Below are 55,362 nucleotides of genomic sequence, written 5' to 3' on the forward strand. Positions count from 1 at the left end.
ACCGCGAAATCCACCGCGTCGAGCGCTTTTACACCCGGGAATTCCATGGTGATTCCGCGCATTTCGAGAATGTGTTTGGTCATGGGCTGTGTCCTTTTCTGCATGCCCGAGGGGCCCTCCGTGGTTACGCAGGCTGCCTCCTCCGGGCCCTGACTCGGCCATGCGGGCATTCCCGGTCGTCAGGCGAAGTCGCGCTCGGAGTAATAGCCGGAGTCGATGAGCACCTTCCGGTAGTTGTCCTTATCGACCGAGACCGGCTGCAGCAGATACGACGGCACCTTCTTGGCGCCGTTGTCGTAGGAGGTGGTGTCGTTGGTTTCCGGGGTGCCGCTGGTCAAGATCGCATTGACCATCTGCACGGCGCGTTTGGCGAGGTCACGGGTGTCTTTGAAGACGGTCATGGTCTGCTCGCCCGCGATGATCGACTTCACCGACGCCTTCTCGGCATCCTGACCGGTGACGACCGGCATCTTCTTATCGCCCCTGCCGTACCCGACCGCCTTGAGGGCCGAGACGATGCCGATACTGAGGCCGTCGTAGGGGGACAGCACGGCATCGATATTCGTGGTGGAGTAGTTGGCGCTGAGCAGGTTCTCCATCCGGGACTGGGCGGTGGCGCCGTCCCAGCGCAGCGTGGTCACCTGATCGATGGCGGTCTGCCCGGAGCGGACCACCAGCTTGCCGGAGTCGAGATAGGGCCGGATCACCGACATGGCGCCGTTGAAGAAGTAGTAGGTGTTGTTGTCGTCAGGGGAACCGGCGAACAGTTCGATCGAGAACGGGCCCTTGCCATCCCGCAGCCCGAGCCGGTCCACAATGTAATTCGCTTCCAGCACACCGACTTTGAAGTTGTCGAAGGTAGCGTAATAGTCGACATTCGCGGTGTCGCGGATGAGCCGGTCGTAGGCGATCACCGCGATCTTGTTCGTCTTTGCCTGCTGCAATACGCCGGTGAGCGATTTGTTGTCGATCGCCGCGATCACCAGTGCCTTGACGCCCCGGGTGATCATGTTCTCGATCTGCGAAACCTGCGTTTCGATGACGTCTTCGGCGTACTGCAGATCGGTGTCGTAGCCGAGGTCCTTGAACTGCTTGACGATATTGTTGCCGTCGGCGACCCAGCGTTCGGAGGATTTCGTCGGCATGGCGATGCCGATCATGCCGCCGGCCGCGGACGAATTCCCGCTGTCCTCAACGGAACACGCGGCGGCGGCCAACAGCGCGGCGACACCGGCAGCGCCGGCGAAGAGTCCGCGTCGGTTGATAGTGGGCATGGGCACAACTCCTTGACTAGACCTGGACGAACTCGATACCGGCGAGCTGACAGAAGACCTGCCAGTCGGCGGCGTGGTGGCCGATATTCATGACCTGGTGATGCGGCCCGCCCGCGGTGAGCCAGCCGTCCATGCAGGCCCGAACGCCGCTCGCGGGGCGGAACTGGCCGTAGGGCATCTCCAGCGCGGGTAGTTCCTGGCTGTCGAGCACAGTGCCCTCCGCCACCACCAGCCGGAACTTTTCGCCGCCGAGCGAAACCAGACAGGCCAGCGTCGCGGGCCCCGGCCGGTAGCGGAACAGGAAGGTGGGCGGCTCGTCGAGCTTGCCGATGCCGAGCTCGCGCCGGATCAGTCGAACCGGCTCATCGGTGCGCGCGATCCGCCAATTCCCCTCGCCCATATGGCTCATCAGGATCGAGTCGGAGGGGAAGTCCATCGCATACATCTCGGTGAAATGGCCGTCGCCGATCAGCTGATGGCCCGCGTAGACCATGGCGGCTGCCATCGCATCGCCTTCGGCGCCATAGCCGTACCCCTTGGCCATCAGACTCGATGCCGCGGCCAGTGGCAGCCGCTGGAACCGGCCGTCCTCGCCGATCGCGTCGAAATGCGTCGAGTACGCACCGTAGCCGCGATCGGTGAGAATGCGTTCGATGGCGATCTGCATCCGGGCGTGGTCTTCGCGTTCCGCACCGGTCAGTGCCGGATCGATCGCGAATTCCCGGTCCTCCCAAGCCATCAGCGCCGCCACGTCCTCATCGGTCACCGCCTGGCTGCCGCGGTAGAGGTCACCGGGTGCGACGAAGCTGATCTCCGGGCCGAGCGCCCGCAACAGCGCGTTCTCGTCGACGCGGATGTCGCCCATATCGTTCATGGCATAGCCGAATACGCCGACCTTCAACGACCGCCATGCGGTGACCGCGCGCGCGGCGCGTGCCCAGCGATCAACGCGCACAGCGAATTCCGGTGTGCGCCAATCGTCGGTCACTACGGTGAACGGGCGGTCGGCGCGGACCATCGCATTCGCGGTGTCCTGAGCACCATGGATGCCCTGGTTGTAGGTCATATCCGCCATATCCCAGGCGGGGGTGACAGCTGGCTCGGGCTGAATATTGGCCAGTAGCACCGGAAGCCGGTTCTCGTTGAACAACCGCGCCACCCGCATCGCCGGGCCGTAGGTGAGCATCACGACCATGACGCCGTCGAGATCGGCATTGACGAATTCGCGCATGACCGCCTCGGCGTCACGCCGGTCCTTGACGGGGCGTCCGACGGTCCAGTCGGCGAGATCGGCGAGTTGTTCGGCGATCTCGTGGGCGTAGCGGTCCTGGCGCTCGGCGATGCCCGGGATCATGTCGTCGTAGAGGGCCTGCATGATGCCGAGTAGGCCGATGCGTGGTTTCGGGTTCATCGAGGACGTACTCCTTTGTCGGCGGCCGGAAATCAGTGCTGGCCGTATACGTTCTGGTAGCGGTCGTGCAGGCTGTCCACATCGGCCTGCGCGAGGGGGACCGGTTCACCGAGTTGGCGCGCGATATGCACGGTGCGAGCCACGTCCTCGCACATGACGGCCGCCTTGACCGCGGCGCGGGCGTCGCGCCCGACCGCGAAGACGCCGTGATTGCGCATCAGGACGGCGGGGGAGCGGTGGCCCGACAGCGTCGCGACCACACCCCGGCCGATATCGTCGTTGCCGATGAGCGCGAAGGGGCCGACCGGAATTTCGCCGCCGAACTCATCGGCCATCGCGGTCAGCGTGCACGGAATCGGTTCCGCGCGTGCGGCCCACGCGCTCGCGTAGGTCGAATGGGTATGCACCACACCGCCCACCTCGGGCATCGCCCGGTAGATGTAGGCGTGCGCGGCGGTATCGCTGGACGGTGACAGATCGCCCTCGACCAGCTTGCCGTCGAAATCGCAGACCACCATCGAATTCGGGGTGAGTTCGTCGTAGGACACCCCGCTCGGCTTGATGACCAGCAATTCCTCCCCGGGTACCCGGGCGGAGACATTGCCCGCGGTCCACACCACCAGCCCCCAGCGCAGTAGTTCTCGATGCAGATCGACCAGTTGCTCACGCAGGCCGGTAATGGCGGTTCGCTCACTCATGCGGTGGCGACTTCCCTTCGTGCGTCGTTACGGATGCGCCGCAGCCGGTGCAACACCTCGGTGCCGCCGCGGCCGAAATGGTCGTGCAGGGCCTGGTATTCGGCGTAGATGGCGTCGTAGGCGGCGGCGCGGTCGGGATCGGGGAGGTAGGCATTCCGGTGGACTCGGCCCATCGCCTTGGCGGCGGCACGGACATCGGGGTAGGCCCCGGCGGCGACAGCGGCATGGATGGCCGAGCCGAGCGCCGGGCCCTGATCCGAGCCGATGATCGACAGCGATAGCCGCGTCACATCGGCATAGATCTGCATCAGCAACGAGTTCTTCAGCAGGCCACCGGCGATCACGAGCTCGCGAACGGGAACGCCTGCGGCATTGAAGGTTTCGATGATGGTGCGGGTGCCGAAGGCGGTGGCCTCCAGCAATGCGCGATAGATGTCCTCGGGTTTCGTCGCAAGGGTGAGGCCGACCAGGATCCCGGACAGGTCGTGGTCGACGAGCACCGAGCGGTTTCCGCTGTGCCAGTCCAGCGCGACCAGGCCGTGCTCACCGACCCGCTGCCGCTGCGCCAACTCACTCAAATATGCGTGGGCGTCCATGCCGAGCGCGGCGGCCTCGGCGTGATAGCGCCCCGGCAGCGACGAGTCGACGAACCACGCGAAGATATCGCCGACCCCACTCTGCCCCGCCTCGTATCCCCAACTGCCACTGATGATTCCGCCATCCACCACCCCGCACATCCCAGGCACCTCGGCGAGGTGATCACTGTTCATGACATGACAGGTGGAGGTGCCCATCACCGCGAGCAACTGCCCATTCTCGACAGCCTGCGCGGCGGGCGCGGTGACATGCGCGTCGACATTGCCCACCGCGACCGCGATCCCGGGCCGCAGCCCCGTCCATCCCGCTGCCCGCTCGGTCAGGCCACCGGCACGGCCTCCGAGCGGGGACAGCGGGTGGACCAGCTTGCCGACGGCGAAGTCGGCGAAGTCCGGATTCAGCGCAGCGAGGTAGTCGCGGCTGGGCCAACCACCGTCCTGGTGAATTCCCTTGTAACCGGCCGTACAGACGTTGCGCGTCTCCGTGCCGCACAGCTGCCAAACGATCCAGTCCGCCGCTTCGATGAAACGCTCGGCCCGGGCATAGGTCTCCGGATCCTCTTCCAGCATCTGCAGCGCCTTGGCGAACTCCCATTCCGCCGAAATCTTGCCGCCATACCGATTGATCCACGGCTCGGCCCGTTCGTGGGCGAGGGTATTGATCCGATCCGCCTGCGCTTGCGCCGCATGGTGTTTCCACAACTTCGGATACGCATGCGGCCGACCAGCGAACTCCGGCACCCGACACAACGGCGTCCCGTCGGTAAGCGCGGGCAGCACCGTGCATGCGGTGAAATCCGTTGCGATCCCGATGACATCAGCCGGGTCGACCCCCGAGTCGGCCAGCGCCTCCGGCACCGCCGTTCGCAAAACATCGAGGTAGTCCTCGGGATCCTGCAACGCCCAATCCGGCGGAAGCTCAACGCCCGTCACAGGCAGGACGCGATCGATGACCCCATGCCGGTATTCGCTTACCGCACTACCGAACTCGACCCCATCCCGCACTCTGACAACAAGTGCCCGTCCGGACAACGTCCCGAAGTCGACACCGACCACATACTCGTCCGCCACTGTGACGCTCCTAACAATGTTAACGCAAACATTGTTAGCGCGAACATTTGCCCCGTGTCAAGGACTCACCGGTTTAGTGCGTTGTGATCGCTCACGTCGAGCCGAGTCCACGGCATCCGCTCTTTGGCGATGAAGCACTCGCCGATGTGGCGGACCGGTCAGGTTGGCGACATGACGATCGGGGGCGTGGTTCTCGCGAGCGAGGCATTCCTGCGTGCATGTCACGACCGGACACCGGGGGCGGCGGCGCGGTTCGTGCGCGAGAATCCTTTGCCCGATGGCCGAACGACGTACCAGCTGGTGGCGGGACGGATCGCGGATGCACGGCGAGTGCTCGATCTCGGATGCGGCGACGGTTCGTTGCTGGCAGTGCTCGCCGGCCCGGGTGCTGACTGCCACTCGCATGCCGACGAACCACCCGTTTGTTTTCGACAGCGTGCTAGCGGACGGTGCCGATCTTGCAGGCCGGGGCAGGTCCGTTGTTGTTTGGGTGCAGCGGAATTCGAACCCCGGTCGCTGGTGTGTAAGCCCCAGCAAGCCGGTCCGTCTCGAGATTTCGGCAGAAGTGCGGCTGTGCGCCCCATGAGTCCTCCGGCGGGTCACGGTGCGGCCCACCATGACCCGCCGGAGGTGGTGTTCAGGAGCGGACGAAGCGCAGCAGTGCCTCGTTGACCTCCGCGGCGTGGGTCCACAGGAGCCCGTGCGGGGCTCCCTCGACCTCGACGTAATCGGCCTCCGGGAAGGCCTCGTGGAAGGGGCGTCCGGTCGCGTCGATCGGCAGGATGTTGTCCTTGGTGCCGTGCAGGATCAGCGCGGGCTTGCCCGAGGCGCGGACCGCGGCGACGTCGTCGCGGAAGTCCTCGATCCAGGAGGAGACGACCGCGTAGGCGGCTACCGGCGCCGAGACGGTCGCGGTGTTCCAGCTGGCGGTGACGGCCTGCTGGCTGATCCTGCTGCCGAGCGTCTCGCCGAGGTTGTAGAAATCCTCGTAGAACTTGGTGAACCAGGCGAACCGGTCGGCGCGGGCGGCCTCGGCGATACCGTCGAAGACCTCCTGCGGTACACCGGTCGGGTTGTCGTCGCGACGCACCAGGAACGGTTCCAGTGAGGCGAGGAAGGCGAGCTTGGCGACACGCTCGTGGCCGTACCTGTTGACGTAGCGGGCGAGTTCGCCGGTGCCCATGGAGAAGCCGACGAGGATCACCTCGCGCAGGTCGAGGGTCTCGAGCAGCGTGTTGAGGTCGGCGGCGAAGGTGTCGTAGTCGTACCCGGTGCCGACCTTGCTCGACTGTCCGAAGCCGCGGCGATCGTAGGTGATGACGCGGTAGCCGGCGGCAATCAGCTCGCGGGACTGCCGCTCCCAGCTGTGGCCGTCGAGTGGGTAGCCGTGGATGAGCACGATCGGCTGGCCGGTCCCGTGGTCTTCGTAGTAGAGCTCGATCGGTGTGCTGTTCTCGGTTCCGACGGTGATGGTGGCCATTGCCATCCTCCTGAAATCAGCTGGAGAACGGTCGTTCTCCGGACTGTGCACTACGCTAGAGAACGCACGTTCTCAGCGCAAGGGGAATGACCATGATCGACGACACAGCAGCTCGGGAACGCGTGCTGGAAGCAGCCGACCGACTCTTCTATGCGCGCGGAGTCCAGTCCGTGGGCATGGACGCGGTCCGAAGCGACGCGGGGATATCCCTGAAACGGATCTACTCCCTGTTCCCCTCCAAGGACGACCTGATCGTCGGTGTCCTGCACCGCCGCAGGGCTCAATGGAACGTCGGCATCGCCGCCAGCGCCGAGAACGCGGTCACCGCACGCGAGAAGGTCCTGTCCGTCTTCGACTTCCTCGACACGTGGTTTCGCCAGCCGGACTTTCACGGCTGCGCCTTCATCAATATTTTCGGCGAACTGAGCGCCGGCTCGCCGAACGTCACTCGCGCCGTGCACGAACACAAAGACGGCTTCCAGCGATACCTCGCTCAACTGGTCCACGACGCGGGCGCCCCCGAGGCCGTCGCTGCGCAGATCGCGATCCTCGTCGAAGGGGCCCAGACCACCGCCGCCATCGCAGGGCAACCTGACGCCGCCGCCCACGCCCGCGCTGCCGCCGCAACCCTCCTCGACGCCGCCTGCGGTTCTTAGCTATCGAGTCTGTGCTGCTCTCCGGCCGCTTGCGGTCGCCGGTCGCGGCGTGGGCGACGGTGAGTAGCGGCGTGAGCCACGCCGCTACTCGCGGAAAACCGCTATGGCCGAACAGATTTCGGCCGAAGGCGTGGTGCGGACTACCGCGCGGCGGCCGCGGGAACGGCGGCGCGATCCTGCGCGCGCAGCTGCGGGTAGGTCGGGTACTCGATGCCCGAGATGTATTGCACCGTCCGCACTACCTGGCACGAATAGCCGAATTCGTTGTCGTACCAGAGGTACAGGATCGCGGTGTCGCCGTCGATGATGGTGGCATTGGCATCGACGATGGATGCCGCGCGGGATCCGATGAAATCGCTGGAAACCACATCGGTGGCCGCGGTGTAGTCGAGGTTGCGGCTCAATGGTCCGGACAGCGATACCTGGCGCAGGTACTCGAGCACTTCGCTCTTCGTGACCGCCCGCTCGAGCTGCAGGTTCAGGATCGCGACCGAGACGTCCGGGGTGGGAACGCGAATCGAGTTGCCGGTGATTTTGGCCTTGAAGTCCGGCATCGCCTTCGCGACCGCGGATGCGGCGCCGGTTTCGGTGAGCACGAGATTGAACGGCGCGGAGCGACCACGACGGTCGGCCTTGTGGAAGTTGTCCAGCAGATTCTGGTCGTTGGTGAACGAATGCACCGTCTCCACGTGACCGCGGACGATGCCGTACTCGTCATCCATCGCCTTGAGCGGCGGCACGATCGCGTTGGTCGTGCACGAAGCGCACGAGTAGATCTGCTCGGACAGATCGAGGTCGCGGTGGTTGACGCCGTGCACGATATTCGGAACGTCGCCCTTGCCCGGGGCGGTGAGCACGACCTTCGCGATGCCGGGCCGCAGGTGCTGCGACAGGCCCTGACGGTCACGCCATTTACCGGTGTTGTCGATCAGGATCGCCTCGTTGATCCCGAACTCGGTGTAGTCGATCGTCGTCGGATCATCGCTGTAGATGAACTTGATGACGTTGCCGTTGGCGATGATCGTGTCGTTCTCGGTGTCGACCTTGATCGTGCCATTGAACTGGCCGTGCACCGAATCCCGCCGCAGCAGCGACGCCCGCTTGGCCAGATCCTCCTCGCCGCCCTTACGCACCACCACGGCCCGCAGGTTCAGCCCGTTGCCGGACCCGACCTTCTCGATGAGCAGGCGAGTGACCAGACGACCGATCCGGCCGAAGCCGTACAGCACCACGTCCCGCGGTCCCTGCGGCTCGGCCTTGTTGCCGTCGGTGACATCGGCCAACACTGCGGCGGTGAACTCGGGAATCGACAGCCCGCGATCGTCGGTGCGATAGGCCATCACCAACCGGCCGAGGTCGATCTTGCACGGCCCCAGATCCAACGCGCTGAGCACTTCGAGGAACGGCAGCGTCTCCTCGATCGACAGTTCCTCACCCTCGATCTGCCGCGCGAACCGGTGTGTCCGCAGAATGCTGATCACCGATTTGTTCACCAGCGACCGGCTGTGCAGGAGGATGGTCACCCCCTTCTCGCGATACAGCCTGCCAATGATCGGAATCATCGCCTCCGCCGAAGCCTCGTGAGCGTTCCAGCGGTCAAGATGGTCGTTCGTCAACACAAGCCCCTCGGCGTTCCTCGATCTGTACGAGAATCGATGCTATCCAGGGCCGCGCCATCACAAGGCCCCGATACCCAGTTGTGAGGTCGGCGTCCGTGTACCTTCGCGCCAGCGGCGACGCAGGCGGGCGGCAAGGGCTGGGCCGGGCTCGACCCGCGGTGACGATGGCGCCGGTCTGAAGCATCGGCCCGGTTGCTAGCCCGGTGCCGGCACCGAGTTCGACGACCTGGGGTGCCGCGACGCAGCGCGCGGCGTGGAGTCGTTGCTATAGCGCGGCCGGTTGGCGGCGCGATCGTAGACCTCGGCGTGGGGATGGAAGCGCAGCGGTTCGAGCATCGAGCATCGTAATCGGTTCGCTGTCGGACGGGCCTTTCGTGCGATATGGCCCAGGCCTCCGAGTGGTGTTGGACGGCCGGATTCACGAAGTTGATCGTATGGCTCAGAGGTACGCTGAAGTTGCTAGAGGTTTGTTGGCGGATTTCTGGACACGATCCGCGCACTCGCACCGGTGGCGGGGCAGTGCCCGGCCGCGTACTTGCCGGCTCGAGCGTGGCTGGGAAATCGCGCGCCGACGATAGCGCCGGTTCTCGACTGCCGGCTTGGCTGAATCAACTAGTGGGCCACCCGCTCGCGGGCGAGGGTTGGAATGCAAGCAAGTACACCGTTTGCCAGTCGGGTGGTCACGGGACGGCACAATGGATGACACGGCAGTGAGCGGCGGGGACGCCACGCGGGGGTCAGCGGAGACGTTCGGACGCTATCGGCTTCTGTCGCTGCTGGGTCAGGGCGGCATGGGCCAGGTGTGGCGGGCGCATGATTCGCTGACCAACCGGGTGGTGGCGCTCAAGGTGTTGCCCGAGCGCTTCGCCGATGACGAGCAGTTGCGCGAGCGGTTCCGACGGGAATGCCGGGCGGTAGCGCAGTTGACCGAGCCGCATGTAATCCCCATCCACGACTTCGGCGACATCGACGGTCGGCTCTATCTGAATATGCGCTTGATCGAGGGCACCGACCTGCGCAAGGTGATCACGCAAGAAGGGGCCTTGCCGCCGCGGCGAGCAGTGGCGATCATCGCGCAGGTGGCCGGCGCGCTGCAGGCGGCCCACGACGCCGGGCTGGTCCACCGCGATGTCAAACCCACCAACATCCTGCTAGGGGCCAATGAGTTCGCCTCCCTGATCGACTTCGGGATCGCCCACGCCGCCGACGACCGTACGCTGACCACGATCGGCGAGACCATCGGCACCATCGCCTACATGGCGCCGGAGGAAATCGGCTCGGAGATCAAGGCCGATGCCCGAGTGGACGTATACGCGTTGACGTGCGTGCTGTATGAGTGCCTGACCGGCCGGCCGCCGTTTGCGAGCGCAGCGGGGGTGCAGGGTGTGATCGCCCATCACCTGCACACCCCGCCGCCGCGTCCCAGCACCACCACACCCGATGTACCGCCTGCGTTCGATGCGGTCATCGCCAAGGGAATGGCCAAAAACCCCGACAAGCGTTACCAGACCGTGCGCGAGCTGGCCGCGGCGGCCTGTGCCGTGGTAGACGATTCCGCGGTCAGCACCACCGGGGGCGTGGCTGCGCACCATGCGCCGCGAATCAGATTGTCGCCCAAGACCGCCGGGCTGCTCGCCGCCGCGGTCGCGGTTACGGTGGTGGCCGCCGTAGCTGTCGTCATTGGTGTCCAACGGGAATCCGGCGGCGGTGGCAACGCGCCCCCACCTATCGCCGGGGCCTATTCGCCACAGACTTCTCTGCCGTTCACCGACGTAACCCTCCCCACTGGTGTGGCGGTCGACACGAAAGGCAACGTCTACATCACCGACATGGGTAACGATCGGGTGATGAAATTGGCGGCGGGCGCGTCGGCGCCGACCCCGCTGCCGTTCACCGGCCTGAAGAATCCCCAGGATGTGGCGGTCGACAGTGCGGGCAACGTATACGTCAGCGACACGAGTAACGATCGGGTGATGAAATTGGCGGCGGGCGCGTCGGCGCCGACCCCGCTGCCGTTCACCGGCCTGAAGGATCCCCATGGTGTGGCGATCGACAGTGCGGGAGATGTATACGTCGCTGACCGGGGTAATGATCGGGTGTTGAAATTGGCGGTGGGCGCGGCGGCGCCGACGGCGCTGCCGTTGACAGGGCTCCAAGGTCCCGATGGTGTGGCGGTCGACACGGCGGGCAACGTATACGTCACCGAATTGGGTACCGAGCAGGTGACGAGGTTGGCGGTGGGCGCGTCGGCGCCGACCATGTTGCCGTTCACCGGGCTCAAAGATCCCCAGGCTTTGGCGGTCGACACAGCGGGAGACGTATACGTCGTCGACTGGGGCAACAAATGGGTGGTGATGTTGGGGGCGGGCGCGTCGACGCCGACCCCGCTGCCGTTCACCGGCCTGAAGAATCCCCAGGGTGTGGCGGTCGACACGGCGGGAGCCGTATACGTCACCGACCTGGGCCCCGATCCAGTGGTGAAACTCCCGGTCGGCTGAGTCGAGCAGTACCGCGGCGCATCAGCGGTGTGGCTGTCAGCGCATTGCCGCTAACGGCGAGACCGAGCGGGTCGGGTCGATGGGGCGTTCATGACGGTGTTCCACCATGATTCGAGGGGGCTGGGTTCGGGCCAGTGCACCACCGGTGTGCCATCGAGATCAGTTGTGTCCGTGCGTGTTCGACGCTCGGGAAGGTCTGCCGAAACCCGGCCGGGGGTTGGGAGTGTTGCTGTCACGAGGGATGTCTCCGATCATGCGGCGCGGTCGCGGCACGGTGTACTGCGGCCGGCTCGGTGCGTGATGTCGAGGCGCGTGGCGTCGATATGTGGGCCGCGTGGTTTGGTGCGGGGGCCGGGGTAGGTGAGGACCTGGGTGGCTTCGGGGCCGCGGGCGGTGTCGGTGGCGGTGAAGACGACCGGTTGCCCGGCGGTGAGGGTTTTGTAGCCGGGGGTAGCGATCACGCGGTAGTCGACGAACACCGCGTCACCGATGTCGGGGGTGAGGAACCCGAAGCCTTTCTCGGCGTTGAACCAGGCGACGTGGCCGTGTTGCCAGCGGAAGTCCGCGCCGGTGTGGATGTGGGGGTGGATGGGCTCAGTAGGTGAGGATGTCGTGGTCATCGGCGGGTGGGGTGATCCAGGCTTGGTCGATGCGGTCGGTGATATCGGCCATGTCGAAGGCGGCACGGATGCGTTCGGCCAGCGGGTGCAGCGCGCTGGTGTCCAAGCCGATATCGCGATCGGTGTCGTCGACAGGGATGTTCTGGTCGGCGCGGTCGAGGTCGCCGCCGGCTGCGAATGTGGTCATGACACTTGGCCTCCTCCGACGTAGTCGCGGGGTCGATCATCCGGCGAACGGGCCGGGCGGGCCCGGAACAATAGTGCTGACCGGGCCCACCCGTAGATGGAAGGATCTGTGACGTGCTCGCGGACGGGCGCGACGCGGTTTCTGCCTGCTTGCCACACCAGGTGGTTGTGCACGCCCGGCCAGGGCCACCCCGGTCGAACCGGGAGTCCTCGGGCTGCGGGTCTGTGCTGGTGGGCAGGCTTCGGGCCACGCGTTCCACCCGGTGAGAACGATTTTCTTGCTGTAGGACGGGCATCACCTCGCTCTCATCGCTGGTAATCATGCTGCCGGGACAACGGGCCCGCGATCGCCGGAGGGCTTCGCTGGGTGGCCCGCCTGGTCGTGGGCCAGCGGCCACGTAACCGGGCGAAGTATTCGCAGTCCACTGGCCGCAACCGGGGCCCCGGCTTGGGCACCGGGACCGGCGGGGTGCCCGGTGCTCGCGCGAGGGCGTCGCGCAGGACCTGCTCGACCTCGGCGAAAAGCTGCTCGAGGTCGGGATCGAGATCGAGCAACACGGCGTCGAGCGGTTCAGTGCCGGACAGGCTCGAGTTGGTGTAGGTCATGACGCTGCCTCCTATAAGGAAGCGCCGGGCCGGGTGCTCAGGCGTTGATGGCTTGGCGCTCGTGATCGTGGCGGGCGATCTCGATCTTGCGGGGTTTGGCCTTCTCCGCCACCGGGATCACCAAGCGCAGTACCCCGTCGCGGTAGTCGGCGCGGATCGCGTCGGTGTCGAGGTTCTCGCCCAGAAACAGTTGGCGGGCGAACACTCCGCGGGTGCGTTCGGCGGCGATCATCGACCGCTGCGAGTCCAGCTCTTGTCGCGAAGCCCGCACTGTCAGCACGTTGCGTTCGATATCCAGATCCAACGAGTCCGGGTCGATGCCGGGCAGATCGAGTTCCACGAAGAACTCGTCCCCCTCACGCCAGGCGTCCATCGGCATCGCAGCCGGCCGTGCCGGTGTGCCGAACACCTGCTGGGTCAAACGATCCAGATCACGGAAGGGATCGGTGCGCATCAGCATGGTCGCCACCTCCAACTCACTCCAATCTTCATTGTCAAGGCAGATAACCTATGTCATCTGGCATAGATTTGTTTTAGCACTCGATGCCGAAGAGCGCAAGAACCTAAAATAGAAAATCTGATAGGACATCGGAGGTAAGGAAGAGGTATGCCGCCACGCTCGCATCCCGGGTCGCATCTGCCCGATCCCGCGCAGGCCGTCTACGGGATATCGGTCACCGCGGAGCTGGCCGGTATCGGGATCCAGACCCTGCGCCTGTACGAACGCCACGGGCTGCTCATTCCCGCCCGCAGCGAGGGCGGCACCCGCCGCTACAGCAGCGACGACCTCGCCCGCCTGTACCGCATCACCGCCCTGGCCGCCTCCGGGATCAACCTGGCCGGCATAGCGCGCATCCTCGATCTCGAAGACGTAAACGCCGACCTCCGCGCCGACAACGACCGCCTGCGACACCACACCACGACACCGGACCGAGCCACGGCCCTCGACGCAGGCGACCGCGAGAACTGACAGCCATCCGAGATGGTGTCCCGCTTGCCTGGGGAGGCCGCGTGCTCCACGTAACGAGCGTGGAGCAAGGGGGCTCAGAAATGCCCTCGTCCAGCTGGAACTGCAAGTGTGGGCGCAGAGGGGTTCGAACCCCCGACCGCTGGTGTGTAAAACCAGCACAGCGGAGAACCCTTGTGCGAGCGCGTGACCACTGCGGATGCGTTCACAAATCTGTGCAGGCCAGCATATTTCGGTGAATTGGGTAGCCGACATGCAACGACACGAAACGCCACGCTGAAACATGCGCCTGCTCCACGTTTTGCTCCACGCAGCTGCTGGCCTGCTCCATGTCCGTCATGGTGAAATGTACCCAGGAACACCAGGCAGGAGGGCGAGCATGGGTTGGGCCGAGAAACTTCCGAGCGGTCGCTATCGAGGCAGCTATCGCGACGCCAACGGCCGAATCCGAAGCGCGGGCGTCTTCACGAACAAAGATGTTGCGAGGCGCAAGGCCACGGCGAAGGAGGACGAGCAGCGCGAGAACCCCGCGCGCCCGGTTCCGGCGATGACGTGGGGCGAGTGGCTTCCTAAATGGAAGGCTCTGCGCACCGTCGAAGAGGGAACCCAGAAGATCGATGATCAACGTATCGGTAAACATCTGACCCCGAAGTGGGGTGGCGAACTCCTGAAAGATATCGAGCAGCAAGACGTGCAGGAGTGGGTTGCCGAGCTACGCAAGGTCATGGCACCGACGAGCGTCGAGAAGTGCTACCACCTGCTGAGTGGGTCGATGAAGGCCGCGCGGAAAGCGAAGCTGATCACTGACAACCCGTGCCACGACATCGATCTGCCAAAGGCCGGACCATCCCCCGAGCGGTTCCTCGAGGACGAGGAATACGCCGCCTTGCGCGAACCGCTCGAAGAATTCGACCAGCTGATCATCGGCGTGCTGATCGGAACCGGAATGCGAATGGGTGAGGCGCAGGGCCTGCATAAGGAACACATCGATCTCAAGCGGAAGACGATCTCGATCGAGTGGGCTTGGGACAAGGCCGCCCAACGCATGAAGCCGCCGAAAGACCACGAGAAGCGGGTTATCCCGATCGGCGACACGCTGACGAAGACCCTCACGACCGTCATCAAGCGAGACGGGCTCGGTGAACCGGCGCCGGTACCGTACGTGGTCGGCCGCTCGGTCCGAAGCGGGCTACTTCTCGCGCACGTTGGCCGCCGGCCATTCGACGCTGACAACTTCGGCAAGCGGTTCCAGGCCGCCTCACGAGTGGCCTGGGTCGGCGATGGGGATGAGAAGAGGCGACTGGGAAAGGTCCGGCCGCACGATCTACGGCACACCTACGCGGGCCGTCTCGTCCGCGCCGGGGTGCCGATCCAGCAAGTTCAAAAGCTCCTTGGGCATGCATCACTGCGGACGACGCAGCGGTACGCGAGCCTGGCTGACAGCCAGTGGGAGAGCGTACGTGGTGTGCTCGGATAGCGCGACTAGGTGAAGTAGGGCTCGGTTCGACCGCGCGTGCCTTCCTTGATTCGCAGCTTGATCGAAGGATGGATATCGAGCGACGAAAGGTCTTCGGGTGCGACCCATTTAACTTCCTTCGACTCGGCGCTCGGTCGCAACTTGCCACGGATGGGCTTGGCGTAGAAGCAGATCGAGAACTCCTGGCGGACTTCGCCGTCGTCGTAGGAGACCACATGGTTAGGGTTAGAGAAGACACCGACGATTCCGGTTACTTCAACGTCGATTCCGGTTTCCTCCTGCACCTCACGGATGACCGCGGCCGCGACCGTTTCGCCGACCTCTTGGCCACCACCCGGGATCGAATATTTGTTGTTATCGGTGCGGTGGATCATCAGGATCTGGCCGTGCTCGTCCCGTACGAGGGCGCTGACGGCGACTTTGAGGCTGTTGGCCCTCGGTGCGTTCGGGTCGTTGAAATGATCTGTCCTGGTCATCTGTCGCATGCCTCCTCCGACCCAGATGTTGCTGACAATCTGATGCCGCTGGGTACATTCCATCAGGGGTAAGCGAAAGGCAAGAAGGTACGGTTGGAGCGTGATTACTGCTGTCGTCTTCGACGTTGGGGAAACACTGGTCGATGAGACTCGTGAGTACGGCACCTGGGCTGACTGGCTTGGTGTGCCGAGGCACACTTTCGCGGCCGTATTCGGCGCTGTGATCGCATCGGGGCTCGACTACCGCGAGACATTCCAGGTGTTCCAGCCCGGATTCGATCTGGACTCGGAGCGCCAAGCACGAGCGGATGCCGGACAGCCGGAGTGGTTCGGTGAAGACGATCTGTACCCGGATGTGAGGCCAGCGCTCACCAAGCTTCGCGGAATGGGGGTCTGGGTCGGGATCGTTGGCAATCAGACTGTGCGTGCAGGCACCCTGCTGCGTGGGCTTGATCTTCCCACTGATTTCATTGCCACGTCTGATGATTGGGGTGTCCAGAAGCCTGCGCCCGAGTTCTTTGAGAGGGTTATTGAGGCGGCGGGATGCCCAGCTGAAGAGATCATTTACGTGGGCGATCGAATCGACAACGACGTTGCTCCTGCGAAGAAGGTCGGTATGCGGACGGCGTACCTTCGACGTGGTCCCTGGGGCTGGATACACCGTGAAAAGCCGGAGGTCGCGAACCTGTCCGACTGGCAGATTCGCGACCTCAACGAACTTCCGGGAATAGTTGGCGCCGAAGCCAACGTTGGCAGCTAGCCAATGAGTGAGTTGACTGTCGTGTGCCAGTCATAGAGTCGTTCGTCCAGGCTACGGACCTGCGGCACTGAGTCCCATTGCCGCAGGGTCTGGCGGACTACTTTGATCCGATCCATGGCGGTGGCATACCAGTTCCGTCCAAGCAGATCGAGAGCCTGTTCCAGGTAGTGGCATGCCTGCTCGGGGTTCTTCTCCAACACGGCTGCCGCAGCAAGGTCGGCCAGGTAGATTGACCGCTGTTTGATGGAATCTGCTGGAAGGTCGGTCAAGACCTGTTCCAGCGTTTCGCGCGCCTCGCGTGCTCGCCCTGCGACCATCAAGGTATTTCCCTTGAACCCAGCGAGGCGGACAGGCGAGAACCAGTCCAGCCACACTGGTGACGGCTGTGTTTCGCTGTCGAACTCGCTGTAAATCTCTTCAGCGTGATGGATCAAGGTCAAAGCGCGGCGTGTGTCGCCGAACCTGGTCTCGACTTCAGCCTCGACCGCGTCAAGCCAAGCAACCATTTCTGCGTTGGCGCCACCTCGGCGAGCAAACGCTCGCGCCGCTCGGATCCGTTCGCGAGCTTCCTCTGCGCGCGAAGCGTCGCCGGAAAACGCTGGCGCGAACGCCATGTGAGCCAGCGTTGCGGCGCCGAGAAGAGAGTCCCCGGCTTCGTGCGCTGCTTGTAGTGCAAGAACAAAGCTCGGCTGCGAAAGGTCAGGATGTTGTAGATCGAAGAACTCCAAGCGCCCAGCGAGGAGACTCGACTCCGAAACTGCTTTTGCAAGAACCGCTTTCGCTGGGCCCGGCACCTGTGGAAGAAGCTCGATTCCGAGCTGCGCATGTTCTGCGACCGACCTGTGAAGGCGGATGGCCGGGACAGACCAGTACAGGTGACGATACGACACCGTAACGGTCATATAGTCCGTCGCAACGGATGTGGGCAGTTGCGGCGTTGACGCGCTGAACAGGCGCTGACCTACAGATAACCCCGCTCCAGATGCCGCATACTCAGCTGCTCCTGCGTGCGCAGCGGATTCCTCGGACCACGGAGGCGTGAACCCGAGCTCCGTGATTGGGCGCTTAAACAAGGCTTCCAGCGCCGCAGCATGGTCGGGATGCGGCCACGGAGGATCCGCAGACTCCCATCTGCGTACGGTCCGACTGGCGACCTCGATTCTCAGTCCGATCTGACGTGCGGTCTCAGTCACTGCATCGGCAAGCGCAGCTTGTGAGCGGTAGCCGAGTGCCTGCCGTGCCGCGCGAAGTGCAGCGTTTCCGGATGCTGACATGTGACCAGTCTAGTCCTCGATGTGGACCCTGTCGCATGCGGACGGCAAGAAATGTCCTATCTGTGTCCTCACAAGTGACCTTCTTTCGGCCATTAAACAGCGAGAACCTCTGTGAGAGGCAATTTTCGTAATTGACGGCCCAGGGAAGGACTTCACATGACAAAACGTCACACAAGCGGTGCGGTGCCTGAAAAGTTGATCACGCTGCGTGAGGCGGCTGGCCAGCTCAAGCTCAGCGTCCGAACGCTCGAACGCCTCATCGCAGCTGGCGACTTGCGGGCCTACAAAGTCGGCGCACGGTCGGTTCGCGTTGATCCGGACGATTTGGCCGAGCTTGTACAGCCGATCGCGGTTGCGGGTGGTGCTGCATGAACACGTCGGCTGCGGATCGTTCGCGGTGGGCGGTTGAGCGTGTGGTTCACGATCAGTTGCGGGACGAGCATGGCCAGGATGCGGTGGTGATGCGCCCTATTGGAGGGGGCTTGTCGTCTGAGCTTCCGGCGCCGGCGGATGCGTTGCGGGGCGCTGCGGTTGCTGATCGGGCTGCGCGTGAGGCACGTGGGCTGGCTGTTGGGTATATCCGTCGTGCTCGTGCTGAGGGGCGGTCGTGGCTGGAGGTCGCTGAGGCGATTGGTTTGGACGAACGCTCCTACGACGACATCGCGATGGAGGCGTTCGAAAGGTTTTCCCCAGCGCCGCGGCGGACGTTCGATTCGCGTGAGTTGGTCTGGCGTTGCGAGTCCTGCCGTGAGCTGGTCACCGACTACGGCCCCATCGAAGCAACGCCGATCAATACCGAAGAAGGACACAAGGATTCATGTGTTCGGCACGAGTCCGAGATCCGCGCCGCGCGTGAGGCGTGGGAAGCCGCTGAGGCCGCCGACGCGGAAGAGGAAGCGGTGCGGGCGGATTGGCGGTGTGAGCAATGATCCGCGCGGTTGTGGGGATCGTGCTGGCAGTGTCGCTGGTTTGGGCGTGGGTGACGGTTCCGGGGTTGCTGGTGACCGTCGCGATCGTGGGTGGGCTGGCGGTGTGGGGTCTGCGTCGTAAGGGGGTGACGTGGCGATGAATCCGATGCATGCGATGCATGGCCCGGAGTTTCATCCGGGGTGGATGTTCCGGTCGTTGGCGGTGTTGCCACCGCACATTTTGCGCGCGGTGCTGGTGATCGCGGTGTTGGTCGCGATAGCCGGGTGCACGGCGGCGATGATCGCGGGTCCGCGGTATGCGCCGTCGCCGAACATCTGTCGTGCTGATGAGGTTTCGCGCACCGATTGCGTGCACGTGGCGCCCGCGTCGTCGACGGGGGTGAAGCGATGAGTACGGCATCGGCTGATCCGTTCGAGGGTTTGGATCCGTTCGTTAGGCACGCGTTGGAGTCGTGGCGGTCGTTGACGGGCGAACAGCGTGATTACGCCATCGGTTTCGTGGCCGGGTGGGCGCCCGATGTTGTGATCTCGGCCTCGGAGCGGGCGATCGAAGTGACCCGGATAGATCAGCAATTGATGCGGTTGGAGGCGCAGCAATGACGACTGAGCGTAATGCGATGGCGTGGGAATGGTTGTCGCAGCAGAAGGGCGCGCCGATCGAGACGGTGGCCGAACTGTGTGGCGTGAGTCGTCCTCGCGCATATGAGCTGTGCCGTCGGTGGAAACGGGACGGGTTCGTGCAGACGGCGCGGATGCCGTCGGCGGGTCCGCATGGTTCGTGGTCGAACGCGTTGTGGGTGTGGCCCACACGGGAAACCGCTTGGGCGTTTCTGGGTTTCGATCCGGGTCCGTGGTTTCCGGCGTTGACGACGGTGGCACATGTGCGGGCGTTGGCCGAGTTGCGGCTGCGGTTGACCGGCGCGGAGTTGGATCCGGGGGTGTGGACCAGCGAACGGTTGCTGCGGCACCGGGATCCGGGTCTGCGGGAGACCGGGCGCCGGTATCTGCATGTGCATGACGCCGAGTTTCAGGACGCGTCGGGTACGCGGTGGGCGGTCGAGGTCGAGCTGACCCGGAAGAAGGGCGCGGGCCGGTTGCAGAGCGTGGTGCGTGCCGCATTGGAGGCGGCACGCATCCGCGAGTTGGCCGGGGTCGTGTACTTCATCCGCGGCACCGCCGTCCGTGACGGCCTGGACGCGGCGGTGCGGGGTCTGGCCGAGGCCGGTGCCCAGGATCTGCTCGGGTTGCTCGATATCCGGGATCTGGACGAATTCCTCACCGCCGGAACCGATTCGCAGGAGGTGAGCTGAGGTGACGTGCTATCCGTTCCAGGCTGATTGCAGCGGCCCCGCGGTTCCCTCTCCGACGCCGGTGCCGGTGCCGGAGGTGACGGTCACGCCGACGCCCATCCCGCCAGGTGTGGTGGAACGTCCGCCGGGTGTTCCGGAGGTGGTTCCGGATGTTCCGTCGGGCTGGACAACGCATTGGTCAGGCCACGGCCCGGACTCACAGATGCTGCTGGATGCGGTGCATGTGTTGTCCGCTGGTGGTGGTGTGGTGGCGGTATCGGCGGCTGGGTTGTTGTTGGCAGCGAATCAACGTAAGTGGACACCGAACCGGGTGGGGAATTTCGCGGTGGGGTCGTTGGTGATGCCCGCGACCTCGATGCTGACCGATTGGTCGTGGTCTGCGCCGGTGCGGATGTTCACCGAGGGCGCGGATGTGGCGTGGCAGGCGTGGGCACCTGGTGGTGTGGTCGGGATGGCCGTGCTGGGGGTACCGGTGGCGTGGACTGGTGCGGCGTGGTGGTGGGCACGCTACTGCCACCGCCTGGCCACGGTCGGTGATAAGTCGCCGGCGAAGACGCATCGGATCATCAACCGGTTCAACGACACTCAGGACGCGGCCACGAAGTCCGCGGTCCGGTATCCGGTGCCGTTGACCCGCCGCAACCAGGTGGTGTTGGGGCAATGCTCCCGTGTCGGGACGAGCACCCAGCGTGGTGTGGTGGGTTCGTTGCTGCACCGCGGCCAGCGGTGGTTGACGATCCCGATCCGGGCGGTCGATGAGCACCTAGTGGTGACCGGGAACTCCGGTTCGGGCAAGACCACGATGATTTTGCGGCTGGTCGCCAGCCTGTATGCCCATGACTGGGGCCGGTATCTGCGGACCAAACATGATCGGCCGTTGACGGTGTTCATCGACTGCGGTGGAGATCTGCACACTGGTCGCCGGTTCGTGCAGATGATGACCCGCCTCGGTGTGGATCCGCGCCGGATCGGGTTGTGGCCGATCACGACGAAGCTGGATTTGTGGTCGATGTCGGGGGAAGACATGACCGCGACGTTGCAGTCGATGTTGTGCCCGGCACCGGCGACTGATGCCAGCCAGGTGCATTTCGAGAACAACCGCCGCCGGGTGGTGTCGCTGGTCGTGGGTACCGCGATTTCTGATGCTGGGGTGCTTATCGGGCCGCCGCGGTCGCGGGCGGAGATGTTCGAACGGCTCTCGACGAACAAGTTGAAGAAGCTGTACGCGAACGATCCGGCGATCTGTGAGGAGATCGACGCGTTGAACGAGTCGAAACCTCCTGCGGTAGCCGATGTTTCGGGCAAGCTGCGGGATCTGTTCGAAACACTCGGGGAGTCGTTCGATGGTGGGCGCCCGATCGATGATTTCGACGCCTTGTATGTGTGCGCGCCGGGAACCACCCGCAAGGAGACCGCGCGTTCTCAGGTGTCGGCGCTGATCACGATGGTGTTGCAATTCGCTGCGACACAACATGATCGGCGGATCCGGTTGGTGATCGATGAAGCCTCGGCGGTGGCGGATGAGAAGGGCGATATAGGCGCGGTCAACGTGGTCGAACGTGCCCGCAAGCTGCGCTGCTCGCTGGTGTATGCCGCGCAGTCGTTTCTCGGTCTGGGTCGCACAGAGGACGAATGCCACCGCATCGTGGATTCGACCTCGGGCGGATGGATCGGGATGCGCGGTGAGGGCAACGGGGTGTTGTGCGAGAAGTTCGGCACCCGAACCACTTTCGAATCCACCCGCCATGTCACCGGCGCTCGTGTCGGTGACGAGGGAACCCTCAACAGCTCCGAAGAGATGCTGGTGCACCCGAACCGGCTCCGGAAATTCGAACCCGGACAAGCCGTCTATGTGCGCGGGTTGCGGGCGGTGTGGGGACAGGTCGCGTCGATCGATATCGACGAACTCCCGGAACTGGAATACCCGCACTGGGCGCGACTCGAACCGGTCGGGCCACGACTCGAGACCACGAACAGCGAGGAGAGCAAGCCCGTAACCAAGAAGCGGCCGATTGCGCGCCGCGCCGATATCGGCAAGCCGCCACCACGGCGACCGAACCGCAACAACAACGACGACAAGGAGAACGGCGAATGAGCCAGGAAGACAACGACATCGAGATCGATTGGGACGCCCAGTTGTGGCAGCCCCTGCAGGAACTGCTCACTTCCTGCGATATCGACCCCGATACCGCGCACCGACCGGATCCGCGGGTGCTGATGAAACGACGGATCAAAACCGCGCGGGCAGCGGTCGCTGCCGGCGGGATCGCTGGCCCGCTGATCGTCGTCACGGTGATATCGGGAGCACCCGCTGCGGCGGTAGTGCCGGTCAGCGCGTGGGGTTTCGGGTGGATCGGTTACGGAGCGTGGATTTCGGCGGGATATCCCAGCCCGCGCGTCGTCGCCGTCGCAACCAGTCGGGTGGTGCGTCGTGGTGGGGTGCTGGCGTGGCGGTGGATCAACCACCGCGCCTACCAGGTGGGCGACGCCACTCGGATGCCACAGAAACCGCAACTCGCGGCCGAGACGCCTCCGCCGTTCTGAGCGTCCTCAATCGTTTCGAAATAGAAAGGAGCACAACCGAACATGTCTGAAGTCGATGAAATCAGCCAGGACACACGACGATTCGTCGATCGCGTGACGGGGGCGTGGTGGCAGTTGCGTCATCAGTTCGCCAGCAACGAGGTTCGGGGAGCCCAGTTGCACAACCTGGTGATGACCCAAGCCCGGCAGTTGCGGGCGGTGACCGCGCACCGTGACCAACTGTTGATCGAGGTGGCGGAGGTGACCGGAGAGCGAGATCAGCTCGCGCACGAATTGGAGGGTGCGCGAGCCGAGATCGACGGACTCACTCACGACGAAACCCGCAGCGGGTGGCAACGCGAATACGACGAGATCGTCGAATTCGAGGAAGCCCAGTACGTTCCGGCATTCGAATACGACAGCGACGAGGAGATCAGGCGCCGCGAAATCGCGGAAGTCCAAGAAGAAGAACGGCCAGCGTTCCCGCTTGGCCGTGACAACCCATGGGAAGGCATCGAGGAATTCGACGACAGCGCTTGGGTAGACCAACCGATCTGCGATTGGGCTGAGGACGAGCAGTCCACGATCGAGTCGTCGCCGGTGGTGGAGGTTGAGGATCGGCCGGTGCCGCGGATGGAGGAATCGTCGTGACCGCGGCGGAAGCCTCGCGTGGGGTCAGTGAGTGGATGTTGGAGGCATTCACTCACATCAAGACCCTGCACCAGCGCATGGACGCCACAACCAGCGAAACCGAGCAGCAGCGACTCAGCGACGAATCCGCCCTGGTCGCCGAGGCGTGGGAGACAGGCCGATACGCACGGCAGTGGCGAGCGCTGTGGGAGCACGACACCGAAAACACCCAGGTGCCACAGGGTTTCGATGTCCGGGTGTTGGCGGAGCGGGATCGGTTGGCGAACGAACTCGACGTGCTCACCGCCGAGCGGGATCGGTTGCGTGCTGAGAACAACACCCTGATCGAGGACCGCGCCGAGCTCGCGGGCCAATTGCGCCACGCTCTCGATGAGCGAGATCGGTTGCGGCACCAGGTGCACGAGTTGGAGATCGAGGTCGACGACGCCCTCGATATCGCGGCACCGCATGTGCTCGACGCGGACAACGAACGCCTCGCGGTGCCGATGACGCCGATCAGCGTGCCATCGCGCGCACGACAGCAGGTGGTGATGCAGCAATGACCACTATCGATGAACACGTCGAGGTCGATGCGGTGGCCCAGCTCGCGCAGCGGGTCGCGACCGCCCGCGGGAAGTTGCCGTTGCAGCATGACGCGGCGTTGACCGAGGTGCTATCGGAAACCGAGTTGGCCGCCGAACGTGAACTAGCCGAATGGATCCGCGCGCAACGACGCGGACAGCGCCGACGCGCGGTGGAGTCCGAACTCGATGTCGAGAAGCGTGAGCGCCGCACCGTGGAAGCGATCGCAAGGGAGGAGGCCGCGGATGCGCGGTGGCATCGGCGGGCGTTGGCGGCACGGCGACGTGCCGCGAGTGCGGATGCGCGGTTGGCGCAGCTGTATCGGCGTGCGGAGTGGTCCTCGCGGGCGCTGATCGGGGTGGTCGTGTTAGGCATGGTGTGGGCGGGGGTGAACGTGCAGCACAACCTCGTCCCCGACGGGAACATGGCGAACCCGTTGTATTGGTTGAGCTATGGCGTCGAGGCCATGATCTCGATTCCGTTGATCACGGTCATGCTGGTGGCGACCACCGCGGCCCGGTGGGGCCGTGACATTGAGCGCGGCACGGTGGTGGTGTTCGAGGCGATGCTGCTGGGCACCACGGTGGCGTTGAACACCGGGCCCCACCTCGCCGCGCGGGAGTGGGGACGTGCCGCTGAGTACGCGGTCGCGCCTGTCATGGTCGGCGCGGTGATCTGGCTGCACGCCTGGATAGCCGCTCGCTACGCCACCCTGATCGACACCGCCACCATCACCACACCCCCACCCGCACACCCCCGCCCACAGGCCGGGCCGCAACCCGCACCTGCGGGCGAAAGCGAAGCGCTGGGATCGGTTGACCGTCAAGGCGAGACGAACGTCGCTCGATCAATCGCCAGTGCAGGAGGTCAACGGCGCCGCTCGGGTACCGGAACACGCCGGGTTGGGCAGCCAGTGCAGCGCTGGCCCCGGCAGCGGCCCACCGACCGGGCAGACGAGGCGGCAGCGGCGCGGCATCCCCGCCGACCTGCGGGGCAGGTGCGCCGTGATCCTGCCCTGGTCTCCACAGTGATCGAACTCGAGCAGCAGAACGTGTCGAGGAAACAGATCAGCGCCCACGTCGGAGTCAGCACGCGCACAGTCGGGCGCATCCTCGCCGAGCATGCCGCCGAATCCGCACGGGCCGCAGCACCTGCCCGCGCCGCAGCGGCCGGTCACCCGCAACGCCGACCTACCGCGACAACAGCGGTGCGGTCCAACAGCTTCCGGCTTGTGGCCGGGGGATCCGATACCGGAAACAACATCGAAGGAGACAACTGATGAGTGACAAGATCCAGGTCACGATCGCGGGGAACCTCACGGCGAACCCGGAGACCAGGTTCACGCCCAACGGTAACCAGGTCACCCACTTCACGGTGGCCTCGACACCGCGGACGTTAAACCAGAAGACCAACCAGTGGCAGGACGGGGAAACCACCTACACACGCTGCCAGGTGTGGCGCGACCAAGCCGAGAACGTCGCCGAATCCCTGCACAAGGGCGATCGAGTGGTCGTGACCGGCACGCTGGGACAGCGGTCGTGGGTCGACGATCAGCAGCAGAAACACACCGCGTGGGAGTTGCAGGCCGACGACGTGGCCGCGTCGATGAAGTTCGCGCGGGTCGAAGTCACCCGCCAGCGCGCCAACCAACAGCAAGGGCAGGCGCCAAACGGTGACAAGACGGCGTCGGCGCGTAAGCAGCAGATGCAGGCCACCGCATGAGCTGGCAATACGTGCAGGGACTGTTCACTGACTACGATGACGACCCGCAAGGGCATGCAGTGGCGTTCTTCGACCGTGAACGTCGGAGTTGGATGGGTGAAGTCGCATTCGACTCCCGTGAGGAGGCACAGCGTCGACTGGCGTGGCTCAACGGCGGCGAAACACCTCCGCGCAACTGCTATGTCTACAAGCCGTTTCCGACGCCCGACAGTGGTGAGTTGTTGTTCTCGGTTGGCTATTACGAGGACTACGCATGGCACAGCCATGGCGTCTATGAGGGGCAGTTGAATGCGACCCAGCTGGTGCACGACCTCAACACTGCGCAGGAGCGGGAGGTGGTAGCAGAAACCGAACAGATGCAGCAGTAACCCGACCCACGTCGGTCCTGACACGGGGCGGCGTTCGTGCCCATTGGAGGTGGGCACGAACGCCGCCTCTCGCATTGTGTCACCCACCACGGCCGAGCCCGGCTCCGGTATCGCAGCCCGCCACCGCGGATAGTTCCGAGACGTGTCATGATGGGAACAAATGTTCGAAGAATGGCCCGAGGTGTTCGATCCGCCGCTGCGTCGCGTGGTGACGCCGCCGGTGCGTGTCCTGGTCGACCTGGGGCAGGCGATCCCGACCCAGCCGGAGTGGTTCGGCGCTAACAAAGTGCCGATGCGTGTGCGGGCAGGTGGTTTGGATCTGACCGGGACGGTGCCCGGTCTGCTGCATGCGTGGGCGCGAGCCAGTGACGGGGTGTGGTTGGGATTGGTGTCGTTCACCATCCAGACCGGCAACCGGCGCGGCCGCCTCGAGGTTCGGCAATGGTGCACCGAACGAGCGCTGTCACGCCCGTTCTAGGTGTGGTGTTTCAGGACGTCGGTTGCATGGTGGTGGTCTCGAATGGCGGTTCAAAACCGACCTGGCCATCGGTCGAGAAAGGGCATTGGTGGCACATAGTCTCCACGAGCCTGACAGTCCATCGGCCATGTCTGCGGCACAAGCAGCTGAGTTCCGGGCTCATACCTAAGTCTTGCACTACGCTATCTGAAACCGCTCAGGCTGCCACACTGTTCTCTCTTCGAGTCTAAATTTCAACCGTCAATTCTGGCCCAGTTATTGACCGTCATTGACGACAGAGAGGTAATGGCCGTGCAGTTCTATAGCATTGCAGCACAGGTAATTCCGACCCTGCTAATCGTTGTAGTTATGCAGTCGCGCCTACTGACGTGGACCGCTGAAAAATACGGCAAAGGTCAGTGGCAGCGCCGCATGGGTAAGGTTGTCATGTTCTCGATAGGTGGATCGATGATCTGCGAAGTCATCGCCCTGGTCGTGCTACTCGTGGATAAGAATTGGCTGACGTCCGCCGCGTGGGTAAGAGTGGTCGTGCTAGTCGGCTGCCTACTGGCCTTGTTCGCTGCCTGGGGCGGAGGCCATTTGGAGTGGATGGAAAGGCGTGGCAGCACTTCTTCAGGATCTACTTCTGGCCCGTGAACTGCGGACCCGAACAACGCTGAAACGAGTAGCTGGCTCCTCACGATCTTTCTCTGGGCGGTGCCCTGGTGGTGTCTTCCCCTTGCGGCGCAGGGTCGTCACACCACCCCGGTCCGCGGCTCCGCAGCCGACTCCTGCAGCACGACGGGAATCTGCTGGCCGCGCGGGCCGGGGTGGTAGACCCGGCGGCGTCGTGAGGGGAAGACAGCACCCGCACCGCATCTCTCACCTCGAATATCTCGCAGGCCGGCGCCTGTCTTCCCCGCAGCGGTGCCCGCCGGAGGCGCATCAACTTCTCGAGTGCAACAGCGTCATTCGGCGGGATCTGCTTCGGTCACGCCTTTGAGAAATCGCTGAGCTCGTCGCCGAATGCTGGGGTGGCCATAGGTGATTGCCAGGAGAATGCGCAGTCTTGCCGCGTTCCAGCGATATCCGACAGTGGAACACACGGCACCGAGATCACTCTGCTCATCGTCATCGTTCATGCATTGTTCGACTGCACCGCGCTGAAGCCGGTCCCAGCGGCGGAGTGGTTGTCCACGCACTGTCCGCTGACTCCATAAAATTGGTACGCCTGTACAGGCTTTCAGAATCGGCGGATGCATGTCCCGAGCCTTACAGCCGAACGCATACGCCCAGGATTTTGCCCTTACAAACCTCTTACCGGCTGTTTGGTTCAAGTAAGGAGAATCTCGCCCGGTTTCTGCCTCCCGACCTGCTGGTTTGGGAGATTTGGTGTCCCCGATCCCGAGGACACCAAACACCCACTTCGTTGTGTATTTGGTGTCCTCGGGATCGGGGACAGTGATGTGAAGAGGTCAGGTCAGGAGGAAGAAGAAGTAATCAAGATCAAGGAAATGGGTTGGGGGAGGGTGAAGTTGGGAGAGTTGGTCCGGGTTGGGAGATGGGTCGGGTTGGGATGGGTTGCGGGAGTTGGTGTCTGTGGAGAGATGGGTCGGGTGGGGAGTAGCCGTCGGGTTGCGAAAGTTGGCTGCAGCAAGTGGTCGTCGGGTGGCGAGGTCGGTTCGTTTGTGTAAATGGTTCATGCCATATTGCTATGATGGGCTGTCTCGCGAAGTTCCCACTGCCCGGCCCCTGGATAGGTCGTCGGTGTCGTGAGCCAGGCCGAGATGGCTTGGACACAAACTCACGATTGGACTCTTCAGCACCAGTCACAGCTGCAGAACCGCGGATGCTGTGTGCAATGCCATGGTTTCGAGCAGAATTGAGCGATGCTCGGAGGAGTGAGCGCCGTTGGCACGCAGGCGCGGTATCGAGGACCGGTCGCCGGCGTCGCGATGTTCGCGCGAGCGGTTGTACCACTTGGCCAGGCACCGCCGCGAGATGCCCGGCCTCGAGCGCAACGTGCGCGATCAGGCGACCGGAATCGATGCATTCACACAGCCGTCGGCGGCCTTGGGGGCAGCGGCGCGTTTCGGTCGGTTTTGTCAATGCCCGTAGGGTGTGGACAAATCCGCGAGGTTAGGAGGAACGGTGTCTCTTGAGGACGAGATTTCGTCGAATCGGCAGAGTATCCGATCAGATGGTTATACTATGTCAATTGGCGAGATGCTTAATCTCTACCGTGATAAAGAAATAGTTATCCGGCCAGAGTTTCAGAGACTGTTTCGGTGGCCTTCAGATAAGCAATCGCGACTCCTCGAGTCCATCCTACTTGACATACCCCTTCCGCCGATATTCGTTGCGCAATCCGATTCTGGAATATGGGAAGTGGTCGATGGGCTTCAGCGCCTATCTACGATATTGAAATTCGTGGGCGAGCTTCGCGATGAAGCCACGAATGAGATAAAAGAACCCAGCACGCTGCTGAAGACAAAATATCTGCCATCCCTCGAAGGTGTTTCATATGCAAATCTTCCGCAAAGTGTCAAGCTCCAACTTAAGCGCGCTAGGCTAGATTTTCGGATTCTTCTTCGCGAGTCGGACGATGCTGTCAAATACGAGCTATTCGACAGGCTGAATAGTGGCGGCATGGAAACGAGTCCTCAGGAGGTTCGAACGGCATTGGTTATTATGAAGGATCCAACGCTGCATCAGTGGCTGAGGTCGCTTGTCTCTCTTGGTACGGTCGAAAGTTCTCTCGCGCTAACAGACCGTCAGCGAGATGAACAGTATGATACTGAACTGATCGTTCGATACATCGCATTTGGTAATTCCACTGCCGAAGAACTCGCAGGTTTTGCGGATATTGACTCTTTCTTGACCGAAAAAATACTGGGTACGGCAGACGATCCGAACTTTGACCGAGAGAAGATCGCGCGTCAGATCTCCAACATGTTCGATATTGTTTGGACTCTTGGTCCTAATACCTTTCGGCGCTATGACGAGGCTAAGGGGAGATCGATCGGAGCGTTTAGCGTATCTGCTTTCGAGGCCGTCACTGCAGGTATCACTCATAATCTTGATTCGTGGCTTAAACTGGACAGCTCTGAGAAGGAAGCGCGACTGACTGAGCGGGTACGACAGCTTTGGCATGATCAAGAATTTCGAAAATACAGTAGGGGCGGTGTTCGGGCCAGCACGCGCGCCCCTAAAATGCCTGAAGTCGGCGCACGGATCTTTGACCTGAATTGAGGCCGTCTCGTGGCCATTCGGACGCTTGAGCATTTTGAAGCTGCTCTAACTGTCGATCTTAAGTGGCGGGTTGAAGAAATGTTTCTGTGGGAGAAAACTGTTTCCAAAAGTCGAGCTTTGGAGCGTAGCGGTTTGCTTAGAGGAGGACTCGCGCTGCTGTATGCTCATTGGGAAGGGTATGTTAAGACTGCGGGAACAAATTATCTTGAATATATTTCAAGACAAGGGCTAAAAATCGGTCAACTCCGACCTGAACTTGCGGCGGTGGCACTTCGATCGAAGATTATTGTGCTTGCTAGCGAGAAGTCTTCACAACGTCACACAGAGATTGTTGAACTCCTCAGAGAACAGGATGTAACACCGGCCAATCTCCCGTATGAGTCTGCAACTATAAGAACGCGTTCGAATCTAAACTTCGAGACATTCGAGGCGATTATGCATTCATTGGGGTGTGATTCTGACCGTCACAAAGCGGTAAGCGCGCATATCGACAAGAGGTTGGTGACCTGGCGTCACGCTATAGCCCACGGTCGAGATCAACATATCACTCTAGAAGATTGGATAGAAGCTCGAGATGTTGTGGAATCCATACTAAAAGATGTGCGAATTCAGTTGTCTAACTCGGCAGCGTCAAAATTCTATCTCGCTTGAACTGAGGCAAGATTTCCATACTAAACTAGATGTAAATCAGTCTTCTTCGAGCGCTGGTTGGCGAGCGAAATCCGAACAGCCAATCCTGTTCAGGAAAGGGAGTCACGCCGGACAGTGGTCAGGATTCATCGACCTCGGGGTCATTCGACTGGCTCCTGATCTGCGATTGATGATCGAAATCGATATTGCGAACAAACAGTGGTCTCGGAGAAGCTGATCGGCGCGGCAGAGACCGGTGCTCATGCAATCTGGGTACGGTAGGGCGTCCCGCTGAAGCCGCAGTTGGTAGTACCAGCGCTAGTGGTTACGCTGTACTTCAACGTCCAACTGTGGAAGAAGGCGCACCAACACAGTCATCCTGCTTTATCAACAGGTTGGTTGGTGTGGGTGTGGATCTGATTGAGCGCGCGCCGCATTGTAATCGTGCCGCCCCCACTCATGCGATGGCCCACGGTCCGGTGGAGGCGGCCCGCGCCCGGCACGGACGAATTCCTTGTCGGGTGGTGCTAATCGGTCCAGCTGGGGTGGAACGGAATTCGCCCGTGCACGCTCTGGCGCGTTCCACCATCACCGGATCGTGTTCCCCCGCATTCGCGGATCCTGCGGCACGAAGGCAGGCGGTGCGGGCAGGCCGAGGGCCTGCCCCGGATGGGGCGCGGCGCGCGCTCAGGAGATCATCGCGTCCCTTCCGGGTTTCCAGGTTTGACACGTACGTGTCAACAGGGAACCGGGAGGCACATCATGTCGTTGACGGTGACGGACTTGTTCTGTGGGGCTGGGGGTTCGAGTTCGGGGGCGGTGTTGGTGCCTGGGGTGCGGGTGCGGATGGCGGCGAATCATTGGGCGTTGGCGGTGGAAACGCACAACGCGAATCACCCTGAGACCGATCATGATTGCGCCGATATCACCCAGGTGGATCCGCGTCGGTATCCGCGTACGGATCTGTTGTGGGCCTCGCCGGAGTGCACGAACCACTCTCAGGCGCGCGGCCGGAAACGGAATATGGATTCGATGCCGGATCTGTTCGGGGAGATCTTGCCGGACGAGGCGGCCGAACGCAGCCGGGCGACGATGTGGGATGTGGTGCGGTTCACCGAGTTTCACCGGTATCGCGGGATCATCGTGGAGAACGTCGTCGACGCCGGGAAATGGGTGTTGTTCTCGTCGTGGCTGCACGCAATGGATGCCCTGGGCTACGACCACCATGTGGTTTACCTCAATTCGATGCACGCCCAAGCCGCCGGAGCTCCGGTACCGCAGTCGCGGGATCGGTTGTATGTAGTGTTCTGGCGGCGTGGTGATCGGGCACCGGATGTGGATCGGTGGACGCGCCCACAAGCGTGGTGCCCCAAATGCGGGCAGGCGGTGACTGCGGTGCAGGGGTGGAAGGATCCGGTGCGTCGGTGGGGTCGTTATCGCGCGCAGTATGTTTGGCGGTGCCCGCGTGTGGCGTGCCGTAACTCGATTGTGGAGCCGGATTGGTTGCCCGCTTCGACGGTCATCGACTGGAGTCTGCGGGGGCAGCGAATCGGGGACCGGGACAAGCCGTTGGCGCCCAAGACCCTCGCCAGGATCGAAGCCGGGTTGGCGAAGTTCGGGCACCCGTTCACCGCCGAGGTCGCGGGCAACACGTTCGAACGCCGCCCGGGGGTACGGACATGGTCGGTTGGCGATGTCCTGCGCACCGTGCACACCACACGGTCGAAGGCGTTGCTCGTCCCCGCCGGCGGCACGTGGCGCGATGAGACGGTGTCGGTGGATCGGCCGATGCCGACACGAACCACGCGGGAAACCGACGCGCTGTTGGTGCCTGTCGAAGGACGGGACGGCAAACAGGCACAACCGAGCTCGGCGCCGATGCGGACGATGACCACCCGTTCGGAGACCGGGGTTCTGGTGCCTTACTACGGCAACGGGACTGCCCGCACGACCGAGGATCCACATGGCACGCTCACGACACGGGATCGGCGGGCGATGGTGGTTCCGCTGCGCAACCACAACACCGCCAAGTCGACGGTCGAGCCGCTCGATACTGTGGCCGCGTCCGGGAACCATCATGGGTTGGCGACTGCCGTGACGCCGAGGATCGAGGATTGCGAGTTCCGGATGCTGGAGCCCTCGGAGATCAAACGGGCCATGGCGTTCGACGCCGGCTATGTGATGCGCGGCAACCGGCGTGAGCAAGTCCGGTTGGCCGGGAACGCGGTCACCCCACCGACGGCACGCGACCTTGTCGCGGCGGTGGCCGAAGCGCTCGGGCAGGAGGTGGGCTGATCATGGCGCGGTTGATGTCGGTGTCGCTTACCGAGGGGCAGGTGCGAACACGGACGAAGACGGTTACCCGTCGTGTCGGGTGGCGGATGCTGCGGGTCGGGGACCGGGTGACGTTGTGTCGGAAGGTGATGGGTCGCCGCCGCGGTGAACCGCTGGTGCGGCTCGTCGATATCGAGGTGGTCGCGACACGGCGGGAGCCGCTCAACGTGATCAGCGCGGAGGATGTTGTCGCCGAGGGCTTCCCGGAGATGACGCCGCAGGAGTTCGTCGAGTTCTTCTGCGCCACTCACAAGGGCTGTACTCCGCAGACCGAGGTGACCCGGATCCAGTGGCGGTATCTCGAGTCATGAACGGTGCACCGAACATGGTGACCGGGCTTCTGGTCGCCGTCCTCGAATCGACGTGGGCGGCGATCCGGGCCCGGCACCCGGACGTTCCCGAGGTGGTGTTGACCATCGGCGCCGGATCGACCGCCGCCGGCGGGCTGACGTTGGGGCACTTCGCTCCGAATCGGTGGGTCCGCGGTACCTACGAGGTCCACGAGTTGTTCGTCGGTGGCGAAGGACTCGAGCGTGGGCCGGTCGACGTGCTCGGCACCCTACTGCACGAGGCTGCCCACGGTGTCGCGGTCACCCGCGGGATCAAGGACACCAGCCGACAGGGGCGCTGGCACAACGACCGATACCGCGCACTTGGAGAAGAACTTGGGCTGACACTGGCCCGGGACGACAGCGAGGGATGGTCAACCACATCTGTGCCGATCGCCACACGGCAGGTCTACCGGGATCAGCTCAACGAGCTGGACCTGGCGTTGATTGCCTATCGGCAGCCGGAGCTGGAACGCACCGGCCGCGGCAACAGCAACAACGGAGTCACCGCCACCTGTCGTTGCTCACGCAGGATCCGAGTAGCGCCGAGCGTGTACAAACTTGGCGGCATCGTCTGCAGCGTATGTGCCAGTGACTTCAGTTCAGATCAAGTCGATTCCAGCTGATCTGGTGCGGCGCTGGGGGCAGGCAGAAGGTGATCCAGCCATATGCCGACCCACGTACTGATGAACTGTCGACCTTCCGATTTTGACATTCGCTTGGCTGGCGGATCGCCCTTCATGCGAGCGTGGCGAACATCGGTGTACTCACCGTTGGCACCTTGGTGATTGGAAGATGAGGTGAACAGGCTTTCCTTCTTGTGTGAGATCCGGACGTCATCATCACGAATGGCTTTCGGGACCTTGCCCTTGAGAATCTCGTGCGCCTTGTACAACTCGCCCCACCCCAGGGCCTCATCTGGCAACGCCAGAATGCGGAGGACCTCGGCAACCTCGGGGTTCAAAATTGCTAGCTCGGCGTACCGCGGCCCAGGTGGCGGCGGTTGCGGAACTTCAACCCCATCGACGCTCACGACAACTGCACTCGCCGAAAGTGAAGCTCTGGCCGTAAGCGCGGCGACCACGACGTGGACATTGCCTTCGTCACCGTACGTGCCCGTCAACGCAACGGGGATGAATCCGGAATCCCTAACCCGTCCCAGACCATTCCCAACCAGCAGAAGCCTCTGTGCGACCTCATGGAAGGCCTCCCCGTCGGGCGGCTCATCGATCATCGCCGACGACAGGAAGTAGTGACCGTCCTCGTCTGCGATCCGGATATCACCATCGGGAAGGAAGTCCGCCAGACTCTGCAGACTGACGCGGTCGCCTTCGAGCCAGGCCTTCATCGCCACTTCAGACAACTCTCGATCATGTCGAGGTCACTGGATCGGGCGTGCCCTTCGCGTGCCTCAACCTTTGGATTCAGCCGGTCAATCAAGGACAAACGAAGCTAAGTGCTGATGATGGGTCGACGCAGTGTTGCTCCGGTCCGGTATGCGGGTGTGATGCTCCTGCTCCACGTTTGCTCCATGGAAGACGCGTGGAGCACGGATTGTGAGGCAGCAAAACCGTTGTCTAGCTGGCAGTTCTTCGGTGGGCGCAGAGGGGTTCGAACCCCCGACCGCTGGTGTGTAAAACCAGAGCTCTACCACTGAGCTATACGCCCGGGACCCGTCGGTGGGTGACCGACGGGCCGGTCTAGGACTCTAGCGCGGCGAGCGCTTTCTCCCAAGCCGCCTGGTCACGGGGCTCTCCGGGGCCGTTCATTTCGGCGAAGCGGATGACGCCGTCGCGGTCTACGACGAAGGTGCCGCGGTTGGGGTAGCCGGATTTCTGGTTGAAGACGCCGAAGGACTGGGCGACGGCGCCGTGCGGCCAGAAGTCGGACAGCAGCGGGAAGACGTAGCCCTGTTCGGCGGCCCAGATCTTGTGGGTGGGCGGTGGGCCGACCGAGATGGCGAGGATTTCCGCGGCGTCGTTCTGGAATTTGGGCAACTCGTCGCGGACCTTGCACAGCTCGCCCTGGCAGATGCCGGTGAAGGCGAGCGGATAGAACACGATCAGCACGTTCTTCTTGCCGCGGTAATCCGAGAGCGTGACGTCCTGGTTGTTCTGATCCTTGAGTGTGAAATTCGGCGCGAGCGTGCCGACTTCCAGCGGGCCAACCTCGACTGGCATCACTGATCCTCCATCGTGTCGGGCTACACCGGGCGGTGAAACACCGCCCGGCGAAACCATAGCGAAAGCGGTCAGCGCTGTTTCGAGGGTGCCTTGGGCTGCACGAGGCGGCTGCCGGACCAGGCACCGAGGCTGATCGCCGAGGTTTGGGTCAAACCCGCGGTGGGTGCCGCTTCGGCGATATCACTCGGATCGACATGACCAGGTTGCCCGGTCTTGGGAGTGAGCACCCAGATGAAGCCTTCGTCGGCCAGCGGACTGATGATTTCCATCAGTTCGTCCGCCAGATCGCCGTCGCCTTCTCGCCACCACAGTAGGACAGCGTCGACAACCTCGTCGGAGTCTTCGTCGACCATCTCCCCACCGCTGGCCTCTTCGACATCGGCCCGCAGGTCGTCGTCGGTGTCCTCGTCCCAGCCCAGCTCCTGGACAACCATGCCGTGTGTAATGCCAAGCTTCTGAGCGTAGTTCTGCGCGTCCGCCGCGGCGACCACGGTGGTGTCCTCCTCAACTCCAGACAATAGGTAGTTGCAAGCGAACATGGTTATCGCCTCGAGCGCAAGCTGATCGGACGAAATACCCATGGAATGTCGCGTTGCAACCTCGTGTCTTTGGCCGATTTTCGCCACCCGACCCCGGTTCATGGGACGAATTCAGCGTTTCGGGCAGGCGTCCTTGACCGCATTGCGCGCGTCGTTGACCCGCTTGCTCGCCTCGTTGAGCGCGCCGACCGGGGCGGTGTAGGTCATCTTGCGGGTCTCCGCGGCGAGCTGGCGTGCGGCGGCGACGTATTCGGCGAACTTGGCCTGCAGATCGGTGGGCAGCGCGCCGTTGGCGTTGTTCACTCCGGTCTCGACTTTGGTCGCGGCGTCCTCGAGCGTCTTGGCGGCGGTATCGCGCTTGGCGTTGTAGTCGGCGGCGTTCGCGTCGTGCGCATCTACGAATTCGTTGTACTTCGAAACGCCGACACCTGTAGTCGTGGGGAATTGACCGCAGTTGTCGCTGATCGCCTGCGCCTGGGCCGCGGCCTTGCGCGAGGAGGTCGCCGCGGCGGAGGAAGCGGCCGCCTCGGTCTTGTAGGCGGCCAGCTCCGAGGCATTCGGATTGGCAACGCCGTCAACGTGTTTTGCGCATCCCGCGATGGTCAGCCCGACCACGACCGCCGCTGCCGCGCACACCGCTCCGAACCCGCGTGGGTCCAGCACCTTCATCGTCCTCCGTGCCTCTCTGTGTCACCGGCGGTCCTCGACTCACGTTCCCTGCGGAACCGTACTGCAGTTGCCCCTGACATGATGACCTGGGCCACAACTTCCGCAAGGATGGAGGTGCGCCCGAACCTTTCGTAAAACGGGTGGTCCGCCAACCAAGTGTGCCGCCCGGGGAAACAGACGCCTATCAGCTTGTCCACCCCTGTACGAGGAGCAGATTTGACCGACCTGATCCACTCTTCCGCGCCAGCGAAATCCGCCGGCACCGACTCCGCGCCGCGTGATCCGAACGGGTCGCAGGTGCCGCCTACGGGCGGGCGGGTGCGGGTTATCCGCGAAGGGGTGGCGTCCTATCTACCGGACATCGACCCGGAGGAAACCTCCGAATGGCTCGAATCGTTCGATGACATGCTCGACCGGGAAGGTCCGGGCCGCGCGCGTTACCTCATGCTCCGGCTGTTGGAACGCGCCGGTGAGCGTAGGGTCGCCATTCCATCCCTGACCTCCACCGACTACGTCAACACCATCCCCACCGAGAACGAGCCGTGGTTCCCCGGCGACGAAGAGGTGGAGCGGCGCTTCCGTGCCTGGATCCGCTGGAACGCGGCGATCATGGTGCACCGGGCGCAGCGTCCCGGTATCGGTGTCGGCGGCCATATCTCGACCTACGCGTCCTCGGCGGCGCTCTACGAGGTCGGGTTCAACCACTTCTTCCGCGGTAAGGACCATTCCGGCGGCGGCGATTCGATCTTCATCCAGGGTCACGCCTCGCCAGGCATCTACGCCCGCGCATTTCTCGAGGGCCGGTTGAGCACCGACCGGATGGACGGTTTCCGGCAGGAGTACAGCCACGGCGGCCCGGGCCACGGCCTGCCGTCGTATCCGCATCCGCGGTTGATGAACGACTTCTGGGAGTTCCCGACGGTGTCCATGGGCCTGGGCCCGATGAACGCCATCTACCAGGCGCGTTTCAACCACTACCTGCACGACCGCGGTATCAAGGACACCTCCGATCAGCACGTCTGGGCGTTCCTGGGCGACGGCGAGATGGACGAGCCGGAATCGCGCGGCCTGATCCAGGTTGCCGCCAACGAGGGGCTGGACAACCTGACCTTCGTGATCAACTGCAACCTGCAGCGTCTAGACGGCCCGGTGCGCGGTAACGGCAAGATCATCCAGGAACTGGAGTCGTTCTTCCGTGGCGCGGGCTGGAACGTCATCAAGGTCATCTGGGGCCGGGAGTGGGACGCGCTGCTCGGCGCCGATCGCGACGGCGCGCTGGTGAACCTGATGAACACCACCGCTGACGGTGACTACCAGACCTACAAGGCCAATGACGGCGCCTACGTGCGCGACCACTTCTTCGGTCGCGACCCGCGCACCAAGGCCTTGGTTCAGGATCTTTCGGATCAGGAGATCTGGAACCTCAAGCGCGGCGGTCACGACTACCGCAAGGTCTATGCCGCCTACGCGGCCGCGATGGCGCACAAGGGCCAGCCGACGGTGATCCTGGCCAAGACCATCAAGGGCTACACCCTCGGCAAGCACTTCGAGGGCCGAAATGCCACGCACCAGATGAAGAAGCTGACCCTGCAGGACCTCAAGGACTTCCGTGACCTGCAGCGGATTCCGATCTCCGATGCCGAACTGGAGAAGGATCCCTACCTGCCCCCGTACTACCACCCGGGCATGCAGGCGCGCGAAATCCAGTACATGCTCGATCGCCGCAAGGCGCTCGGCGGTTTCCTGCCCGAACGGCGCGCCGCAGCAAAGCCATTGCAACTGCCCGGGGACGAGGCGTACAAGTCGGTGCGCAAGGGTTCCGGCAAGCAGAACGTGGCCACCACCATGGCGCTGGTTCGGCTCATGAAGGAGCTGCTGCGGGACAAGGAGATCGGCAAGCGGATCGTGCCGATCATTCCGGACGAGGCCCGTACCTTCGGTATGGACTCGTGGTTCCCTTCGTTGAAGATCTACAACCGCCTCGGGCAGTTGTACACCTCCGTCGACGCGGAATTGATGCTTGCCTACAAAGAGAGTGCTGTCGGGCAGATTCTGCACGAGGGCATCAACGAGGCCGGATCGACCGCATCGTTCACCGCGGCAGGCACCTCGTACGCCACCCATGGCGAGCCGATGATCCCGCTGTACATCTTCTATTCGATGTTCGGTTTCCAGCGCACCGGCGACGGATTGTGGGCGGCGGCGGACCAATTGGCACGCGGCTTCGTGCTCGGGGCAACCGCCGGGCGAACCACGCTGACCGGTGAGGGGCTGCAGCACAACGACGGTCACTCGTTGCTGCTGGCCTCCACCAACCCGGCCGTGGTCACCTACGATCCGGCGTTCTCCTTCGAGATCGCGCACATCGTGCGGGACGGTCTGCGTCGCATGTACGGCGGCGGCACACCGCAGCCCGGTCCGGGCGCACTGCCCGGCACGCATCCGCACGGATCCGCGGGCGGCTTCGGCGGCGAGGACATCTTCTACTACATCACCCTCTACAACGAGCCGTATGTACAGCCCGCCGAGCCCGACGATCTCGATATCGCCGGACTGCTCAAGGGCCTCTATCTGTACAAGCGCGGCGGCGAGGGCAATGTGCGCGCCCAGATCCTGGTCTCGGGTGTCACGGTGCCCGACGGCGTGCGGGCCCAGGCGCTGCTCGCCGAGGAGTGGGGTGTGCAGGCCGATGTCTGGTCGGTGACCTCGTGGGGTGAGCTTCGCAAGGAGGCACTCGACAAGGAGGTCGCTCAGCTGCGCAACCCGGGCACCGATGCGGGCGTCCCGTACGTCACCCAGGCGCTGGCCGGGGTCGAGGGTCCGTATGTGGCCGCGACGGACTGGATGCGCGCGGTGCCGGATCAGGTGCGTAAGTGGGTGCCCGGCGACTTCACCACGCTCGGTACGGACGGTTTCGGCTTCTCCGATACCCGCCCCGCCGCGCGCCGCGTCTACAACGTGGACGCGCAGTCGATCGTGGTGGCGGCCCTGGCCGCACTCGGCCGCACCGGCAAGGTCGATCCGGCCAAGGCTGTCGAGGCTGCGGCCAAATACCGCATCGATGATGTCGCCGCCGCGCCGAAGTCGGCTCCCGGCACCGAAGATGAACTCGCATAGCGGACGATTGGATGGTGGAACGTAAACCGCCGCGGCCGCGTCGGATCTCCGAAGGCTCCTCCGAGCACGAGGTGTATCTGCCGACGGGCGCGCTCTCCCCGAACCGGCAAACCCGCGACCCGCTGCCGGACACGCTGCTCAAACGCGTGAAGCAGTTCTCCGGACGCCTCTCCACCGAGGCGGTCGGGTCGATGCAGGATCGGTTGCCGTTCTTCGCCGATCTGGACGCCGCACAACGCGCAGGCGTCCAGATGCTGGTGCAGACCGCGGTGGTGAACTTCCTGGAATGGCTACAGGATCCCGATAGCGATATCCGGTTCAGCCTGGATGCCTTCCAAGTGATCCCGCAGGATCTGGCGCGGCGGCTGACGCTGCGCCAGACCGTGGACATGGTTCGTGTGGCCATGGAGTTCTTCGAACAGTGGCTGCCCGCGCTCGCGCGCAATGATCGGCAGCTGGTCGCACTCACCGAGGCGGTATTGCGCTACGGGCGTGAGCTCGGATTCGCCGCCGCCTCGGTGTACGCGAGCGCCGCGGAATCCCGTGGCGCATGGGATACCCGCCTCGAGGCGCTGGTCGTGGACGCCGTCGTCCGCGGCGATACCGGTCCGGACATGCTGTCGCGGGCCGCGACCCTGAACTGGGACGCCACCGCACCGGCGACGGTGCTGGTCGGCACGCCACCGGGGGATCAGGGCGTCTCGATGGTCGGCTCGGTGCACACGATCGCCGCGCGGCACGGTCGCGCGGCGCTGGCCGTGGTCCAAGGTTCACGGCTGGTGATGGTGGTCAGCGGGAATCTGGGCGATACCTCTTATGCCTCCCCTTTTCTCGCGGATCTGCTGGCCGAGGTGTTCTCCGACGGTCCGGTGGTGATCGGCCCGACCATGCGCACCCTCGGCGCGGCGCATGCCAGCGCGGTGGAAGCACTGGCCGGAATGGAGGCCGTTGTCGGCTGGCGCGGGGCCCCGCGCCCGGTCCATGCTGCGGAATTGTTACCCGAGCGGGCCCTTTTGGGTGACCGAGCTGCAATCGACGCGTTGAACGAGTATCTTGTCCTACCGTTGGCCGCTGCCGGATCCGCGCTGGCCGACACCCTCGAGGCCTATCTGGATTGCGGTGGTGCGGTCGAGACGTGCGCGCGTCAGCTGTACGTTCATCCAAATACCGTTCGCTATCGCCTCAAACGGATAGCGGAGATAACGGGCCGTGATCCGATGAATCCGCGGGATGCGTACGTGCTCCGGATCGCCGCCACAGTAGGTCGTTTGACACGAACCCGTAACGAATCGTCAACTTCTACCCCAGAAGTCACTCAGTTCCCGGTGAGTCACGAGGGCGTGTAACGGATCCAGCGAAACGGTCGATCGGGGGAACCCACATGCGCTTTTGTGGGACCCCCACAAAAGCGCTCCGCAAGGTTCATTCGCGTCGACATCTCCTGCGGCGTACCTCACAGTGTTTTCTTAGAGGTGTGATCGCGTTGTTCGCCCCTGGACAGGGGTCCCAGACACCCGGCATGCTCGCGCCTTGGCTCGACCTTCCCGGCGCGACTGATCGCCTCGCCATCTGGTCCAAGGCCTCCGGCCTGGATCTGGTTCGACTCGGCACCACCGCAACGGCGGAGGAGATCACCGATACTGCCGTTACTCAGCCGCTTGTCGTCGCCGCCGCACTGCTGGCCTTCGCGGAAATCGAGCCGGATGCACTTCCGGCCGATACCATCGTGGCCGGACATTCGGTCGGTGAACTCGCCGCCGCCGCGGTCGCCGGAGTCATCTCCGCCGACGATGCGGTGCGGCTGGCCGCCATCCGCGGTGCGGAGATGGCCAAAGCGTGTGCTCTCGAGCCGACCGGTATGTCCGCGGTGCTCGGTGGCGATGAGGCCGCCGTGCTCGCCCGGCTCGAAGAGCTCCAACTCGTCCCGGCCAACCGCAATGCCGCGGGTCAGATCGTGGCCGCCGGACGTTTGACCGCCCTCGCGGAACTCGCCGCCGATGCGCCCGAGAAGGCGCGGGTGCGTGCGCTGCCCGTCGCGGGTGCGTTCCACACCGCGTTCATGGCCCCGGCCCAGGACGCTGTGACGGACGCCATATCCAAGATCACACCGAACGAGCCGACCAGGACCCTGCTTTCGAACTTCGACGGCAAGCCGGTTACCTCCGGGGCCGATGCTGTCGCTAAGCTCGCGGCGCAGGTCACCCGGCCCGTCCGGTGGGACCTGTGCACCGAGACCGTCCGGCAAGCGGCGGTCTCGGCAGTGGCGGAGCTGCCGCCGGCGGGCACGCTCGTCGGCATTGCAAAACGGGAACTGAAAGGCACGCCAACACTTGCCCTGAAGACCCCCGAAGACCTCCCCGCGTTGGCCGGGCTCACCACTTCCGGCTAGCTTTCCCCCCGCGACCGTGTAACCCAATACGCGATCGTGACCGAGCGGACGGTAACCATCGGCTCGCTCGATTCGAAAAACAACAGTGAAGCCCTACAAAGTAGATAAGAAGGGAGCCACGAAGTGGCCGCTCTGACCCAGGAACAAATCGTCGAGGAACTCGGCAAGATCATCGAAGAGGTGACCGGTATCGAGCCCTCCGAGGTAACGATCGAGAAGTCCTTTGTCGATGACCTGGACATCGACTCGCTGTCCATGGTCGAGATCGCGGTGCAGACCGAGGACAAGTACGGCGTGAAGATCCCGGACGAGGATCTGGCCAGCCTGAAGACGGTCGGTGACGCTGTCGGCTACATCCAGAAGCTCGAGGCCGAGAACGCTGAGGCGGCCGCGGAGCTCAAGGCCAAGTTCGACGCCGAGTAGGGCCGACACTGTGACCACTCCTTCCACCTTGAACGGGAATTTCCCCAATGTCGTCGTCACGAGTATGGCGGCGACCACGTCGATCGCTGGTGATGTCGATGCGACGTGGAAGGGACTCCTCAACGGCGAGAGCGGTATCGACGTTCTCGAGGACCCCTTCGTCGAGGAGTACGACCTTCCGGTCCGCATCGGCGGTCACCTGAAGGTCCGGCCAGAGACCCTGCTGACCCGTGTCGAATGTCGGCGCATGGCCTACGTCGAGCAGCTCGCGACCGTACTCGGTCGCGAGGTGTGGCAGAACGCGGGCAGCCCCGAGGTCGACCCGGAGCGTCTGGGTGTGGCGATCGGTACCGGGCTCGGTGGCGGTGACGCGCTCATCGACTCGGTCGACAAGCTGAAGAACGGCGGCTATCGCAAGATTTCGCCGCTGGCTGTTCAGATGGTCATGCCGAATGGTCCGTCGGCCGTCGTCGGTCTCGAATTGAAGGCCAGGGCAGGAGTGGTCACTCCGGTCTCGGCATGCTCATCGGGCTCCGAGGCCATCGCCAATGCGTGGCGAATGATCGTCATGGGTGACGCCGATATGGTCGTCACCGGTGGCGTCGAGGGTTTCATCGACGCGGTGCCGATCGCGGCATTCACCATGATGCGCGCGATGAGTACCCGCAATGACAACCCGAAGGGCGCCTCGCGTCCCTTCGACAAGGATCGCGACGGTTTCGTCTTCGGCGAGGCCGGAGCGCTGATGGTCATCGAGACCGAGGAGCACGCCAAGGCTCGTGGCGCGACGATCCACGCGCGCCTGCTCGGCGCTGGTATCACTTCCGATGGCTTCCACCTGGTCGCACCCGATCCCACGGGTGACGGTGCCGCCCGGGCGATGACCAGGGCGATGCAGACCGCGGGTCTGACGCCCAAGGACATCACCCACATCAACGCGCACGCGACCGCGACCCCCATCGGTGACACCGCCGAGGCGAACGCGATCAACAAGGCTGTGGGCAACCACGCTTCGGTGTACGCGCCGAAGTCGGCCCTCGGTCACTCGATCGGCGCCGTCGGTGCGCTCGAATCGGTGCTGACCGTGCTCAGCATCCGCGACGGCCTCGTCCCGCCGACGCTGAACCTGGAGAACCAGGATCCGGAGATCGATCTGGATGTGGTGCACGGCGAGGCGCGCCGCCAGGAGATCGAGTACGCCATCAACAACTCGTTCGGTTTCGGTGGGCACAACGTCGCGCTCGCCTTCGGTCGGGCATAGCCGCCTAATCGACTGCACAACGATCCCGGTGGGGTCGACCAACGCCAAAGTCGGTCGACCCCACCGGTATTCGACATACGCAGCCGCAGTAGCGGCGCATTTCCTTGAGGTGAGGAGAAGACGCGATGACGATTGTGGCTCCCGCGTTCCGACCAGACACTGCCACCGATCCGCGTGATCCGCTCGGGCGGCTCCAGCGCTTCTTCGACCCCGGAACCGTGCTACCGCTGCACCCGCGCGACAAGTCCGGTGTGCTCGCCGCGATCGGCGAAGTGGACGGTGTCCGCACCGTTGCCTACTGCTCCGATGCCACCGTCATGGGCGGCGCGATGGGTGTGGAGGGCTGCAAGCACATCGTCGACGCGATCGACACCGCCATCGATTCCGCGATTCCGGTGGTCGGCATCTGGCATTCCGGCGGCGCTCGCCTGGCCGAGGGTGTCGAGGCGCTGCACGCGGTCGGGCTGGTCTTCGAGGCCATGGTTCGCGCGTCCGGCCTGGTGCCGCAGATTTCGGTGGTGCTCGGCTTCGCGGCCGGTGGCGCCGCCTACGGTCCGGCGCTTACCGACATCGTGATCATGGCGCCGGAGGGCCGGGTCTTCGTGACCGGTCCCGATGTGGTGCGCAGTGTGACCGGTGAGCAGGTCGATATGGCCACCCTGGGCGGTCCGGAGACGCACGGCAAGAAGTCCGGTGTCACGCACATCGTCGCCAATGACGAGGCCGACGCGCTGCACCGGGGGAGGCGCCTGGTGTCGATGTTCGCCGAACAGGGCGAATTCGATCTGGTCGCGGCCGCGCACGGTGATGTCGATCTGAAGGCGATGATGCCGGAATCGGCCAAGCGCGCCTATGACGTGAAGCCGATCGTCCACGAACTGCTCGACAACGTCGACGGCGAGTCCTCGTTCGAGGAGCTGCAGGGCGGTTACGCGCGCAGCATCGTCACCGGTCTCGGACGGCTCGGCGGGCGCACCGTGGGTGTGCTCGCCAATAACCCGATCCGCCTCGGGGGCTGCCTGAACTCCGAAAGTGCCGAGAAGGCAGCGCGTTTCGTGCGGTTGTGCGACGCGTTCGGCATTCCGCTGGTGGTGCTCACCGATGTGCCCGGGTACCTGCCCGGTGTCAGCATGGAGTGGGAAGGTGTGGTGCGGCGCGGCGCGAAGCTGCTGCACGCATTCGCCGAGGCCCGGGTGCCCCGGGTCACGCTGGTCACCCGCAAGATCTACGGTGGCGCCTACATCGCGATGAATGCCCGTTCGCTCGGTGCGACCGCGGTGTACGCCTGGCCCGGTTCCGAGGTCGCCGTGATGGGCGCCAAGGCCGCGGTCGGCATCCTGCACAAGAAGGCCCTCGCGGCCGCGCCGGAGGAAGAGCGTGAGGCGCTGCACGAGCGTCTGACGGTCGAGCACGAGCGCATCGCCGGCGGTGTCGAGCGGGCCATCGCGATCGGTGTCGTGGACGAGGTGATCGACCCGGCCAAGACCCGCAGCACCATTGCCGCGGCATTGGCGGCGGCGCCGGTGCGCAAGAGTCACCACAAGAACATTCCGCTGTAAATCCATGGCAGAAGCGGGCTTCGGGATTGATTTCCCGGGGCCCGCTTTCGTTCGTATTGTTCTCGGTGTCGGACCTGGGGTGACGGGCATATATCGATCGGGTTTCCGCGCGGCAATGTAGTTGAAACTTTGGCGATACGAGTAGCTCGTACGTTGCGCGCATGAGCGTGACGATCGAATCCATCGCAGCAACCGACCCGGTGCGCAAACGACCCTGGTACCGGTCGCTATTCCTGCAACTGCTGGTGGCGATCGTGGCCGGAATTCTGGTCGGCAAGCTGTGGCCCGACTTCGGTGCGGATCTCAAACCGCTGGCCGACGGGTTCATCAAGCTGATCAAAATGGTGATCGCGCCGATCATCTTCTGCACGGTGGTGCTGGGCATTGCCCATGTCGGCGATATGAAGTCGGTGGGCCGGATCGGTGTCAAGGCGCTGATCTACTTCGAGGTGATCACCACCTTCGCGCTGCTCTTCGGTTTGCTGGTCGGCAACCTGGTGAGGCCGGGTGCGGGCTTTCATGTCGACGCGCAGACCCTGGCGACCGGTGCCGAGAAGATCGCCAAGACCACCAAGAACGGCGAGCTGCCGCATACCGTCGACTTCTTGCTGAATATCATTCCGGCATCGGTGATTTCGGCATTCGCGGAGAATGCGCTGCTGCAGGTGTTGTTCTTCGCGGTGCTGTTCGGCTTGGCGTTGGCGAAGTTCGGCGAGCACGGCCCGCCGGTCATTCTGGAGGCGGTCGATCACATCGGGAAGATCTTCTTCACGATCATCGGCTGGATAATGAAATTGGCGCCGCTGGGTGCGTTCGGCGCGATGGCCTACATCGTTGGGCAGTACGGACTTTCCGCGCTCAGCAGCTATGGCAAGCTGATCGCCTGTTGTTATGGGGCGGCGGTGTTGTTCCTGCTGGTGCTCGCGGTGGTCGTGCGGGTTTTTGCGGGGGTGAGCCTGTGGAAGCTCCTCAAATACATCAAGGATGAGCTGTTTCTAGCGCTCGGCACGGCGTCGACGGAGGTGGTGCTGCCGCGGATCATGATCAAGCTGACCGAAGCCGGTTGCTCACGAGCCACCACCGGGCTGGTGATACCGACCGGGTATTCGTTCAATCTCGACGGTGCGACGCTGTATCTGTCCATCTGCGTGCTGTTCTTGGCGCAGGCGCTCGGGGTGGATCTGAGTCTCGGCGAGCAGATCACGGCCGTCGGTGTGCTGATGTTGACCTCGAAAGGTATGGCGGGCGTGCCGGGTTCGTCATTCCTGGCGCTGTCGGCGACGATCACCGCGATCGGGCACGGATCGATTCCGGTGGCGGCGGTCGCGCTGCTGCTCGGGGCGGATCGGCTGATGGATTCGATGCGGGTGACGGTGAATCTGCTCGGGAATTGCGTCGCGACCTTCGTGGTCGCGAAGTGGGAGGGGCAGTTGGATTCAGAGCGGATGCGCAAGGTGCTGGACGGGGAAGAGGTGCCGCCGTTGGAAGACAAGGATCCGATGGTCGCCTACACCGCTGAAGAAGCTTGACCTCGGTGCCCGGCGGGTAAAGCCGCCGCCGGGCACCGCGGGCTCGGTAGCATCGACAGGTGCGCTACGAGGAACTTGCTGATGAGCCGTGTTCGATCACACGGCCGCTGGTGATCCTGGGCGACCGCTGGACCCTGGTGATCCTGAAATATTCGTTCGCGGGCGTCCGGCGGTTCAACGCATTCCAGAGCGCGCTCGGCATCTCCCGGAGCCGGTTGCAGGATCGGCTCGATCGGCTGATCGAACACGGGATTCTGGTCAAACAGAAGGCTGCCGTCGGCGCGCACGAGGAGTACCGGCTGACGCCGAAGGGACACGATATCTACCCGATCCTGATGGCGATCCGGGATTGGGGCGATACCTACATGGCGCCGGACGGTCCGCCGGTGCACTACCGCCATTCGGACTGCACCGGCGAGGGGCACATCAAACTCGAATGTGACTCGTGCGGAACCGAACTCACCGCACGCGACATCTCCGCCGAGCCCGGTCCCGGCTTCACCTCCGAAGACGGACGTCAGGCCGGCTAACCGGCGGCGGCCCAATTATGAACCGAGGCGGGCCTTTTCGGAGGGGGCGTCGCGGCTGACGCACTCTTGGTAAGGGGCCGGGGTGCCGATGTGTTCCTGGCAGTCCCAGGTGGTGGTGCCGACCGTGATGGGGATGACGAAGCCGACGTCCCACAGATCCGATTGCACGGCATAGGCATTGGTGACCGCGAGGGCGGTGGGGCAGGCGGCGTCGCCCTTGGTGGTGACGGCCGAGACGGCCAGGTCGAAGGGGCCCGCGCCGCAGGGGATCGTGGTGGGCTCGGCGACCCAGTTGCCGGTCATGGTGCTGATCACCCGGCTGTTCATCGGCGGACGACAGTTCGGCCCACTCGGCTGGCTCGGGTTCGCCGGGCTGAGCCTGGTCGTCGCGATAGCGGCGGCCGCGATCTACCGCGAGGTGGACGAACCGCTGATGCGTCGCTTCGCCGGCCGCCGCGCCGTGCGTCCGTCCGCGATGACGCGAGAGCCGGTCGATCGCGTTACCGCCTCGGTTGCGCCGTGACGAGGCAGAATCCCAGGCATGACTCCCGCCGCGCGCGACCGCAAACGGCACGGTAGGCACTACACGCCACCCGCCCTGGCGCGCTTTCTCGCGCAGCGGCTGCTCGAATATGCGCCGCTGCCGGCTGACGTCGGGACGCCGGGAGCCGCTGATGCTGTGGCGCCGGACGTGCGGGTTGCAGTGTCGGGACCTGGTCAGCAGCCGCGACGGGCCGCGTTATCCGAGGCCGGGACGTCCGATGGAGGGGTGCGGGACACGACAGCCCTCGGTGCCGGGGTTCGTGCGCCGAGCGGAGGGGTGCTACGGGTGCTCGATCCGGCATGTGGGGACGGTGAGCTATTGCTCGCGCTGGATCAGGTTGCGGCGGAGTTGGTGCCGGGGGTGCGGGTGGAATTGGTGGGGTACGACCTGGATGCGGCCGGGGTGGCGGTGGCCCGGGAACGGGCGGCGGCCGCGGGGGTTGCGATCGAGTGGCATATCGGGGATTTCCTGACCGAATCGGCGGGGATCGCGGCGGGGTCGTTCGATGCGATCATCACCAATCCGCCGTATGTGCGGACTCAGCAGTTGGGTGGGCCGACCGCGCAGCTGCTCAGCAAGCAGTTCGGGTTGCAGGGGCGGATCGATCTCACCCACCCGTTCGTCGCGGTCGCGCCGCGGCTGCTGCGGTCGGGTGGGGTGCTCGGGTTGCTGTGTGCCAATCGGTTTCTCACCACCAAGGCCGGTGCGAATATTCGGAGCCTGCTGCGCACCGAGCTGGCTCCGGTCGAGCTGTACGACCTCGGCGATACGAAGTTGTTCGAGGCGGCGGTGCTGCCCGCGGTCACCATCGCCACCCGGACGGCAGCTCACGCGGTCTGCCGCTATGTTTCGGCCTACGAGGTCGATGCCGCCGAAATCGTCGGCGGAACAGATCTTTTCGAGGCGCTGGCGGCCGAACACAGTCACTGTGTCGAGCACTGCGGGCGCACTTTCGCGGTCGAGGTCGGTACGTTGGCGACGGGCGATCAGGCGGTGATCCGTGGGGCATCCGGCGATCGGATAACGGGTGATCGAGCAAACCGCAGCGATCCGGTCGTATCGGGCCCGGTAGCTGCCTGGCGGGCCGCTGCTTCCGGTCATGGTGTGGACGCGCCGGAATCCGTTGCTTCTGACGCGGACGGGCACAGCGGCGCGTGGCGAATGTCCCGGCCGGAGGTCGACAGGTGGTTGGCCGAGGTGGAGGCGGGGACCTGGCGGACCTTCGGCGCCGTGGGGCGGATTCGGGTGGGGATCAAGACAACTGCGGATCGGGTGTTCATTTCCGATCGGTGGGCGCAGGTGCGGCCGCGGCCGGAGGAGGAGTTGCTATTCGATTTGATCACCCATCAGGATGTCGATCCGTGGCGGATCTCGCGTGAGCGCGACGTACAGGTGCTGTATCCGTACGATCCGGCGCAACCCGCGCGGATGCCGGTCGACCTGCGAGAATTTCCCCGGGCCTCGGCATATTTGGAGTCACATCGGGAGACGTTGGCAGGCCGGAAGTATCTGACCGACAGCGGCAGGGAGTGGTTCGAGATCTGGGTGCCGCAGCGGCCGCATCTGTGGCGGGTGCCGAAGGTGGTCTTTCCCGATATCAGCGAGCGACCGCGATTCGCCCTGGATCGGTCCGGGGCGGTGGTGAACGGGGATTGCTATTGGATATCCCTGGCCGATCTCGGCGTGGACGGCGCCGCGGAGCGGTTGGCGTATTTGCTGATGGGCGTCGCGAATTCGGCGCTGGGCCTGCGGTTCTACGATGCGGTGTGCGGGAATCGGCTGTATTCGGGTCGGCGTCGGTGGATCACCCAGTATGTGTCGCGGCTGCCGCTGCCGGATCCGACCACGATGCGGGCGGGTGGCGTCGTCGAACTGGTGCGGGAATTCATCGACGACGGCAGGGAGCCCGACGCGAACTCGCTCCGCCTGCTCGATGAGTGGGTGGCGGCGGCCTTCGGCACCCGGATGTTCGAAATGCGTTGAGTTATGCGGTGGCCCGGACACCGACCATCGGCAGCAACGTGCGTCGCGCGAAATCCCGACCCGCCGCCACATCATCGATCGGAATGAGCCCGTCTGGCGTCAATGCCAGCGACAGGGCCAGCCGCGCCATGATCTCGGCGACGAGTTCGAAGTCGAAATCGTCATCCGCGCCGCTGCGGAGTTCGCGCAGTTTCTCCGCCAGATAGGTGCGCCCGACCGCGATGATCGGTCCGGCCTCGGTGGTCATTCGGGGCAGGATGAGATCGGGTTCGGTGCGCAGCAGTCGCCGCAACAGTTCGTTGCCCGCGATCTCGGTGATGACCGCGACGAAAATCTCGATCAGCTGTTCCTCGACGCCGTCGACCTTCTGCACCCGCTTATCGATCTCGGCGACGAAACGCTGCGCCTCGCGCACGCTGACCGCCTCGACCAGATCGTTCTTCGATTCGAAGCGGCGATACAGGGTGGCCGGGCTGATTCCGGCGCGCCGGGCGATCTCGCCCATGCTGGTGCGTTTGATGCCGAAGTCCAGGAACGCCGACAGCGCGCTCTCCAGCAGCTTCTCACCATCGCTGACGGGCTTTTCCAGGATGCGCTGGAGGATGGGCGGAACGGTCGGCATCGAAGCTCCAGTCGAATCGGCTCGGGACGCCGATGGTGTCTGGGCGTCGCGACGGTGCGGATGAGTGCCGTTCATTATTTCACCGGCTCGCGGCGGTTCGACCGCGGATCGGCACCAGAGCTCGACCGGCGACAGGCGCACGCGCGACTATGTGCGCGGCAGATCCAGTTCCGCCATCTCCTTTTCGATCGCATTGGCGGCGAAATCCACCCCGCTGGAGCGCAACTCGTGCACTCGCCGCTGTAGCGCCTCGATCCCACCCGGCTGGGCCGCGATATCGGCCACGCTGATCCGCCCCGACGGCCGGTGCATACTCTGCTGCACGTACGCCACCGTGTTACCTCCTGCCTGCACGCTCTGCGGCCACCATCCCGGTGGGCTCGCCCTCCGCGCTACAGGCCACTCGACAGCTGTGTCGGCGGGAGACCCCGGGGATACCGGGCACGCTGGCAGAATGCTATCAGCGATTTAGTTTGGTCAATTGATCAGTGTGCTCTGTCTCACACCTGTTTCGCGTCTCGGTGGTTGGCCATGTTGTGCAGGTACACAGCGCTATTGAGTCGGATGCCGTCCTGCTCGGCCTCGCTCAACTCGCGGCGCACCTTGCCGGGCACACCCGCGACCAGCGAGCCGGGCGGAATCTGCGCACCCTCCGGAATCAGGGCGTTGGCGGCGATCAGACTGCCCGCGCCGATGACCGCGCCATTGAGCACCGTGGCGCCCATGCCGACGAGCACATCGTCGCCGACGGTGCAACCGTGCAGGATCGCATTGTGTCCCACCGAAACTCCGGTGCCGACGGTGAGCGGGAAGCCGGGGTCGGCGTGCAGTACGCACCCGTCCTGAATATTGGTGCGCGCGCCGACGCTGATCGCCTCGAGGTCACCGCGCAGTACCGCGCTGTACCAGATGCTCACCTCGGCGGCGAGTTGCACGCGTCCGATTACCGTGGCGTTCGGTGCGATCCACGCGGTCTCGTCGATTTCGGGCGTATGTCCGCTTACCTCGATCCTCATGCCGAAAACATAAGGGGACCGAAAGCGGCGGAGCCGGCGGGGTGGGCGAACGCGGCTGGAACTGCTACTGCGCCGGGACCGGTGTGCCCGAGAACAGCGCGCGGTGCGCGGCCGGACTGGTGCCGAGGATGCGGTGGAAGTGGTGGCGCAGGCTGACCGCGGTGCCGAAGCCGGTCTCGGCGGCAATGCGATCCATGGTGTCGGTGGTGGATTCCAGGAGCAGCCGAGCGCGGTCGGCGCGTTGTTGCAGCAACCATTGCTGCGGGCTGTTTCCGGTGCGTTCGCGGAAGCGGCGGGTGAAGGTGCGTCGCGACATGAGCGCGATGCGAGCCCAATTGTCCAGGTCGATCGGTTCGCCGAGATTCGTTCGCGCCCAGACCATTGCACGTTCGATCGGATCGTCGTCGGCGGCTTCGGGTACGGCGACCGGTATGTACTGGGCCTGGGAGCCGCTGCGGTGCGGGGCGGTCACGAGCGACCTGGCCAGTTCGGTGGCGGCCCGGCTGCCGAGGTCGTCGCGGACCAGGTGCAGGCAGCAGTCGAGTGCGGCGGCGACGCCCGCGGAGGTGACGACATCGCCGAGGTCGGTCCAGAGGGTGTCGGCGCGGACCCGGACCTTCGGATAGGTCGCGGCCAAATCGGCGGCCGCGGCCCAGTGCGTGGTGATTTCCCTCCCGTCCGCCAGACCGCTCGCCGCCACCGCGAAGGAACCCAGGCACAGGCCGACGATCCGGGCACCCCTGGCGTGAGCTCGATGCAGTGCGTCGCGCAGTTCCGCCGAGATGCCCATATCGCGCTGCCAGCTCGGGATCACCACCATGTCGGCGCGCTCGAAGGCGTCGAGTCCGGTCTGCACGACGATGTCGAAACCGGCCGGGGTCCGCAGGGTGCCGGGGTTTTCGGCACACACCTCGACGCGGTAGTCGGGCGTGCCCTCGGTGCCGACCCGGCCGAAGACCAGCGTCGGTACCGACAGATGGAAGGGGATAACCCCGTCGAAGGCCAGGGCGGCGACGGAACGCATGGCCCGATCTTATCGCTAAGCGGCTCACGGGCCACTATTGATCGAATATCGGGGCGACAAGTATTGATCCCATGACCGAGACGATTGCACGCACCACCATCGAAGCCCTGCACATCGGCGGGCCCACCCTGCGCTTCCGGTACGGCACCCTGACTTGGCTGACCGATCCCACCTTCGACGCTCCCGGTGACTACCCCGGCCCGATCACGCTGCACAAGCTCACCGGCCCCGCTGTTTCGGTGGACCAGGTGGGGCCGGTGGACGTCGTGCTGCTGTCGCACGACCAGCACGATGACAATTTGGATCACTCCGGCCGTGAATTCCTCTCGACCGTGCCGACCGTCTTGTCGACGCCGGATGCCGCCGAACGCATCGAAGGTGTTCGGGGATTGGCGAATTGGGAGACCGTCACGCTGGGTGACGTGCGCGTGACGGCTGTGCCCGCACTGCACGGGCCCGAGGGGTGCGAGTCGCAGACCGGCGTGGTCACCGGGTTCGTATTGCAGGCCGAGGGGCTGCCGACCGTGTACGTGTCGGGTGACAATGCCTCGGTCGAGGTCGTCGAGCAGATCGTGGCGCGGATCGGCCGGATCGATATCGCGATCCTGTTCACCGGTGCCGCGAATGTCGGCCGGTTCGGCGATATCGATCTCACGCTGAACGCTCGTACCGCGGTGCAGGCCGCCGAGGCGTTGGGTGATGCGGTGATCGTGCCGGTGCATGCCGAGGGATGGGCGCATTTCAGCGAGACGCTCGAGCGCCTGGAGCGGATTTTCGGGTACGCCGGGCGGGGCGCGCAGCTGCGCATTCCGAAGCTGGGTGAGACGTTCGCTGTGTGAGCGCCCTGGAAAACCGGCGGTGCGCTCAGCGCGGCGGTCATGGCGCCGGGACCGTCGGTGGTCCACGATGGCGATATGAGGATCGCAGTTCCGCGGGAGGTCAAGGAGCAGGAGTTTCGAGTGGCGCTGACCCCGGCCGGTGCCGGGGAACTGGTGCGGCACGGGCACGAGGTGCTGGTCCAGGCCGGTGCGGGGGTGGGGTCCGGATTTTCGGATGCCGATTATGTCGCCGCGGGTGCCCGGATGGTGGCCGCCGCCGAGCAGGTGTGGTGGGAGGGGGAGTTGGTTCTGAAGGTCAAGGAGCCGATGGCCCTGGAGTATCCGCGGCTGCGGCGGGAGCAGGTGCTGTTCACCTATCTGCATCTGGCCGCGTCACGCGAGTGCACCGATGCGATTCTGCGGTCCGGAAGCACCGCGATCGCCTATGAGACGGTGCGGGCGGCGGACGGGTCGCTGCCGCTGCTCGCACCGATGAGCGAGGTCGCGGGCAAGCTCGGCCCACAGGTCGGTGCGTATCACCTGATGGCACCGCTCGGCGGCGCCGGGCTGTTGCTCGGCGGGGTACCGGGGGTGCTTCCGGCCGATGTGGTGGTGCTCGGCGGTGGTGTCGCGGGGACCAACGCGGCCACGGTCGCGGCCGGGATGGGCGCGAAAGTCACTGTGCTGGATACGAATTTGACGCGACTGCGCGAACTCGACGCGCGGTTCGAAGGGCGTATCTCGACGGTGGCCTCGAATATGGTCGAGGTCGAACGGGCTGTGCTGGCGGCGGATCTCGTCATCGGTTCGGTGCTGGTGCCCGGCGCGCGGGCGCCGAAGCTGGTGTCGGAGGAACTGGTTCGCGGTATGCGGCCCGGGTCGGTGCTGGTGGATATTGCCATCGACCAGGGCGGGTGTTTCGCCGGTTCACATCCGACGACGCATGCGAATCCCACTTTCCGGGTGGCTGATTCGCTGTATTACTGTGTGGCGAATATGCCGGGTGCGGTGCCGCATACCGCGACCGTGGCGCTCACCAATGCCACCCTGCCGTATGTGCGCGCGATCGCCGACCACGGGTGGCGGGAGGCGTGCACGGTGCATCCCGATCTCGCACAGGGGGTCACCGCGGATAAAGGGCGGCTGTTGTCGGCGGAGGTTGCGGCGGCGCACGGATATTCGATGCCCGAGCCGGTTGGGTTGGCGGGCTGACGTGGTGCGATGGTGGTTCCGCGGACGCGCGATGAGAAGGGCGAACGCGGTGACTGCGGGATACCTGCGGCGGGTAGTGGTGATCGCATTGCTGCTGGTGCTGTTGCCGTCGGTCGGTACTGCGGTTGCGGCGCCGGCGGCGGAGGGCGTCGATCCGGCGGCGGTGGATCGGTATATGTCCGAATACCTTTCCCGGACACGGTTGCCGGGGGCTTCGATCGCCATTACCCATGGGGATCGGGTGGTGTACGTCGCGGGGTACGGTCACGATTCGAGCGGTGCGGCGATCAGCGCGACGTCGCGAATGCCGATCGCCTCGGTGAGCAAATCCATGACGGCGTTGGCCGTGATGCAGTTGGTCGATGCCGGGAAGGTGCGGCTCGACGCGCCGGTGCATGAGTACCTCCCCGACTTTCGGTCGGCCGATTCGCGCGGTGACCGGATCACCGTGCGGGAGTTGTTGAATCAGACGTCGGGAATGTCGGATACCGCATTTCCCGATCTGCGCCGGCCGCAGGCGGATTCGCTGGCCGGGGCGGTCGAGCGACTACATGTGGCGAAACTGGCCGCCGATCCTGGGACGGAATTCCACTATCACAACCCGAACTATCAGGTGGCCGCTCGGCTGGTGGAGGTGGTCAGCGGGGAACCGTTCGCGGACTATATGCGGCGAAATGTATTCGGGCCCATCGGGATGCGCGACAGCACGACGGTGAATTCGCCGCGCGAGGCCGAGGATGTGACGCACGGATACATTCGGGCATACGGCTTCGCGATACCGGTTGCCGAGCCCGATTGGTTCGTCGGTGGTAGCCACGGTGTGATCACCACGGCCGCCGATCTGGCCGCGTGGCTGATCACTCAGAACAATGGTGGTGTCGCACCGGACGGGCAGCGGGTGGTGTCCGCGGCGGCGGTGACCGAGATGCACACGCCTTCGGGAGTCGGTGACGATGAGTACGGAATGGGTTGGCAGCGTGCACAATCCGATCAGATCGTGCACTACGGCGACTGGTTCACCTACACGGCCGCACAGGTCTTGGTGCCCGACACCGGATACGGGATCGCTGTCATAGCCGATACCGGCTTGGCGCTCGAGGACGATCCCAGGATCATCGCGCAGGGCTTGGTCGAGCTGACCCGGGGCGAGTCACCGGATGTGCACCGCCCGTGGGGCATCTACGCCGACTGGGGCATGGCACTGCTGAC

Annotated in this window: 59 protein-coding genes, 2 tRNA genes and 1 pseudogene (2 of these 62 only partly in view); 38 read left to right on the forward strand and 24 right to left on the reverse strand. The window is 64.2% G+C overall.

Going from position 1 to position 55,362, the window contains the following annotated elements:
* The 5 genes from mmsA to araB form a co-directional block, all read right to left on the reverse strand.
* On the reverse strand, positions 1–83 hold the beginning of the coding sequence (gene mmsA, locus ACZ60G_RS32730) for a multiple monosaccharide ABC transporter ATP-binding protein (protein WP_465815121.1). The gene continues 1,471 nt to the left of window position 1, outside the view; only the first 83 of its 1,554 coding nucleotides appear in the window; it begins with the start codon at positions 81–83; its stop codon lies beyond the left edge, outside the window.
* 96 nt (positions 84–179) lie between these two features.
* Positions 180–1,274: a multiple monosaccharide ABC transporter substrate-binding protein gene (gene chvE / locus ACZ60G_RS32735; RefSeq protein ID WP_040698588.1), complete on the reverse strand. Its 1,095-nt coding sequence runs from the start codon at positions 1,272–1,274 to the stop codon at positions 180–182.
* 16 nt (positions 1,275–1,290) lie between these two features.
* Positions 1,291–2,685, reverse strand: coding sequence for an L-fucose/L-arabinose isomerase family protein (locus ACZ60G_RS32740; RefSeq protein ID WP_465815123.1), 1,395 nt, complete (start codon positions 2,683–2,685; stop codon positions 1,291–1,293).
* Positions 2,686–2,717: 32 nt separating this feature from the next.
* Entirely contained in the window at positions 2,718–3,383 is a 666-nt protein-coding gene (locus ACZ60G_RS32745; protein ID WP_465815125.1) for an L-ribulose-5-phosphate 4-epimerase, read from the reverse strand.
* Entirely contained in the window at positions 3,380–5,050 is a 1,671-nt protein-coding gene (araB, locus tag ACZ60G_RS32750) for a ribulokinase (RefSeq protein ID WP_465815126.1), read from the reverse strand. The genes ACZ60G_RS32745 and araB overlap by 4 nt, the downstream gene beginning before the upstream one ends.
* A 171-nt stretch (positions 5,051–5,221) precedes the next feature.
* Here araB and ACZ60G_RS32755 point away from each other — a divergent pair, with 171 nt between their 5' ends.
* The gene (locus ACZ60G_RS32755; protein ID WP_465815220.1) at positions 5,222–5,722 is read left to right on the forward strand and encodes a methionine biosynthesis protein MetW; all 501 of its coding nucleotides are present in this window, start codon (positions 5,222–5,224) and stop codon (positions 5,720–5,722) included.
* Here ACZ60G_RS32755 and ACZ60G_RS32760 read toward each other — a convergent pair.
* On the reverse strand, positions 5,688–6,530 hold the full coding sequence (locus ACZ60G_RS32760) for an alpha/beta fold hydrolase (protein ID WP_433522051.1): 843 nt from the start codon (positions 6,528–6,530) through the stop codon (positions 5,688–5,690). The genes ACZ60G_RS32755 and ACZ60G_RS32760 overlap by 35 nt on opposite strands.
* A 92-nt stretch (positions 6,531–6,622) precedes the next feature.
* On the opposite strand from ACZ60G_RS32760, the gene ACZ60G_RS32765 reads away from it, so the two are divergent.
* Positions 6,623–7,186 carry a TetR/AcrR family transcriptional regulator gene (locus tag ACZ60G_RS32765; RefSeq protein WP_465815128.1) on the forward strand — a complete coding sequence of 188 codons (564 nt, stop codon included), beginning with the start codon at positions 6,623–6,625 and terminating at the stop codon, positions 7,184–7,186.
* A 140-nt stretch (positions 7,187–7,326) separates the two neighbouring features.
* Here ACZ60G_RS32765 and ACZ60G_RS32770 read toward each other — a convergent pair whose 3' ends face one another.
* Entirely contained in the window at positions 7,327–8,802 is a 1,476-nt protein-coding gene (locus ACZ60G_RS32770; RefSeq protein WP_465815130.1) for a glyceraldehyde-3-phosphate dehydrogenase, read from the reverse strand.
* Positions 8,803–9,500: 698 nt separating this feature from the next.
* Here ACZ60G_RS32770 and ACZ60G_RS32775 point away from each other — a divergent pair.
* Positions 9,501–11,303, forward strand: a complete 1,803-nt coding sequence (locus ACZ60G_RS32775) for a serine/threonine-protein kinase PknD (protein ID WP_465815132.1) — start codon at positions 9,501–9,503, stop codon at positions 11,301–11,303.
* Positions 11,304–11,668: 365 nt separating this feature from the next.
* Here ACZ60G_RS32775 and ACZ60G_RS32780 read toward each other — a convergent pair.
* The 4 genes and pseudogenes from ACZ60G_RS32780 to ACZ60G_RS32795 all read right to left on the reverse strand — a co-directional run.
* Positions 11,669–11,881 (reverse strand): annotated as a pseudogene (locus ACZ60G_RS32780) (cold-shock protein); the annotation flags it as partial.
* 16 nt (positions 11,882–11,897) lie between these two features.
* A complete protein-coding gene (locus ACZ60G_RS32785; RefSeq protein ID WP_465815134.1) occupies positions 11,898–12,110 on the reverse strand; it encodes a hypothetical protein in 213 nt (70 codons plus the stop codon).
* Between the two features lie 305 nt (positions 12,111–12,415).
* Positions 12,416–12,715, reverse strand: coding sequence for a hypothetical protein (locus ACZ60G_RS32790; RefSeq protein ID WP_465815135.1), 300 nt, complete (start codon positions 12,713–12,715; stop codon positions 12,416–12,418).
* 37 nt (positions 12,716–12,752) lie between these two features.
* The gene (locus ACZ60G_RS32795) at positions 12,753–13,175 is read right to left on the reverse strand and encodes an Hsp20/alpha crystallin family protein (RefSeq protein ID WP_387290113.1); all 423 of its coding nucleotides are present in this window, start codon (positions 13,173–13,175) and stop codon (positions 12,753–12,755) included.
* A 147-nt stretch (positions 13,176–13,322) separates the two neighbouring features.
* Between ACZ60G_RS32795 and ACZ60G_RS32800 the strand changes: the two genes are divergently transcribed.
* The gene (locus ACZ60G_RS32800; protein WP_465815138.1) at positions 13,323–13,685 is read left to right on the forward strand and encodes a MerR family transcriptional regulator; all 363 of its coding nucleotides are present in this window, start codon (positions 13,323–13,325) and stop codon (positions 13,683–13,685) included.
* A 109-nt stretch (positions 13,686–13,794) separates the two neighbouring features.
* Here the strand turns inward: ACZ60G_RS32800 and ACZ60G_RS32805 are convergent.
* Positions 13,795–13,891 (reverse strand) — tRNA-Val (locus tag ACZ60G_RS32805).
* Positions 13,892–14,061: 170 nt separating this feature from the next.
* On the opposite strand from ACZ60G_RS32805, the gene ACZ60G_RS32810 reads away from it, so the two are divergent.
* The gene (locus ACZ60G_RS32810; protein ID WP_465815140.1) at positions 14,062–15,159 is read left to right on the forward strand and encodes a tyrosine-type recombinase/integrase; all 1,098 of its coding nucleotides are present in this window, start codon (positions 14,062–14,064) and stop codon (positions 15,157–15,159) included.
* 5 nt (positions 15,160–15,164) lie between these two features.
* Here the strand turns inward: ACZ60G_RS32810 and ACZ60G_RS32815 are convergent, their stop codons facing one another.
* Positions 15,165–15,635 (reverse strand): NUDIX hydrolase, encoded by a 471-nt coding sequence (locus tag ACZ60G_RS32815; protein ID WP_465815221.1) that lies wholly within the window; start codon positions 15,633–15,635, stop codon positions 15,165–15,167.
* A gap of 100 nt (positions 15,636–15,735) precedes the next feature.
* On the opposite strand from ACZ60G_RS32815, the gene ACZ60G_RS32820 reads away from it, so the two are divergent.
* Positions 15,736–16,395 carry an HAD family hydrolase gene (locus ACZ60G_RS32820; protein WP_465815141.1) on the forward strand — a complete coding sequence of 220 codons (660 nt, stop codon included), beginning with the start codon at positions 15,736–15,738 and terminating at the stop codon, positions 16,393–16,395.
* Here the strand turns inward: ACZ60G_RS32820 and ACZ60G_RS32825 are convergent.
* On the reverse strand, positions 16,392–17,669 hold the full coding sequence (locus ACZ60G_RS32825; RefSeq protein WP_465815143.1) for a helix-turn-helix transcriptional regulator: 1,278 nt from the start codon (positions 17,667–17,669) through the stop codon (positions 16,392–16,394). The genes ACZ60G_RS32820 and ACZ60G_RS32825 overlap by 4 nt on opposite strands.
* Positions 17,670–17,825: 156 nt before the next feature.
* On the opposite strand from ACZ60G_RS32825, the gene ACZ60G_RS32830 reads away from it, so the two are divergent.
* The 19 genes from ACZ60G_RS32830 to ACZ60G_RS32920 all read left to right on the forward strand — a co-directional run bounded on the left by ACZ60G_RS32830 (position 17,826) and on the right by ACZ60G_RS32920 (position 33,361).
* On the forward strand, positions 17,826–18,041 hold the full coding sequence (locus tag ACZ60G_RS32830; RefSeq protein ID WP_465815145.1) for a helix-turn-helix transcriptional regulator: 216 nt from the start codon (positions 17,826–17,828) through the stop codon (positions 18,039–18,041).
* A 263-nt stretch (positions 18,042–18,304) separates the two neighbouring features.
* Positions 18,305–18,598, forward strand: coding sequence for a hypothetical protein (locus ACZ60G_RS32835; protein WP_465815147.1), 294 nt, complete (start codon positions 18,305–18,307; stop codon positions 18,596–18,598).
* Positions 18,595–18,738 carry a hypothetical protein gene (locus ACZ60G_RS32840; protein ID WP_465815149.1) on the forward strand — a complete coding sequence of 48 codons (144 nt, stop codon included), beginning with the start codon at positions 18,595–18,597 and terminating at the stop codon, positions 18,736–18,738. Before ACZ60G_RS32835 ends, ACZ60G_RS32840 begins: the two co-directional genes overlap by 4 nt.
* A gap of 247 nt (positions 18,739–18,985) precedes the next feature.
* Positions 18,986–19,198 (forward strand): hypothetical protein, encoded by a 213-nt coding sequence (locus ACZ60G_RS32845; RefSeq protein WP_465815150.1) that lies wholly within the window; start codon positions 18,986–18,988, stop codon positions 19,196–19,198.
* A complete protein-coding gene (locus ACZ60G_RS32850) occupies positions 19,195–19,908 on the forward strand; it encodes a hypothetical protein (RefSeq protein ID WP_465815151.1) in 714 nt (237 codons plus the stop codon). Before ACZ60G_RS32845 ends, ACZ60G_RS32850 begins: the two co-directional genes overlap by 4 nt.
* Before the next feature lies 1 nt (position 19,909).
* On the forward strand, positions 19,910–22,003 hold the full coding sequence (locus ACZ60G_RS32855) for a type IV secretory system conjugative DNA transfer family protein (protein ID WP_465815152.1): 2,094 nt from the start codon (positions 19,910–19,912) through the stop codon (positions 22,001–22,003).
* Entirely contained in the window at positions 22,000–22,452 is a 453-nt protein-coding gene (locus ACZ60G_RS32860; protein WP_465815153.1) for a hypothetical protein, read from the forward strand. Before ACZ60G_RS32855 ends, ACZ60G_RS32860 begins: the two co-directional genes overlap by 4 nt.
* 42 nt (positions 22,453–22,494) lie before the next feature.
* Entirely contained in the window at positions 22,495–23,082 is a 588-nt protein-coding gene (locus tag ACZ60G_RS32865) for a hypothetical protein (protein WP_465815154.1), read from the forward strand.
* Entirely contained in the window at positions 23,079–23,624 is a 546-nt protein-coding gene (locus ACZ60G_RS32870; protein ID WP_465815155.1) for a hypothetical protein, read from the forward strand. Before ACZ60G_RS32865 ends, ACZ60G_RS32870 begins: the two co-directional genes overlap by 4 nt.
* Positions 23,621–24,922, forward strand: coding sequence for a hypothetical protein (locus ACZ60G_RS32875; protein WP_465815156.1), 1,302 nt, complete (start codon positions 23,621–23,623; stop codon positions 24,920–24,922). Before ACZ60G_RS32870 ends, ACZ60G_RS32875 begins: the two co-directional genes overlap by 4 nt.
* Complete coding sequence (gene ssb, locus ACZ60G_RS32880) at positions 24,922–25,365, forward strand: single-stranded DNA-binding protein (protein WP_465815157.1); 444 nt, start codon at positions 24,922–24,924, stop codon at positions 25,363–25,365. The genes ACZ60G_RS32875 and ssb overlap by 1 nt, the downstream gene beginning before the upstream one ends.
* Complete coding sequence (locus ACZ60G_RS32885) at positions 25,362–25,733, forward strand: hypothetical protein (RefSeq protein WP_465815158.1); 372 nt, start codon at positions 25,362–25,364, stop codon at positions 25,731–25,733. The genes ssb and ACZ60G_RS32885 overlap by 4 nt, the downstream gene beginning before the upstream one ends.
* 160 nt (positions 25,734–25,893) lie before the next feature.
* Positions 25,894–26,211: a hypothetical protein gene (locus ACZ60G_RS32890; protein ID WP_465815159.1), complete on the forward strand. Its 318-nt coding sequence runs from the start codon at positions 25,894–25,896 to the stop codon at positions 26,209–26,211.
* 285 nt (positions 26,212–26,496) lie between these two features.
* Positions 26,497–26,847 carry a hypothetical protein gene (locus tag ACZ60G_RS32895; RefSeq protein ID WP_465815160.1) on the forward strand — a complete coding sequence of 117 codons (351 nt, stop codon included), beginning with the start codon at positions 26,497–26,499 and terminating at the stop codon, positions 26,845–26,847.
* Positions 26,848–28,341: 1,494 nt separating this feature from the next.
* Positions 28,342–29,442: a GmrSD restriction endonuclease domain-containing protein gene (locus ACZ60G_RS32900; RefSeq protein WP_465815161.1), complete on the forward strand. Its 1,101-nt coding sequence runs from the start codon at positions 28,342–28,344 to the stop codon at positions 29,440–29,442.
* Positions 29,443–29,451: 9 nt separating this feature from the next.
* Complete coding sequence (locus ACZ60G_RS32905; RefSeq protein ID WP_465815162.1) at positions 29,452–30,093, forward strand: MAE_28990/MAE_18760 family HEPN-like nuclease; 642 nt, start codon at positions 29,452–29,454, stop codon at positions 30,091–30,093.
* Between the two features lie 741 nt (positions 30,094–30,834).
* Positions 30,835–32,367, forward strand: a complete 1,533-nt coding sequence (locus ACZ60G_RS32910; RefSeq protein ID WP_465815163.1) for a DNA cytosine methyltransferase — start codon at positions 30,835–30,837, stop codon at positions 32,365–32,367.
* 2 nt (positions 32,368–32,369) lie between these two features.
* Positions 32,370–32,717 (forward strand): hypothetical protein, encoded by a 348-nt coding sequence (locus ACZ60G_RS32915; protein WP_465815164.1) that lies wholly within the window; start codon positions 32,370–32,372, stop codon positions 32,715–32,717.
* Positions 32,718–32,731: 14 nt separating this feature from the next.
* Positions 32,732–33,361 carry a hypothetical protein gene (locus ACZ60G_RS32920; protein ID WP_465815165.1) on the forward strand — a complete coding sequence of 210 codons (630 nt, stop codon included), beginning with the start codon at positions 32,732–32,734 and terminating at the stop codon, positions 33,359–33,361.
* Here ACZ60G_RS32920 and ACZ60G_RS32925 read toward each other — a convergent pair.
* The 5 genes from ACZ60G_RS32925 to ACZ60G_RS32945 form a co-directional block, all read right to left on the reverse strand.
* Entirely contained in the window at positions 33,343–34,098 is a 756-nt protein-coding gene (locus tag ACZ60G_RS32925; protein ID WP_465815166.1) for a hypothetical protein, read from the reverse strand. The two genes, ACZ60G_RS32920 and ACZ60G_RS32925, sit on opposite strands and share 19 nt — an antisense overlap.
* A gap of 233 nt (positions 34,099–34,331) precedes the next feature.
* Positions 34,332–34,403, reverse strand: a tRNA-Val gene (locus tag ACZ60G_RS32930).
* Positions 34,404–34,435: 32 nt separating this feature from the next.
* The gene (locus tag ACZ60G_RS32935; protein WP_465815167.1) at positions 34,436–34,915 is read right to left on the reverse strand and encodes a peroxiredoxin; all 480 of its coding nucleotides are present in this window, start codon (positions 34,913–34,915) and stop codon (positions 34,436–34,438) included.
* 71 nt (positions 34,916–34,986) lie between these two features.
* Entirely contained in the window at positions 34,987–35,409 is a 423-nt protein-coding gene (locus tag ACZ60G_RS32940; RefSeq protein ID WP_364390159.1) for a DUF3052 domain-containing protein, read from the reverse strand.
* 159 nt (positions 35,410–35,568) lie between these two features.
* The gene (locus ACZ60G_RS32945) at positions 35,569–36,126 is read right to left on the reverse strand and encodes a hypothetical protein (RefSeq protein WP_063040470.1); all 558 of its coding nucleotides are present in this window, start codon (positions 36,124–36,126) and stop codon (positions 35,569–35,571) included.
* A 297-nt stretch (positions 36,127–36,423) separates the two neighbouring features.
* On the opposite strand from ACZ60G_RS32945, the gene aceE reads away from it, so the two are divergent.
* The 8 genes from aceE to ACZ60G_RS32985 all read left to right on the forward strand — a co-directional run bounded on the left by aceE (position 36,424) and on the right by ACZ60G_RS32985 (position 46,934).
* Positions 36,424–39,243: a pyruvate dehydrogenase (acetyl-transferring), homodimeric type gene (gene aceE / locus ACZ60G_RS32950; RefSeq protein WP_465815222.1), complete on the forward strand. Its 2,820-nt coding sequence runs from the start codon at positions 36,424–36,426 to the stop codon at positions 39,241–39,243.
* 11 nt (positions 39,244–39,254) lie between these two features.
* Positions 39,255–40,589 (forward strand): PucR family transcriptional regulator, encoded by a 1,335-nt coding sequence (locus tag ACZ60G_RS32955; protein ID WP_465815168.1) that lies wholly within the window; start codon positions 39,255–39,257, stop codon positions 40,587–40,589.
* 128 nt (positions 40,590–40,717) lie between these two features.
* Positions 40,718–41,632, forward strand: coding sequence for an ACP S-malonyltransferase (locus ACZ60G_RS32960; RefSeq protein WP_465815169.1), 915 nt, complete (start codon positions 40,718–40,720; stop codon positions 41,630–41,632).
* Positions 41,633–41,755: 123 nt separating this feature from the next.
* The gene (acpM, locus tag ACZ60G_RS32965; protein ID WP_063040462.1) at positions 41,756–42,055 is read left to right on the forward strand and encodes a meromycolate extension acyl carrier protein AcpM; all 300 of its coding nucleotides are present in this window, start codon (positions 41,756–41,758) and stop codon (positions 42,053–42,055) included.
* A gap of 10 nt (positions 42,056–42,065) precedes the next feature.
* On the forward strand, positions 42,066–43,316 hold the full coding sequence (locus ACZ60G_RS32970; RefSeq protein WP_465815170.1) for a KasA/KasB family beta-ketoacyl-ACP synthase: 1,251 nt from the start codon (positions 42,066–42,068) through the stop codon (positions 43,314–43,316).
* A 125-nt stretch (positions 43,317–43,441) separates the two neighbouring features.
* On the forward strand, positions 43,442–44,875 hold the full coding sequence (locus ACZ60G_RS32975; RefSeq protein WP_465815171.1) for an acyl-CoA carboxylase subunit beta: 1,434 nt from the start codon (positions 43,442–43,444) through the stop codon (positions 44,873–44,875).
* Positions 44,876–45,036: 161 nt separating this feature from the next.
* Positions 45,037–46,404 carry a C4-dicarboxylate transporter DctA gene (gene dctA / locus ACZ60G_RS32980; protein ID WP_465815172.1) on the forward strand — a complete coding sequence of 456 codons (1,368 nt, stop codon included), beginning with the start codon at positions 45,037–45,039 and terminating at the stop codon, positions 46,402–46,404.
* A 59-nt stretch (positions 46,405–46,463) separates the two neighbouring features.
* Positions 46,464–46,934 carry a winged helix-turn-helix transcriptional regulator gene (locus tag ACZ60G_RS32985; RefSeq protein ID WP_465815173.1) on the forward strand — a complete coding sequence of 157 codons (471 nt, stop codon included), beginning with the start codon at positions 46,464–46,466 and terminating at the stop codon, positions 46,932–46,934.
* A gap of 15 nt (positions 46,935–46,949) precedes the next feature.
* Here the strand turns inward: ACZ60G_RS32985 and ACZ60G_RS32990 are convergent, their stop codons facing one another.
* On the reverse strand, positions 46,950–47,249 hold the full coding sequence (locus ACZ60G_RS32990; protein WP_465815174.1) for a hypothetical protein: 300 nt from the start codon (positions 47,247–47,249) through the stop codon (positions 46,950–46,952).
* On the opposite strand from ACZ60G_RS32990, the gene ACZ60G_RS32995 reads away from it, so the two are divergent.
* Both ACZ60G_RS32995 and ACZ60G_RS33000 read left to right on the forward strand, forming a co-directional pair.
* The gene (locus ACZ60G_RS32995) at positions 47,236–47,457 is read left to right on the forward strand and encodes a hypothetical protein (RefSeq protein WP_465815175.1); all 222 of its coding nucleotides are present in this window, start codon (positions 47,236–47,238) and stop codon (positions 47,455–47,457) included. The genes ACZ60G_RS32990 and ACZ60G_RS32995 overlap by 14 nt on opposite strands.
* Before the next feature lie 18 nt (positions 47,458–47,475).
* Positions 47,476–49,461 carry an Eco57I restriction-modification methylase domain-containing protein gene (locus ACZ60G_RS33000; RefSeq protein WP_465815176.1) on the forward strand — a complete coding sequence of 662 codons (1,986 nt, stop codon included), beginning with the start codon at positions 47,476–47,478 and terminating at the stop codon, positions 49,459–49,461.
* Position 49,462: 1 nt separating this feature from the next.
* On the opposite strand, the gene ACZ60G_RS33005 is transcribed toward ACZ60G_RS33000, so the two are convergent.
* From ACZ60G_RS33005 to ACZ60G_RS33020, 4 genes are all read right to left on the reverse strand, one after another.
* Positions 49,463–50,083 (reverse strand): TetR/AcrR family transcriptional regulator, encoded by a 621-nt coding sequence (locus ACZ60G_RS33005; RefSeq protein ID WP_465815177.1) that lies wholly within the window; start codon positions 50,081–50,083, stop codon positions 49,463–49,465.
* A gap of 147 nt (positions 50,084–50,230) precedes the next feature.
* Complete coding sequence (locus tag ACZ60G_RS33010; protein WP_245720894.1) at positions 50,231–50,407, reverse strand: hypothetical protein; 177 nt, start codon at positions 50,405–50,407, stop codon at positions 50,231–50,233.
* A gap of 176 nt (positions 50,408–50,583) precedes the next feature.
* Complete coding sequence (locus ACZ60G_RS33015; protein ID WP_357480242.1) at positions 50,584–51,099, reverse strand: gamma carbonic anhydrase family protein; 516 nt, start codon at positions 51,097–51,099, stop codon at positions 50,584–50,586.
* 64 nt (positions 51,100–51,163) lie between these two features.
* The gene (locus ACZ60G_RS33020) at positions 51,164–52,123 is read right to left on the reverse strand and encodes a GlxA family transcriptional regulator (RefSeq protein ID WP_465815178.1); all 960 of its coding nucleotides are present in this window, start codon (positions 52,121–52,123) and stop codon (positions 51,164–51,166) included.
* Positions 52,124–52,194: 71 nt separating this feature from the next.
* On the opposite strand from ACZ60G_RS33020, the gene ACZ60G_RS33025 reads away from it, so the two are divergent.
* From ACZ60G_RS33025 to ACZ60G_RS33035, 3 genes are all read left to right on the forward strand, one after another.
* Complete coding sequence (locus ACZ60G_RS33025) at positions 52,195–52,962, forward strand: MBL fold metallo-hydrolase (RefSeq protein ID WP_465815179.1); 768 nt, start codon at positions 52,195–52,197, stop codon at positions 52,960–52,962.
* Between the two features lie 75 nt (positions 52,963–53,037).
* Positions 53,038–54,153: an alanine dehydrogenase gene (gene ald, locus ACZ60G_RS33030; protein WP_465815180.1), complete on the forward strand. Its 1,116-nt coding sequence runs from the start codon at positions 53,038–53,040 to the stop codon at positions 54,151–54,153.
* Positions 54,154–54,202: 49 nt separating this feature from the next.
* Positions 54,203–55,362, forward strand: the 5' portion of a protein-coding gene (locus ACZ60G_RS33035; protein ID WP_465815181.1) for a serine hydrolase domain-containing protein. Its footprint extends 352 nt past the window's final position; only the first 1,160 of its 1,512 coding nucleotides appear in the window; its start codon is at positions 54,203–54,205; its stop codon lies beyond the right edge, outside the window.

It is taken from the genome of Nocardia sp. NPDC102475 (assembly GCF_055584605.1).

Coding starts and splice junctions, on each gene's coding strand:
- chvE (WP_040698588.1), bottom strand. CDS start 1,274: ATGCCCACTATCAACCGACGCGGACTCTTCGCCGGCGCTGCCGGTGTC.
- ACZ60G_RS32740 (WP_465815123.1), bottom strand. CDS start 2,685: ATGAACCCGAAACCACGCATCGGCCTACTCGGCATCATGCAGGCCCTC.
- ACZ60G_RS32745 (WP_465815125.1), bottom strand. CDS start 3,383: ATGAGTGAGCGAACCGCCATTACCGGCCTGCGTGAGCAACTGGTCGAT.
- ACZ60G_RS32755 (WP_465815220.1), top strand. CDS start 5,222: ATGACGATCGGGGGCGTGGTTCTCGCGAGCGAGGCATTCCTGCGTGCA.
- ACZ60G_RS32760 (WP_433522051.1), bottom strand. CDS start 6,530: ATGGCCACCATCACCGTCGGAACCGAGAACAGCACACCGATCGAGCTC.
- ACZ60G_RS32765 (WP_465815128.1), top strand. CDS start 6,623: ATGATCGACGACACAGCAGCTCGGGAACGCGTGCTGGAAGCAGCCGAC.
- ACZ60G_RS32775 (WP_465815132.1), top strand. CDS start 9,501: ATGGATGACACGGCAGTGAGCGGCGGGGACGCCACGCGGGGGTCAGCG.
- ACZ60G_RS32785 (WP_465815134.1), bottom strand. CDS start 12,110: ATGACCACATTCGCAGCCGGCGGCGACCTCGACCGCGCCGACCAGAAC.
- ACZ60G_RS32790 (WP_465815135.1), bottom strand. CDS start 12,715: ATGACCTACACCAACTCGAGCCTGTCCGGCACTGAACCGCTCGACGCC.
- ACZ60G_RS32795 (WP_387290113.1), bottom strand. CDS start 13,175: ATGCTGATGCGCACCGATCCCTTCCGTGATCTGGATCGTTTGACCCAG.
- ACZ60G_RS32800 (WP_465815138.1), top strand. CDS start 13,323: ATGCCGCCACGCTCGCATCCCGGGTCGCATCTGCCCGATCCCGCGCAG.
- ACZ60G_RS32810 (WP_465815140.1), top strand. CDS start 14,062: ATGGGTTGGGCCGAGAAACTTCCGAGCGGTCGCTATCGAGGCAGCTAT.
- ACZ60G_RS32815 (WP_465815221.1), bottom strand. CDS start 15,635: ATGACCAGGACAGATCATTTCAACGACCCGAACGCACCGAGGGCCAAC.
- ACZ60G_RS32825 (WP_465815143.1), bottom strand. CDS start 17,669: ATGTCAGCATCCGGAAACGCTGCACTTCGCGCGGCACGGCAGGCACTC.
- ACZ60G_RS32830 (WP_465815145.1), top strand. CDS start 17,826: ATGACAAAACGTCACACAAGCGGTGCGGTGCCTGAAAAGTTGATCACG.
- ACZ60G_RS32840 (WP_465815149.1), top strand. CDS start 18,595: ATGATCCGCGCGGTTGTGGGGATCGTGCTGGCAGTGTCGCTGGTTTGG.
- ACZ60G_RS32845 (WP_465815150.1), top strand. CDS start 18,986: ATGAGTACGGCATCGGCTGATCCGTTCGAGGGTTTGGATCCGTTCGTT.
- ACZ60G_RS32850 (WP_465815151.1), top strand. CDS start 19,195: ATGACGACTGAGCGTAATGCGATGGCGTGGGAATGGTTGTCGCAGCAG.
- ACZ60G_RS32860 (WP_465815153.1), top strand. CDS start 22,000: ATGAGCCAGGAAGACAACGACATCGAGATCGATTGGGACGCCCAGTTG.
- ACZ60G_RS32865 (WP_465815154.1), top strand. CDS start 22,495: ATGTCTGAAGTCGATGAAATCAGCCAGGACACACGACGATTCGTCGAT.
- ACZ60G_RS32875 (WP_465815156.1), top strand. CDS start 23,621: ATGACCACTATCGATGAACACGTCGAGGTCGATGCGGTGGCCCAGCTC.
- ssb (WP_465815157.1), top strand. CDS start 24,922: ATGAGTGACAAGATCCAGGTCACGATCGCGGGGAACCTCACGGCGAAC.
- ACZ60G_RS32885 (WP_465815158.1), top strand. CDS start 25,362: ATGAGCTGGCAATACGTGCAGGGACTGTTCACTGACTACGATGACGAC.
- ACZ60G_RS32890 (WP_465815159.1), top strand. CDS start 25,894: ATGTTCGAAGAATGGCCCGAGGTGTTCGATCCGCCGCTGCGTCGCGTG.
- ACZ60G_RS32895 (WP_465815160.1), top strand. CDS start 26,497: ATGGCCGTGCAGTTCTATAGCATTGCAGCACAGGTAATTCCGACCCTG.
- ACZ60G_RS32910 (WP_465815163.1), top strand. CDS start 30,835: ATGTCGTTGACGGTGACGGACTTGTTCTGTGGGGCTGGGGGTTCGAGT.
- ACZ60G_RS32915 (WP_465815164.1), top strand. CDS start 32,370: ATGGCGCGGTTGATGTCGGTGTCGCTTACCGAGGGGCAGGTGCGAACA.
- ACZ60G_RS32920 (WP_465815165.1), top strand. CDS start 32,732: ATGGTGACCGGGCTTCTGGTCGCCGTCCTCGAATCGACGTGGGCGGCG.
- ACZ60G_RS32935 (WP_465815167.1), bottom strand. CDS start 34,915: ATGCCAGTCGAGGTTGGCCCGCTGGAAGTCGGCACGCTCGCGCCGAAT.
- ACZ60G_RS32945 (WP_063040470.1), bottom strand. CDS start 36,126: ATGAAGGTGCTGGACCCACGCGGGTTCGGAGCGGTGTGCGCGGCAGCG.
- ACZ60G_RS32955 (WP_465815168.1), top strand. CDS start 39,255: ATGGTGGAACGTAAACCGCCGCGGCCGCGTCGGATCTCCGAAGGCTCC.
- ACZ60G_RS32975 (WP_465815171.1), top strand. CDS start 43,442: ATGACGATTGTGGCTCCCGCGTTCCGACCAGACACTGCCACCGATCCG.
- dctA (WP_465815172.1), top strand. CDS start 45,037: ATGAGCGTGACGATCGAATCCATCGCAGCAACCGACCCGGTGCGCAAA.
- ACZ60G_RS32995 (WP_465815175.1), top strand. CDS start 47,236: ATGGTGCTGATCACCCGGCTGTTCATCGGCGGACGACAGTTCGGCCCA.
- ACZ60G_RS33000 (WP_465815176.1), top strand. CDS start 47,476: ATGACTCCCGCCGCGCGCGACCGCAAACGGCACGGTAGGCACTACACG.
- ACZ60G_RS33005 (WP_465815177.1), bottom strand. CDS start 50,083: ATGCCGACCGTTCCGCCCATCCTCCAGCGCATCCTGGAAAAGCCCGTC.
- ACZ60G_RS33015 (WP_357480242.1), bottom strand. CDS start 51,099: ATGAGGATCGAGGTAAGCGGACATACGCCCGAAATCGACGAGACCGCG.
- ACZ60G_RS33020 (WP_465815178.1), bottom strand. CDS start 52,123: ATGCGTTCCGTCGCCGCCCTGGCCTTCGACGGGGTTATCCCCTTCCAT.
- ACZ60G_RS33025 (WP_465815179.1), top strand. CDS start 52,195: ATGACCGAGACGATTGCACGCACCACCATCGAAGCCCTGCACATCGGC.
- ald (WP_465815180.1), top strand. CDS start 53,038: ATGAGGATCGCAGTTCCGCGGGAGGTCAAGGAGCAGGAGTTTCGAGTG.